This window comes from Sphingopyxis sp. USTB-05, from assembly GCF_023822045.1.
GTDB lineage: Bacteria > Pseudomonadota > Alphaproteobacteria > Sphingomonadales > Sphingomonadaceae > Sphingopyxis.
The window spans coordinates 2,276,490-2,334,160 of record NZ_CP084712.1; the positions used below are offsets into that span (position 1 = coordinate 2,276,490).

The 57,671-nt window shown below is 63.4% G+C and carries 49 protein-coding genes and 1 pseudogene (2 of these 50 cut by a window edge); 16 read left to right on the plus strand and 34 right to left on the minus strand.

What is annotated here, in order from left to right; genetic code table 11:
• Together KEC45_RS10405 and KEC45_RS10410 are read right to left on the minus strand one after the other, a co-directional pair.
• Nucleotides 1–249, minus strand: partial view of a response regulator gene (locus tag KEC45_RS10405; protein ID WP_062179689.1) — the 5' portion only. The gene continues 198 nt to the left of window position 1, outside the view; 249 of the gene's 447 nt are visible here — the first part of the coding sequence; it begins with the start codon at nt 247–249; its stop codon lies off the left edge, out of view.
• On the minus strand, nt 242–1,744 hold the full coding sequence (locus KEC45_RS10410; protein ID WP_062179687.1) for an ATP-binding protein: 1,503 nt from the start codon (nt 1,742–1,744) through the stop codon (nt 242–244). The genes KEC45_RS10405 and KEC45_RS10410 overlap by 8 nt, the downstream gene beginning before the upstream one ends.
• Nucleotides 1,745–1,992: 248 nt before the next feature.
• Here KEC45_RS10410 and KEC45_RS10415 point away from each other — a divergent pair, with 248 nt between their 5' ends.
• Complete coding sequence (locus KEC45_RS10415) at nt 1,993–2,679, plus strand: MgtC/SapB family protein (RefSeq protein WP_062179684.1); 687 nt, start codon at nt 1,993–1,995, stop codon at nt 2,677–2,679.
• A gap of 101 nt (nt 2,680–2,780) precedes the next feature.
• On the opposite strand, the gene KEC45_RS10420 is transcribed toward KEC45_RS10415, so the two are convergent.
• The 5 genes from KEC45_RS10420 to KEC45_RS10440 form a co-directional block, all read right to left on the minus strand.
• Nucleotides 2,781–2,954 carry a DUF1328 family protein gene (locus KEC45_RS10420; RefSeq protein WP_083435905.1) on the minus strand — a complete coding sequence of 58 codons (174 nt, stop codon included), beginning with the start codon at nt 2,952–2,954 and terminating at the stop codon, nt 2,781–2,783.
• A 234-nt stretch (nt 2,955–3,188) separates the two neighbouring features.
• Nucleotides 3,189–4,274 (minus strand): NADH:flavin oxidoreductase, encoded by a 1,086-nt coding sequence (locus tag KEC45_RS10425; RefSeq protein WP_062183775.1) that lies wholly within the window; start codon nt 4,272–4,274, stop codon nt 3,189–3,191.
• 36 nt (nt 4,275–4,310) lie between these two features.
• On the minus strand, nt 4,311–5,933 hold the full coding sequence (locus tag KEC45_RS10430; protein ID WP_062179678.1) for an NAD(P)/FAD-dependent oxidoreductase: 1,623 nt from the start codon (nt 5,931–5,933) through the stop codon (nt 4,311–4,313).
• Nucleotides 5,934–6,024: 91 nt separating this feature from the next.
• A complete protein-coding gene (locus KEC45_RS10435) occupies nt 6,025–7,620 on the minus strand; it encodes an AMP-binding protein (protein WP_062179675.1) in 1,596 nt (531 codons plus the stop codon).
• Nucleotides 7,621–7,631: 11 nt separating this feature from the next.
• Nucleotides 7,632–8,396 (minus strand): enoyl-CoA hydratase/isomerase family protein, encoded by a 765-nt coding sequence (locus KEC45_RS10440; RefSeq protein WP_062179672.1) that lies wholly within the window; start codon nt 8,394–8,396, stop codon nt 7,632–7,634.
• Nucleotides 8,397–8,687: 291 nt separating this feature from the next.
• Here KEC45_RS10440 and KEC45_RS10445 point away from each other — a divergent pair, with 291 nt between their 5' ends.
• A complete protein-coding gene (locus tag KEC45_RS10445; RefSeq protein ID WP_062179669.1) occupies nt 8,688–10,856 on the plus strand; it encodes a TonB-dependent receptor in 2,169 nt (722 codons plus the stop codon).
• A gap of 55 nt (nt 10,857–10,911) precedes the next feature.
• Complete coding sequence (locus tag KEC45_RS10450; protein WP_062179666.1) at nt 10,912–11,673, plus strand: SDR family NAD(P)-dependent oxidoreductase; 762 nt, start codon at nt 10,912–10,914, stop codon at nt 11,671–11,673.
• Nucleotides 11,674–11,677: 4 nt separating this feature from the next.
• Here KEC45_RS10450 and KEC45_RS10455 read toward each other — a convergent pair whose 3' ends face one another.
• The 3 genes from KEC45_RS10455 to KEC45_RS10465 form a co-directional block, all read right to left on the minus strand.
• On the minus strand, nt 11,678–12,547 hold the full coding sequence (locus KEC45_RS10455) for an SMP-30/gluconolactonase/LRE family protein (protein ID WP_062179663.1): 870 nt from the start codon (nt 12,545–12,547) through the stop codon (nt 11,678–11,680).
• 90 nt (nt 12,548–12,637) lie between these two features.
• The gene (locus KEC45_RS10460; RefSeq protein WP_062179660.1) at nt 12,638–13,447 is read right to left on the minus strand and encodes an IclR family transcriptional regulator; all 810 of its coding nucleotides are present in this window, start codon (nt 13,445–13,447) and stop codon (nt 12,638–12,640) included.
• 162 nt (nt 13,448–13,609) lie between these two features.
• Complete coding sequence (locus tag KEC45_RS10465) at nt 13,610–14,494, minus strand: alpha/beta fold hydrolase (RefSeq protein ID WP_062179657.1); 885 nt, start codon at nt 14,492–14,494, stop codon at nt 13,610–13,612.
• Nucleotides 14,495–14,682: 188 nt separating this feature from the next.
• On the opposite strand from KEC45_RS10465, the gene KEC45_RS10470 reads away from it, so the two are divergent.
• A complete protein-coding gene (locus KEC45_RS10470; protein ID WP_252172003.1) occupies nt 14,683–16,011 on the plus strand; it encodes an MFS transporter in 1,329 nt (442 codons plus the stop codon).
• 20 nt (nt 16,012–16,031) lie between these two features.
• Here KEC45_RS10470 and KEC45_RS10475 read toward each other — a convergent pair whose 3' ends face one another.
• Both KEC45_RS10475 and KEC45_RS10480 read right to left on the minus strand, forming a co-directional pair.
• Complete coding sequence (locus KEC45_RS10475; RefSeq protein ID WP_062179651.1) at nt 16,032–17,144, minus strand: acyl-CoA dehydrogenase family protein; 1,113 nt, start codon at nt 17,142–17,144, stop codon at nt 16,032–16,034.
• A 12-nt stretch (nt 17,145–17,156) separates the two neighbouring features.
• Nucleotides 17,157–18,338 (minus strand): acyl-CoA dehydrogenase family protein, encoded by a 1,182-nt coding sequence (locus tag KEC45_RS10480; RefSeq protein ID WP_062183772.1) that lies wholly within the window; start codon nt 18,336–18,338, stop codon nt 17,157–17,159.
• Nucleotides 18,339–18,520: 182 nt separating this feature from the next.
• On the opposite strand from KEC45_RS10480, the gene KEC45_RS10485 reads away from it, so the two are divergent.
• Nucleotides 18,521–20,173 (plus strand): long-chain fatty acid--CoA ligase, encoded by a 1,653-nt coding sequence (locus KEC45_RS10485; protein ID WP_062179648.1) that lies wholly within the window; start codon nt 18,521–18,523, stop codon nt 20,171–20,173.
• On the opposite strand, the gene KEC45_RS10490 is transcribed toward KEC45_RS10485, so the two are convergent.
• The 5 genes from KEC45_RS10490 to KEC45_RS10510 form a co-directional block, all read right to left on the minus strand.
• Nucleotides 20,166–20,633, minus strand: coding sequence for a DUF3237 domain-containing protein (locus tag KEC45_RS10490; RefSeq protein ID WP_062179645.1), 468 nt, complete (start codon nt 20,631–20,633; stop codon nt 20,166–20,168). The two genes, KEC45_RS10485 and KEC45_RS10490, sit on opposite strands and share 8 nt — an antisense overlap.
• Nucleotides 20,633–21,166 (minus strand): nuclear transport factor 2 family protein, encoded by a 534-nt coding sequence (locus KEC45_RS10495; RefSeq protein WP_238586615.1) that lies wholly within the window; start codon nt 21,164–21,166, stop codon nt 20,633–20,635. Before KEC45_RS10495 ends, KEC45_RS10490 begins: the two co-directional genes overlap by 1 nt.
• A 120-nt stretch (nt 21,167–21,286) precedes the next feature.
• On the minus strand, nt 21,287–22,501 hold the full coding sequence (locus tag KEC45_RS10500) for an acetyl-CoA C-acetyltransferase (protein WP_062179639.1): 1,215 nt from the start codon (nt 22,499–22,501) through the stop codon (nt 21,287–21,289).
• Nucleotides 22,502–22,537: 36 nt separating this feature from the next.
• Nucleotides 22,538–23,707, minus strand: a complete 1,170-nt coding sequence (locus tag KEC45_RS10505) for an acyl-CoA dehydrogenase family protein (protein WP_062179637.1) — start codon at nt 23,705–23,707, stop codon at nt 22,538–22,540.
• Between the two features lie 10 nt (nt 23,708–23,717).
• A complete protein-coding gene (locus tag KEC45_RS10510; protein ID WP_062179634.1) occupies nt 23,718–24,635 on the minus strand; it encodes an SDR family NAD(P)-dependent oxidoreductase in 918 nt (305 codons plus the stop codon).
• Between the two features lie 104 nt (nt 24,636–24,739).
• Here KEC45_RS10510 and KEC45_RS10515 point away from each other — a divergent pair.
• The 3 genes and pseudogenes from KEC45_RS10515 to KEC45_RS10525 all read left to right on the plus strand — a co-directional run.
• Nucleotides 24,740–24,850, plus strand: a pseudogene (locus tag KEC45_RS10515) (helix-turn-helix domain-containing protein); the annotation flags it as partial.
• Between the two features lie 78 nt (nt 24,851–24,928).
• Nucleotides 24,929–25,471 (plus strand): hypothetical protein, encoded by a 543-nt coding sequence (locus KEC45_RS10520; protein WP_238586734.1) that lies wholly within the window; start codon nt 24,929–24,931, stop codon nt 25,469–25,471.
• A gap of 398 nt (nt 25,472–25,869) precedes the next feature.
• The gene (locus KEC45_RS10525) at nt 25,870–28,053 is read left to right on the plus strand and encodes a M10 family metallopeptidase C-terminal domain-containing protein (RefSeq protein ID WP_062179626.1); all 2,184 of its coding nucleotides are present in this window, start codon (nt 25,870–25,872) and stop codon (nt 28,051–28,053) included.
• Between the two features lie 8 nt (nt 28,054–28,061).
• Here KEC45_RS10525 and KEC45_RS10530 read toward each other — a convergent pair whose 3' ends face one another.
• The gene (locus KEC45_RS10530; protein WP_062179623.1) at nt 28,062–32,873 is read right to left on the minus strand and encodes a hypothetical protein; all 4,812 of its coding nucleotides are present in this window, start codon (nt 32,871–32,873) and stop codon (nt 28,062–28,064) included.
• 326 nt (nt 32,874–33,199) lie between these two features.
• Here KEC45_RS10530 and KEC45_RS10535 point away from each other — a divergent pair, with 326 nt between their 5' ends.
• Nucleotides 33,200–35,275, plus strand: coding sequence for a type I secretion system permease/ATPase (locus KEC45_RS10535; RefSeq protein WP_202966809.1), 2,076 nt, complete (start codon nt 33,200–33,202; stop codon nt 35,273–35,275).
• Complete coding sequence (locus KEC45_RS10540) at nt 35,272–36,666, plus strand: HlyD family type I secretion periplasmic adaptor subunit (protein WP_062179620.1); 1,395 nt, start codon at nt 35,272–35,274, stop codon at nt 36,664–36,666. The genes KEC45_RS10535 and KEC45_RS10540 overlap by 4 nt, the downstream gene beginning before the upstream one ends.
• A gap of 239 nt (nt 36,667–36,905) precedes the next feature.
• On the opposite strand, the gene KEC45_RS10545 is transcribed toward KEC45_RS10540, so the two are convergent.
• Complete coding sequence (locus tag KEC45_RS10545; RefSeq protein WP_062183766.1) at nt 36,906–38,795, minus strand: CocE/NonD family hydrolase; 1,890 nt, start codon at nt 38,793–38,795, stop codon at nt 36,906–36,908.
• 464 nt (nt 38,796–39,259) lie between these two features.
• Here KEC45_RS10545 and KEC45_RS10550 point away from each other — a divergent pair, with 464 nt between their 5' ends.
• Both KEC45_RS10550 and KEC45_RS10555 read left to right on the plus strand, forming a co-directional pair.
• Entirely contained in the window at nt 39,260–40,420 is a 1,161-nt protein-coding gene (locus KEC45_RS10550; protein ID WP_062179613.1) for an aminotransferase class I/II-fold pyridoxal phosphate-dependent enzyme, read from the plus strand.
• Between the two features lie 334 nt (nt 40,421–40,754).
• Nucleotides 40,755–41,654: an energy transducer TonB gene (locus KEC45_RS10555; RefSeq protein ID WP_083435739.1), complete on the plus strand. Its 900-nt coding sequence runs from the start codon at nt 40,755–40,757 to the stop codon at nt 41,652–41,654.
• A 175-nt stretch (nt 41,655–41,829) separates the two neighbouring features.
• Here the strand turns inward: KEC45_RS10555 and KEC45_RS10560 are convergent, their stop codons facing one another.
• The 13 genes from KEC45_RS10560 to trbB form a co-directional block, all read right to left on the minus strand.
• Entirely contained in the window at nt 41,830–43,341 is a 1,512-nt protein-coding gene (locus KEC45_RS10560; protein WP_193749129.1) for a serine hydrolase, read from the minus strand.
• A gap of 877 nt (nt 43,342–44,218) precedes the next feature.
• Nucleotides 44,219–44,425: an AlpA family transcriptional regulator gene (locus KEC45_RS10565; protein WP_082395575.1), complete on the minus strand. Its 207-nt coding sequence runs from the start codon at nt 44,423–44,425 to the stop codon at nt 44,219–44,221.
• On the minus strand, nt 44,422–44,646 hold the full coding sequence (locus tag KEC45_RS10570) for a DUF2274 domain-containing protein (protein ID WP_054727774.1): 225 nt from the start codon (nt 44,644–44,646) through the stop codon (nt 44,422–44,424). The genes KEC45_RS10565 and KEC45_RS10570 overlap by 4 nt, the downstream gene beginning before the upstream one ends.
• Nucleotides 44,646–45,797 (minus strand): TrbI/VirB10 family protein, encoded by a 1,152-nt coding sequence (locus KEC45_RS10575; RefSeq protein ID WP_054733351.1) that lies wholly within the window; start codon nt 45,795–45,797, stop codon nt 44,646–44,648. Before KEC45_RS10575 ends, KEC45_RS10570 begins: the two co-directional genes overlap by 1 nt.
• Before the next feature lie 80 nt (nt 45,798–45,877).
• Nucleotides 45,878–46,699: a P-type conjugative transfer protein TrbG gene (gene trbG, locus KEC45_RS10580; protein ID WP_234716179.1), complete on the minus strand. Its 822-nt coding sequence runs from the start codon at nt 46,697–46,699 to the stop codon at nt 45,878–45,880.
• Nucleotides 46,700–46,710: 11 nt separating this feature from the next.
• Nucleotides 46,711–47,394 carry a conjugal transfer protein TrbF gene (gene trbF, locus KEC45_RS10585; protein ID WP_054727777.1) on the minus strand — a complete coding sequence of 228 codons (684 nt, stop codon included), beginning with the start codon at nt 47,392–47,394 and terminating at the stop codon, nt 46,711–46,713.
• 4 nt (nt 47,395–47,398) lie between these two features.
• Entirely contained in the window at nt 47,399–48,682 is a 1,284-nt protein-coding gene (trbL, locus tag KEC45_RS10590; protein ID WP_252172004.1) for a P-type conjugative transfer protein TrbL, read from the minus strand.
• Nucleotides 48,679–48,930, minus strand: a complete 252-nt coding sequence (trbK-alt, locus tag KEC45_RS10595) for a putative entry exclusion protein TrbK-alt (RefSeq protein ID WP_054727780.1) — start codon at nt 48,928–48,930, stop codon at nt 48,679–48,681. The genes trbL and trbK-alt overlap by 4 nt, the downstream gene beginning before the upstream one ends.
• 1 nt (nt 48,931) lies before the next feature.
• Nucleotides 48,932–49,648 (minus strand): P-type conjugative transfer protein TrbJ, encoded by a 717-nt coding sequence (gene trbJ / locus KEC45_RS10600; protein ID WP_054727783.1) that lies wholly within the window; start codon nt 49,646–49,648, stop codon nt 48,932–48,934.
• Nucleotides 49,645–52,086 carry a conjugal transfer protein TrbE gene (trbE, locus tag KEC45_RS10605; RefSeq protein WP_252172005.1) on the minus strand — a complete coding sequence of 814 codons (2,442 nt, stop codon included), beginning with the start codon at nt 52,084–52,086 and terminating at the stop codon, nt 49,645–49,647. Before trbE ends, trbJ begins: the two co-directional genes overlap by 4 nt.
• Nucleotides 52,083–52,343 (minus strand): VirB3 family type IV secretion system protein, encoded by a 261-nt coding sequence (locus KEC45_RS10610; protein ID WP_054727787.1) that lies wholly within the window; start codon nt 52,341–52,343, stop codon nt 52,083–52,085. Before KEC45_RS10610 ends, trbE begins: the two co-directional genes overlap by 4 nt.
• Nucleotides 52,343–52,675: a TrbC/VirB2 family protein gene (locus tag KEC45_RS10615; RefSeq protein ID WP_137893844.1), complete on the minus strand. Its 333-nt coding sequence runs from the start codon at nt 52,673–52,675 to the stop codon at nt 52,343–52,345. The genes KEC45_RS10610 and KEC45_RS10615 overlap by 1 nt, the downstream gene beginning before the upstream one ends.
• Nucleotides 52,675–53,604: a P-type conjugative transfer ATPase TrbB gene (gene trbB, locus KEC45_RS10620; protein WP_082396305.1), complete on the minus strand. Its 930-nt coding sequence runs from the start codon at nt 53,602–53,604 to the stop codon at nt 52,675–52,677. The genes KEC45_RS10615 and trbB overlap by 1 nt, the downstream gene beginning before the upstream one ends.
• Before the next feature lie 266 nt (nt 53,605–53,870).
• Between trbB and KEC45_RS10625 the strand changes: the two genes are divergently transcribed.
• The 4 genes from KEC45_RS10625 (at nt 53,871) to KEC45_RS10640 (ending at nt 56,227) form a co-directional block, all read left to right on the plus strand.
• The gene (locus KEC45_RS10625; protein WP_137893773.1) at nt 53,871–54,389 is read left to right on the plus strand and encodes a helix-turn-helix transcriptional regulator; all 519 of its coding nucleotides are present in this window, start codon (nt 53,871–53,873) and stop codon (nt 54,387–54,389) included.
• Between the two features lie 58 nt (nt 54,390–54,447).
• Complete coding sequence (locus KEC45_RS10630; protein ID WP_054727793.1) at nt 54,448–54,777, plus strand: hypothetical protein; 330 nt, start codon at nt 54,448–54,450, stop codon at nt 54,775–54,777.
• Nucleotides 54,778–54,818: 41 nt separating this feature from the next.
• Entirely contained in the window at nt 54,819–55,307 is a 489-nt protein-coding gene (locus KEC45_RS10635) for a hypothetical protein (protein WP_252172006.1), read from the plus strand.
• Nucleotides 55,308–55,384: 77 nt separating this feature from the next.
• Nucleotides 55,385–56,227, plus strand: coding sequence for a JAB domain-containing protein (locus KEC45_RS10640; protein ID WP_252172007.1), 843 nt, complete (start codon nt 55,385–55,387; stop codon nt 56,225–56,227).
• On the opposite strand, the gene KEC45_RS10645 is transcribed toward KEC45_RS10640, so the two are convergent.
• Together KEC45_RS10645 and KEC45_RS10650 are read right to left on the minus strand one after the other, a co-directional pair.
• The gene (locus KEC45_RS10645; RefSeq protein ID WP_252172008.1) at nt 56,203–56,634 is read right to left on the minus strand and encodes a CopG family transcriptional regulator; all 432 of its coding nucleotides are present in this window, start codon (nt 56,632–56,634) and stop codon (nt 56,203–56,205) included. The two genes, KEC45_RS10640 and KEC45_RS10645, sit on opposite strands and share 25 nt — an antisense overlap.
• A protein-coding gene (locus KEC45_RS10650) for a conjugal transfer protein TraG (protein ID WP_252172009.1) crosses the window boundary here: on the minus strand, nt 56,631–57,671 show its 3' portion. Its footprint extends 954 nt past the window's final position; 1,041 of the gene's 1,995 nt are visible here — the last part of the coding sequence; its start codon lies off the right edge, out of view; it ends in the stop codon at nt 56,631–56,633. The genes KEC45_RS10645 and KEC45_RS10650 overlap by 4 nt, the downstream gene beginning before the upstream one ends.

Below are 57,671 nucleotides of genomic sequence, written 5' to 3' on the forward strand. Positions count from 1 at the left end.
CCCCTTGATCTTCGCCAATATGTCCGTGCCGCTCATGTCGGGCAGATTTAGGTCGAGCAGGATCAGTGCCGGGCCGTTGCGCACCGGGCCATGTTCGCTGTCGTAAAGGAACGACAGCGCCGAATTGCCGTCGAGGAAATGATGGATGGTGTTCGAAATACCCGCGCGGCGGATATTCTTCTCGATAAGGCGCGCATGGCCCTCATCGTCCTCGATCATCACGATATTCACCGGTTGCTGGTCAGGCATTTTCGTCTCCGCCAAGCCATTCCGTCGGCAAGCTTAAACGGAAGGTCGATCCCTCATCGAGGGCTGATGAAACTTCGATAGTCGCGCCCAGCCGATATGCAAGAGCTCGTGCGTGGGCAAGCCCGATCCCCTCGCCTGGCTGGTCCTGTGTGCCAGACCGCCGGAACAGATCAAAAATGCGGCCGTGATCGCGCGGGTCGATCCCGCGGCCATTGTCGATCACCTCGACGACCGCGCGGCCATGAGCCGTGCGCCCGCGCACGTCGATCACGCCCGGTCGGCCGGGCTTCAGATATTTGAGGGCATTCTCGACAAGGTTCGACAATATCTGCTCGACGGCGACGCGATCATTGACGATCGTCGGCAACTCGCCAACCGAAACGGCCGTGCCATCTTCCTGGATGCGATGCTGAAGGCTTTCGACGATGCCGTGCACCATCGAAGTGAGATCGAGCGGTTCGGGCGCGAGCGTACGGCGGCCCTGCCGCGACAGGTTGAGGATGGCGTTGATCAGCCGGTCCATCTTCTGCGTCGAGGTTCGGATGAAGCCGATCGCCTCGGGAAGATCCTCCTCGATCGCAAGGCGAGTGTTCGGATCGGGCGCGGCCCAGCCTTCCGCATCACTTTTTTCAAGATAGCCGGCGATGGACCGGCGCGCTGTTTCAAGTTCTGCGGTAAAGCCCATGACATTGACGAGCGGGGACCGAAGATCGTGCGATACGATGTAGGCAAAGCGCTGTATTTCCGCGTTGGCGCGTTTGAGTTCGCCGGTGCGCGCATCGACAAGCTGTTCCAGACCGTCGTTCAGATACCGAAGCTCTTCTCGCGAGGTTCGCAAGTCGGTGAGGTTCCGTCGAACGAGCCATAGCGTCACGGCCGCGATCACTATGATGAGCAGGCCCGTCGAAACAAGTGCTGCGGTAAAAAGGCGCTGCGTCATACGCAGTTCTGCCTCGCGGGCGCGCAGCAGCCCGAGTTCGTCATTGACCATCGTCTGCACAATCGCGCGCATCTCGCGAACGAAGGCTACGCCATCATCGTTCGAGAAGTCGGCCAGCATGCGGGCGCGCGCCGCCCCGCTTAGGGAGATCGTCATCCGATAGTGGCGGAAATAGGAATCCAGCAGCGCGCGCAGCCGCTCCACACGGCGCTGCTGGGCCGGATTATCCGCGATCAACGCCGCCAATTCATTCGCGCGTGCCGATGCGACCTTCTGCGTATCTTCGACAATGCCCGCGAAGGCGAAATTCTGAGTCAGCAGGAGCCCGCGCCGCGCAGTCTCCATTCGTTCGTTTGCGCTCGCGAAACCGCCGAGACTGGCCTCCACTGCCAATGTGTGCGCCACAAGCTGCGCGTTGGCCTCATTCTGCCGCTGAATCCAGAAAGTCGCGATCGCGGCCGCCAGCAGCGCCGCAAATCCGAATGAAAGCATGATGATGATCAATCGGCTTGCGCGGGCATCGCGGCCAAGCGCGCCAATTTTCGTTGAATCCATCTAGTTCGCACTTCCCTACCGGCAGCCTGGCCACCGATTTCGGCAGCATTCATGACTGTCGCAGCGTCGCTAAACAAGCCCGTATGCTCGCCGCTTGCATCTTTTCCGGCACGACGACGTTGGACCTATCCGAACATAGGGGACATTATTTGAAGAACGCCGCCCGCCCGACCGCTCCATTCACGCTTCCTATCGCGGAACACCGTGCCTGCGTGTTGGCCGCTTCCGTTCCGGTTCGATTTTGACCGATGGACCTTTTCAATCCTGACCTGATCTGGCCAATATGCGGAGCGGTTGCCGCAGGCACGCTAATCGGGGGCGAACGCGAGTATCGCGCGAGCCCGGCGGGCCTTCGCACCCATATTCTCGTCAGCCTGTCGTGTTGCCTTCTGATGCTATCGGCAGTCCACCAGATGGCATGGCTCAACGACACCCCGATCGAGGTTATCCGGATCGACCCCGTGCGTATGGCGCACGGCGTCCTGACCGGCATCGGCTTTCTGTGCGGGGGCGTGATCTTTCGCGAGGGCCTCAATGTTCGCGGCCTCACCACGGCCGCATCGCTGTGGATGACCTCTACCCTTGGCATGCTTTTCGGGATCGGCTTCTACGAACTCGCAATTTTCGGAACCGTCGTGACGTTACTGGTCCTGGCAGCGGTGACGATCACCGAGCGCCATGCCCCGCAGCGGCGCGTCGTCCATCTGAGCGCCAGTTTCGACAGAACAAGCAACATGTCATCGGACCAGTTCGTCAACGCGCTCGAAATGCACGGGCTCAAGACGATCACCGTGGACGAGCGCCTCGCGTCGGATATGCTGACCTTCTCGGCGATCGCGGATGGATATACCGAGGAGCGCATTCTCGCGATCGTTTCGGCCTGGAAGGCCGGCATGGATGTGAAGGAATATGAAGTGCGCCCGGCGCAGGCTTGATCGCTTCGTGGCGGCCTGGCCTTCCAATCTTCCAATATGAAAGCGCCGGCAGCCCATCGGCCACCGGCGCTTTAATATTGGAACTCAGGCTCTGCCTATGATCAGGGCAAGGTTCGGCGACCGCCTCGTCCGAACACGAAACCGACGACGACCAGAATTACTGCTAGCACCAGCAGGATTTTCGCGAAATCCGCCGACAGTCCGGCGATGCCGCCGAAGCCGAGAAGCGCCGCGACGAGCGCCACAACCGCAAAGATGATAGCCCATCTGAACATGTTCATTCTCCTTCGTGGACGCGCGCCTTCTTTCGCTCGCGCATGGAAATGCCGAGCGGCGATTGGAGCCGTCAACTTATCCTGAATGGATAATTTGGTAACGATTTCCCGCGTGGAAGGTTCCTGCCCCGCTCGGGGCCAAACAGGAATAGCTGTGCGTGCCGAAAGAGCCGTACACCGGCATGAGTGCGCATTGGCTCCGCCAAATTCCGCCATGCAATCCGGGGGTCATGGTCACCTGTCCGGTTGAACGAACCCTGGCCATCGCCGCATATAGTATATGAAATCATCGCTGAGCCCTTCGTCACGCAAGTGCCGGGCCGTAACCGGAAGCTCCGGCGACCGATACGTCGGATCGCGGCGGACGCGTTCGGGAAAATCGTGGCGCAATATGGCTGCGCGGCCAATCACGACAAAGTCGCAGCCGGCGTCGAGTACCCAGGCTGCGTCTTCTGCATCCATGACCTTGCCAGCCGCGCCGAGCAGGACATTGCCGCGTGGCAGGTCGGTGAAGAAGCTCATCAGCGAACGAGATTTGAACCGTTCTTCCTCCGGTTCCTTGCGGACATCCCACAGCGACATGTCAAGATAGTCGATCTTTTCCTGCCGCAGCACTTCGGCCGCCACATCGCGGATTTCTTGCAGTTCCAGCCCGAAACGCTCGGGCGAAAGCCTCAGGCCGAGCTGGAAGTCGGGGCCCGTGGCGGCGCGAACGCCGTCGATGATCTCGAAGATGATGCGCGCACGGTTTTCGAGACTGCCGCCATACCGGTCGGTTCGCCGGTTGCTTGCCGCCGACAGGAATTCGGCAAGGATGTATCCGTGCGCTCCGTGGATCTCGACGCCGTCGAAGCCCGCCTGCTCGGCCCGACGCGCGCCTGCGATGAAGTCGTCGCGCAGCTCCTCGACCTCGGCTTCGGACAGAGCCCGGACATTGCGTTCGGGCACTTCCGACGGCGCGACGGGCGCGCCGATCAGTTCGGGTTCGGCGCGGCTTCCGGCGTGATGCAGTTGCAGCGAAGAGAGCGAGCCCCGCGCCTTGATTCCGGCGGCGAGCCCCGCGAGGCCTTCGACATGCTGGTCGGCGAAGACGCCGAGCTGCCCCGTAAAACCCTGCCCCACCGGCTGGACGTGCGACGCGGCGGTCATCGTCAACGCAAAGCCCCCTTCCGCGCGCATCTCCAGCCACTTGCGCTCCGCTTCCGAAAGTGTGCCGTCGGCATGGCTCTGCCGATTGGTCAGCGGTGCGAGCATCAGCCGGTTCTTCATCGGCTTGCCCCGTGCGAGGGACAAAGGTTCGAACAGTCTTTCGGACGACATATCGCTCACTTCCATATGGGGACGCGGGTGCCGGACCTATCGGAGGGTGAAGCCACGATAACCTTCCGCCGCAGCGTCGGAACAGATTTCGCGATAGCGGCCAAGCCCGCCGATGTAGACAGGAAAGGTGCGCGGCTTGCCCGGCACGTTCGCGCCGGTGTACCAAGTGTTGGCGGTCGGATAGAGCGACAGCGAGCCCAGTGTCGTCACCTTGCCCATCCACCAATCCTCAGCCTCTGCGTCGGCCTCGATCGAACGCAGGCCGTCGGCGCGCATATGGGTAATGCAATCGCAGACCCAGTCGACATTCTGTTCGTTCAAAAGGATGAAATTGGCGAGCGCCGACGGCCCGTTCGGTCCGGCAATGACAAACAGGTTTGGAAAGCCCTCGATCATCAGGCCAAGATGGGAACGCCCGCCGTCGGCCCATTTATCCTTCAGCTTGCGGCCGTCCCTTCCCTCGATGTCGATCGACAGCATCGCGCCGGTTAGCGCGTCATAGCCCATCGCCGCGATGATGACGTCGACCTCGACTTCGCCCTCGGCGGTGCGGATGCCCTTTTCGGTGATTTCGACGATAGGATGCTCGAGACAGTCCTTCAGCGTCACATTGTCGCGGTTATAGGCTTCGTAATATCCGGTATCGAGGCATGGGCGCCGCGCAAAGATCGGATAGCCGCGCGGGGTCAACCGGCGTGCGGTGTCGGGATCCTTCACCACGTCGGCGATCTTGCCGCGCACGAATTCGGCGACGACCTCGTTCGCCTCGCGATTGGTGAGCAGGTCAGAGAAAAGTCCGAGGAAAGCGAGGCCGCTGTGCGCCCAGGCATCTTCCATCAGCTTCTCGCGCTCGGCGGGCGTGACGCTAAACACCGGGCGGTGCGTGATCGGCCGCACGCCGCCGGTCAGCGAGTGACGCGCCGCCGCACGCAGTCCCGGATAATGCGCCTTGATATGCGCAACATAGTCTTCATCGAGCTTGCGGTTGCGCATTGGCAGCGTGAAGCTGGGCGTGCGCTGATAGACATAGAGATGCCCGGCCTTTTCGGCGACCACCGGCACGATCTGGATGCCCGAAGACCCGGTGCCGATCAACGCGACGCGCTTGCCCGTGAGGTCAACGTCATGATGTGGCCATTTGCCCGACAGATACAGTTCGCCCTTGAACTTGTCGGCGCCCGGAATGTCGACCTGTTTCGGCACCGACAACGGCCCGGTCGCCATCAGGCAATAGCTTGCCTCATAAATGTCGCCGCGATCGGTCTCGATCCGCCAAAGCGCCGCATCCTCGTCATAATGAACCGCCGTTGCGCGCGTTTCGAAGCTGATGTCGCGCTTCAGGTCGAGCTTGTCGGCGACAAAGCGCGCGTAGGACAGGATTTCGGGCTGCGCCGCGAACTGCTGGCTCCAGGTCCATTCCTGCTGAATCTCGTCGGAGAAGGAATAGCTGTAGTCGATGCTCATCACGTCGCAGCGCGCGCCGGGATAGCGGTTCCAGTACCAGGTACCCCCGACGTCGTCACCGGCTTCGATCAGATGAACATCAAGCCCCATGCCGCGCGTGCGGTGCAGCGCATACATGCCGCCGAATCCGGCGCCGATAATCAGCGCGTCGAGGCGGCGGGGAGTCTTGTCGGGGGAGGAATTGGCCTGTTGCATCGAAAATCCTTGGGAAAGTCTTGTGTCGGTCGTCGGGCAGCGAATTCTCCGGCCCGCGCGCCCGCCCCCGGGCGCTGCGGGCCGGAGACGATCAGCCAGTGGACGTCCGGGCTGAAATTTCGGCGCGCGCAAGGTCCATCCCGCTGCGATAGTCGCTCTTCCCGCTCGCATGGCGCGGCAGGACGGCGACGCGGATGATCGTGCGCGGTTGTTTGTAGGCGGCAAGGTCGTGAGACAGAGCGGCGCGCAGCGCCTCATCGTCCGGGCTGTCGCCCGCCTCGATCAGCGCGGTGACCGCGCTGCCCCATTTCGGATCGGGCAAGCCGAACACCATCGCGTCGGCGATGCCGTCGACGCGCTTCAGCGCCTCCTCGACCTCTTCGACGAAGACCTTTTCGCCGCCGGTGTTGATGCACATGCTGCCACGGCCGAGCAGGCGAAAGCGCCCATCGGGCAGCCGTTCGGCCATGTCGCCGGGGACTGCATAAGCCTGTCCGTCGATCGTGCGATAAACGCTGGCGGTCTTTTCGGGATCGCCATGATAGCCGGCGCCGAACGGCGGTCGCCGCGCCAGCCAGCCCGAACCAACCTCATCATCGGCAAGCACGCGGCGGCCGTCCTGATCGACGATGACCGTCTGCGGACCCGGCTCAAACAGGCCCGTCGGCGTGGCGCGTTCGCTGTTGGTGATCGCATAGCCGAAACCCGAGGCTTCCGAAGCACCAAGAATGTCGAGCAGTGTGAGCTGCGGCAATGCCTCAAGCAGCGCCGCCTTCACCTGTTCGGACCACATAAGGCCCGCCGAGGAAATCAGCCGCAACGCCGACAGATTCCAGCGCCCCGGATTGGCGAGCAACGTATCGGCCATCGGGCGTGCAAAGGCGTCGCCGACGATCAGGATACGCGTGACGCGATGCCGTTCGGCCTCGCTCCACAATTCCTCGGCACTGAAGCGATCCGACGGTAGCAACACGGCCGTGCCGCCGACGAGCAATTCGGCGAGCGAGCTATTAAGCCCCGCACCATGCATCAGCGGACATGCTGGCATCACGCGACCCGCCGCGCCCTTCAGCACCTGCGCGACATGATCGTCCATGCTGGCGGGCGTCGACACGGCGACCGGCGATTCCAGTTGCGAGCGCCGCGCATCGGCCGAGCGCCACATCACACCCTTCGGACGCCCGGTGGTGCCGCCCGTGTAGAGAAGATAACCATCGTCGGGCGAACGCTCGATGCCCAGCGGCGACGCCTCACCTTCCGATACGATCGCGTCATAGGTGCCCTCACCGCCGATCTGCACCGCATAGGTCAAATGGTCGATCTCGCCGCCGATCAGCGACGCAACGACCGGAGCGAACTCGTCCTGATAAAAGAGGCCAGCGGCCTGACAGTCACGCAGCACATATTCGATCTCGGACGTCGTATAGCGATAGTTCAGATTGACGTGCGTCAGCCGAGCCTTGAACGCTGCGGCGGCAATCTCGATGAACTCGGGAATGTTGCGGGCGAGGATCGCGATACGCGCGCCTGCGGGCAGCCCAGCCGCCAACATCGCACGCGCCAGCCGGTTCGACCGCGCGTCGAAATCGGCCCAGTTGGTGACATGGTCGCCGCGAATGATCGCCGGCCGATCGCCCGGCACATTCGCCGCGGTCGCGTCCAGCAGGTCGCCGAAATTCCAGTCCATGACGGTAGCCCTCAGCGGCCCTGGAAAACCGGCGCGCGCTTTTCGACGAAGGCCGCGACGGCTTCCTGCGCGTCATAGGAGGTCGAAAGCTTCGCGGTATTGCCCTGTTCATAGATATAGCCGTCGCGCAGCGTCATATTCTCGATCGTGCGCATGCTGTCCTTGGCATAGCGCGTCGCGAGCGGGCTCTTTGACGCGATGACCGCCGCCATCTCCATGCAATAGGGCAGCAGCTCGTCGGCCGGCAGGCATGCCTCGATGATGCCGCGACGGTACATTTCCGCCGCTGGCGCGCGATAGCCGGTCAGCATCATGCGCCGCGTCAGCGAATGCGGAACGATGCGCGACGTGTGCTTGCCACCGCCCATCAGGCCCACGTCGATCTCGGGGAGGCCGAAGACGGCATTTTCGGAGGCCACGATGATGTCGCAGCTCGCCGCGAGGCCGAAGCCGGCGCCGAGCGCAGGGCCGTTGACCGCTGCGATTACCGGCTTCGCGCAATCGGCGATCGAATAGGCAACCTCGCGGACGACGCGATTGCGGTTCCAGCGTTTGCCGGGGATCGACAGGTCGGGCCGATTCTTGAGGTCAGCGCCGGCGCTGAAGCATTTGCCCGCGCCGGTCAGCACCGCAACGCGTACATCATCGCGGTCATTGAAGCTGTCGAAGACGTCGGTGAGTTCCTGAAGCATGTCCAGCGCGGCGGCGTTGACCGGCGCATTGTCGAGCGTGACGAGCGCGACGTAATTTTCGATTTCGGTGCGGATGCTGCTCATGATTATGTCTCCCAGTTGCCGGGTTCATGGCATCGGCACGACGGATCGGGACGAGAAAGCCGCGAACCGGCCCGAAAATCTCATTCTGGATTGAACACGCCCTCGCGGAATCGCGATTGTGATTATCGGGCCCTCTTGCCGCGCCCGCATTGCTCTTCGCGCTCCGACACCGGAACGGGGGGCCGCCGGCTCGTCATCGAACGGCAACAGGACTTAAAACCCGCGCACCCCTTTTACGGCGAATCGCCAGACGAAGGACGAACGGAAAGCGCGATTCACAGGGAGTGGACAATGACAACGCACCTCAGACTTCTTTTGGCGAGCGCCGGTTTCGCGGCGATGGCCATGGCGTCTCCCGTGTTCGCGCAGGAAGCCGATACGGCTCAGGATGAAGCGCAGCAGAACGACGGCGGCGGCCTCGGCGACATCATTGTGACCGCGACGAAGCGCGGTTCGGCGCAGAATGTGCAAGATGTTCCCATCGCGATCACCGCATTCGGGTCGAACGAACTCGACAGCATTCACGCGCGTTCGATTTCCAGCGTCAGCTACGCCGTTCCCAACGCTTCGCTTGAAAGCGTCGGGACGACGCCGGGCTATGCGAATTTCTCGATCCGCGGCCTCGGCATCAATAGCTCGATTCCCTCGATCGACCCGACCGTCGGCGTGTTCGTCGACGGCGTCTATCTGGGCGTCAGCGCTGGCGTGCTCTTCGACACCTTCGATCTTGAAGGGGTCGAGATCCTGCGCGGCCCGCAGGGCCTGCTGTTCGGCCGCAACGTTACCGGCGGCGCGGTCCTCCTGCGCACCACCACCCCGTCGAACCGCTTCCGCCTCGATGCAAAGGCCGCACTCTCGACCGGCCTTGAAAAGCGGGCGAGCATCTCGGTGTCGGGCCCGCTTGCCGGCGATGTGCTCAGCGGCAAGGTTGCTGTCTATTACAACGACGACGACGGCTGGTTCCGCAACGACTTCGACGGCAAGAAGATCGGCGGCAGCGAAACGCTGATCATGCGCTCGGCGCTTCGCCTCCAGCCGAACGACAGCTTTGACCTGGTCCTGCGTTACGAGCACGGCCGCATCCGCGGCGACGGTCCTGCAGTCACGAACCACGGCCTCTATCCGCGCGACAGCTTCCGCGTGAATCAGAACTACGCCGGCTTCGTCAAAACCGACTGGGATCAAGGCATCGCCGAACTCAACATCGACACCGCATTCGGTGACGGCAAGATCACCAATATCGCCGCCGTCCGCGCGCTCAGCAACGATTCGGGTGCCGACGTCGACGGTTCGCCCGCGACCAATCTCCACTCGCGCAACAACATCCACCAGTGGCAGTTCAGCAACGAACTGCGCTACGCGGGCACCTTCGGCGCGTTCGACGTCACAACGGGTCTCTTCTATTTCAATCAGGACATCAATTACGCCGAACAGCGCCTGCTGTCGGGCGGCGCGCTGACCGTATCGGGTGGCGGCCGTCAGAAGCAGCGCACCGGCGGCATCTTTGCGACCGTCGACTGGCGCCTTACCGAACAACTGACCTTCAGCGTCGGCGCGCGCTATTCGGCTGAGGAAAAGGAAGTGCAGGTCCGCTCGATCGGCGTCGGCGGCTGTAATCTCGACACGCTTCGCTGCAGCTACGACTTCAATGACAAGGACAGCTGGGACGGCTTCACGCCGCGCATCGGGGTCCAGTTCAAGCCCAGCGACGATACCCTGCTCTATGCGTCGTTTGCCAAGGGTTTCCGAAGCGGCGGATATAATTTCCGCAACCTCAACCCCAATGTCGATCCGGGCCCGTTCGACCAGGAAAAGCAGGACGCCTATGAAATCGGCCTGAAACAGGAATTCGGCGGCTTCGCGCGCGTCAACATCGCGGGCTTCTACAGCCGCATCAACGGCACACAGCGCGAATTCCAAGCGCCCTTCGCACCCTTCGGCAACTTCCAGATCATCACCAACGCGGCCGATGTGTCGATCAAGGGGATCGAGGGCGAACTGCTGGTAAAGCCGGTTTCCGGCCTGACCATCGCCGGCCAGTTCGGCTACACCAAGGGCAAATATGAGGACATCCTTTTCGACCTCAACGCCGATGGCGTCATCAACGACCGCGACTATTCGCTGAAACTGCCGCGCCTGTCGCCGTGGAGCTATGGCGGATCGATCACCTATGCGACCCGCGTCGGTGGCGATTTCGATGTCGAAGGCCGCGTCGGTGCGAACTATCGCGATGCCGCTTTCTACAACGATCAGAACACCGGCCTGCTCCGTGCGGCAACGATGGTCGACGCCAGCCTTGCCGTTACGCATGGCCGGGTGAAGGTGTCCGTTTACGGAAACAACCTCCTCAACGAGGCGACGTTCGGGACCGAGGCGCCGCTGCCCTTCTTCGCCGGATCGACCTTCTCCCCGCTCAACAAGGGCCGGGTCTACGGCGTCGAAGTCGGATACAAATTCTAACCTCTCTCCCACTGGAGCCCGCCAAAAAGCGGGCTCCATTTTTATGGGGCTCTCCATGACCAAATCACTCGAGGGGCGCGTCGCGCTCGTCACCGGCGCATCGCGCGGCCTCGGCCGCGACATCGCGCTCAAGCTTGCCGGCAACGGCGCATCCGTCGCGCTGCTTGATCGTAAGGCCCATTGGGCTGAAGATCTGGCCCAGCAGATCGCGGCCGACGGCGGCAAGGCCGTCGCGCTCGGCTGCGACGTGTCGGATGGCGCCGCGCTGCACGACGCGTTCGACACCGCCGCGACCGAGCTTGGCGGCATCGACATTGTCGTCAACAACGCGATGTGGACCAAATATTCGCCGATCGAGAGCATAGACGCAGAAAGCCTCGATCGCATGCTCGGCGTCGGCATCGCCGGCATCATCTGGGGCACGCAGGCTGCGGCGAAGCATATGCGCACGCGCGGCGCCGGGTCGATCATCAACATCGCATCGGTATCGGCGCACGTCGGACTGCCCAACGCGATGGTCTATTGCGGCATCAAGGCGGCGGTCGAAGGGATGACGCGGTCGTCGGCGATCGAACTCGCGCCGTCGGCCATCCGAGTCAACGCCGTTGCTCCGTCGACCGTTGCGACCGAAGGTGTCCGCGCGATGTTGGACGATGCGACCTTCGAGGCGCGCGTCGCCAGCACCCCGCTCGGCCGACTGGGCGAAACCTCGGACATTGCCGAGGCGGTGCTCTTCTTCGCCGACAGCGACCGGTCGGGCTTTGTGACGGGTCAGTCTCTGCTTGTCGACGGCGGCATCTCGATCGCCCTTCGCTGACCGCTCAGCGATAAATACCTTCCGCGATCCCGGGGACGTCGAGCCCCCGGATCGCGGTGATCCGCCCCGCATCGGGATGATTGGCGACCAGCCGATGCCCCGAATTGGCGATGCTCGTTAGATAGAGCGTATCCATCTCCTCCCCGCCGAACGCGGGACACGAAGGATAGGGCAGCGGCACGGGGATCGACCGCAGCAGCGTCCCGTCGGGCGAATAGCAACCGACCGCTTGCGCGAGCACCAGCGCAACCCAGATTCGCCCGTTGGCATCGACGGTCGCGCCATCGGCCCCCGATCCGCCGTTCACCTGACAATCGACCAGATCATGGCGCTTGCCGATCGCTCCCGTCTCCTGGTCATAGGCATAGCGGCGAAGCTTGCCGTCGAGGCTGTCCGCAAAATAGAGCGTATCGCCGGTCGGCGAAAAACAGATGGCATTGCCGATCCCGATTCCGCTCTCGATCTGCTCGGTCGCACCGTCGGCGTCGAGCCGGAACAGCCCGCCCGCGCCCAGCGCATCACCCGTTCGCATCGACGCACATAGAAAACGCCCGGCACGGTCGGCCTTGCCGTCGTTCAGCCGCGTCCCCCCCGCCATCGCGGGGCGCGCCACCGGCGACACCTGCCCGCTGCCCGTGTCGAAACGATAAAAGCCATCTGCCATCGCAACGATCAGGCCCTCCGACGCCAATCCGATGCTGCCGATGGGCTGATCGAGCGTCCATTCGGCCTGCTTGCGGCCTTCGGCGTCGCTGGAATGAAGGCGCCCTGCCGAGGAATCGACCCACCAAAGCCGGCCGCTCCGATGATCCCATAGCGGACTTTCGCCTAGGCCGGCGACGCCAGCATCAAGCAGTTCGATTTCGACAGGCATAGAATCTCCCTTTCGCCGTCACGATAGACGTCGGCGCGGTACCCACAGCGCGTCGTACGCGGCGGGCTCCCATTATTCCGGATGAAATGCTTATTCGGCGGCGATCGCGTATTCGTCGATATCGTCGTCGCCGGCCGGCCGCTGATCCTGCGGAAAACGCACATGATACTCGGCGATCGTCTCGCGCATCATTTCCACATATTCGGCGCGGCGCGGCGACAACCGCTCGGTCGTACCGCCGATGCCAAGAACGAGCGGAATTCCGTGAATGCTATTGCCAAGGGGCATCGCTATCGATGCAATCCCCGGCACCGGATGTTCGGGCCAGTAACAATAGCCGGTGTGGCGGATCCAGCGAATCCGGCTCATCACGTCATCCAGCGTGATCGCTTTGTCGGGATTGAGCTCATAATAGTTCGAATATCGATAGATTTTATCGATCTCGCGGTCGCGCATCCGGCTCATCAGCGCCATCCCCGCCGTCGCATCCAGCATCAGCCGCATCTCGCCCGGATTGGGGGGACGCTTGTGCGGATGATCGGGCAGGCGCATTGCCACATATTGGATGAACAGGTCGTTCTGCGTCGCCAGTACGATCGTTTCCTCGGTTTTGCGAAACAACTCGTCGATCAGCCAGTTATAACCGCTACCGAAAGCGACATGGCCATAGAGCCAGCTGCCGAGCGAGGCGACCTGCAAGGTCGGCAGATAGGTGCGCGTCTTGCGATTGTAGTTGAGATACCCTTCGATCACCATGCTCTTAAGCAGGTTCGTCGTGCTGGACTGCGGATATCCGAGCGCCGAATATATCTCGTTAAGCCGCAATGGCTCCCGCCGATCACGGAACAGCTCCAGGACCTCGAACGTACGCGAGGCCGATTTGACGGGTTTTCTCTTCATCTCTCCATCCCAACAACGAGAAGGCGTCATCGCCTTGAACGGTCGGTCCAATCGCCGTCCTGCGACGGTCTCTGATGAAGACATGATAACTTCAAAGACCGCCAAGCGGCCAAAACCGCGGGTTTGGCGGCCCATATCACATATGTGATTTCTGTGCGACCCTCAGGCGTGCGCCATTGCTGCCGTCAAATGCGCCGATATCCGCTCGCCCCAAGCATGCCGAAGTCGCGGCGGACCGTCATGGCCCATCGTCTCGTCGACCTCGATCACAGCGCCTGGGATCGCTTCAGCGGTCTCGAAGGCGCGTTCCAACGGGATCACCTTGTCATGGCGGCCGTGCAGGATCAGCGCGGGAACGCGAATGGCGCGGATCGCCGCGCGCAGGTCCGGAGCGGCAAGGCTTGCTGCGAAATGGCGCGCGGTGCCGCCGGGATGGATACCGTGCCGCCAGGCCGTTCGCGCCTCCTCAGCGATGCGTTCCGCGTCGAAATCCTCCGCCATGCCGTTCACCTGTGCAACGGCGAGCTGGCGCGCGACATAAGCGTCTTCATCGGGAACATTCTCGGCCATCAGCCGGTCGAGCGCTGCATCGGGGACCGCATCGGCCATCGACCGGCTCATCGCCATAACGAGCGCCAGGCTCAGCACGCGTTCGGGGTGCCGAACCGCAAGCTGCTGCGCGACGAGACCGCCGATCGACCGCCCGACAAAATGCGCCGCCATGACGCCCTCGGCGTCCATCACCGCCAGCACATCCGCGGCCATGTCGCCGATACTATAGGGCGGTCTCGCGTCGCCGGTGTCCAGCGCGGCGGCCTTGATCGCTTGAAGGTCCGGAATCGTGCCGGTCATCGCGGTCGAATGGCCGGTATCGCGACTGTCGATGCGGATCGGCACGAGGCCCGCCGTCACGATCGGTGCGCAAAAGCCATAGTCGAAATCGGTCGATGGACGCCCTGCTCCGGCGAGCAGGATCACGACCGGCCCGTTCCCCGCCGCCATGCGCTGATAATGGACGCGAACAGGGCCGTTATTCGCATAGGCCATGTGGGTATCTCCTCGCCGGCCTGTCTGCTCGGTGCGCGCGTCCGGTGCGAGCGCGATACGCTGGGCGTGCAACATATCAGCATAGGGATAATCGCCCTGCCCGGCTGCCTCGCACCTAACGTCCGCAAAACTCCCGCCTAAGGTGGCTGCCGTAAAAGACGGGCGACGTGCCCGGCATGGAGAGGCAAATGACCGGCGACACCATCCCCCACCCCAGCGACGGCCAGCAAAAACGGATGCCCTATGGCGCGCTGTCGTTGCTGATGATCGTCTACGCCTTCAACATGCTCGACCGGCAAATCGTGACGATCCTCGTCGGGCCGATGAAGGCCGACCTCAACCTTGCCGACTGGCAGATCGGGATGATCAGCGGCCTTGCCTTCGCGCTCTTCTATACTCTGCTCGGCATCCCGCTTGCGCGCATCGCCGACCGTGGCAACCGCGTCGGTATGATCGCCGTCGCGCTGTTCGTTTGGAGCGGCTTCACCGCGCTATGCGGTCTTGCACGCAACTTCACCGAATTGCTGTTTGCGCGCATCGGCGTCGGCGTCGGCGAAGCCGGCTGTACTCCCGCTGCACACAGTCTGATCACCGACTATGTCCCGCGCGAACAGCGGGGCCGCGCGCTTGCCCTCTATTCGCTGGGCGTTCCGGTCGGCTCGCTCGCGGGCCTCGTCCTCGGCGGCATATTGCTCGCTAGCCTTGGCTGGCGCGCCGCCTTCCTGATCGCCGGCGTTCCCGGCATCCTGCTCGCGGTGATCGTATGGTTCACTCTCGACGAGCCCCGCAAGCGCGCCGTCGCAACGCAGACCGCTGTCCCGCATATGCCGCTGGGTCAGGTGCTCGCGACGCTGCGCCGCCTGCCCAGCTTCTGGCTGATTTCATTCGGCACCGCGATGGGCGCGTTCGGCTATTATGGTCAGGCGTCCTTCTTCGGCTCGCTCTACATGCGCACGCATCTTGCCGGAATCGACGCGATGGCCGCCGATTGGGGCGTGCCGCCGACCGTCTTCCTCGGCCTCAGCCTAGGCCTGATCGTCGGCCTAATTGGCATGGTGGGAACTTTCGTCGGCGGCCAGCTCGCCGACCGTGCGGCGCGGCGCGGGATCAAGGGTTACACGCTGGTTCCATCGACCTCGCTCGTGATCGCTGCGCCCCTGTTCGCGGGCGCCGCGCTCGCCCCGACCGTCACGCTGTCCTTCACGTTCCTGAGCTGCGCGATCTTCGTTCACGCGCTCAACTATGGCTCGGTCTTCGCCTCGGTGCAGACCCTCGTCCCCGCACGGGTACGCGCGATGGCAGCGGCGGTGCAATTGTTCGTGACCAACGCGATCGGCCTTGCATTGGGGCCGTTGTTCGTCGGTATCGCCAGCGACCTGCTCGCGCCTTCGCTCGGCAGCGAGCAGGGGCTGCGCGCTGCAATGGCGCTCGTCGCGCTGCCGCTTGCGATCGGCTCGCTGCTGTTCTGGCTGGCGGGCCGCCGGATCGAAGCCGACGAGGCAAAGCAGAGCGCCTGAGGCGCCCTGCAAAACCCATCTTATCGGGTAAGTTCGGCGAACCGCGCTTTATGATGGTCACGGTCGCCATGCGCGATGTCCAGCATCATCTGGCGGCGGAGATGGTGACTGACGATCAGTTCCTCGCTCGTGCCGACCCCGCCGTGCAGTTGCACCGCCTGTTGCGCGACCGCGATGCCGCATTGCGCGACGCGCACCTTCGCTGCGGCGATCAGCGCCGAAGCGTCGCCACCGCTCGCAAGCTGCGATATCGCTACCATCGTCAGCGCGCGTGCTTCCTCGCAAGCGACGCTCATGTCGACGATTTTGTGCTGAACGACCTGAAAGCTGCCGATCGGCACACCGAACTGCTGGCGGGTGCGGACATAATCGAGCGTCGCGGCGACCGCCGCCTCCATCGACCCCACCGCTTCGGCCAGATGCGCCGCGATCGCGCGGTCGATCGCGGCGTCGATGCGGTCCGCCGCCTCGCCGATCGCGCCGACCGGAATGCCCGCAACGTCTTTAAGGTCCATGCTGCAATGGCGATGGCTGTCGACCGAGCGGAAACGCTGCACGATCAATCCGTCGGCGCCGCGCGGAACAAGGAAAAGACTGACGCCGTCGCGCTCGCCCGAAGCTCCCGTTGTGCGCGCCGAAACCAGATACCAATCGGCGTCGGCACCATCTTCGACATGCGCCTTGGCGCCAGTCAGCCTGAACGTGTCGCCATCGGGCACCGCTCGGGTAGAAATAGACGCGATATCAAAATCTTGATCCTCGACGAGCGCAGCGGCGATCCGCACCTGACCCGCTCCGATCTGCTCCAGCAGCGCCGCACAATGCTCGTCCCCACCTGCAATCAGTGCCGCCGGAAGCACGCAATGGCTGACATAGGCATCGGTCATCAGGTGCCGCCCGACACCTTCCATGATCGCCATGACCTCAACCGGCCCTCCGCCGAGTCCGCCGTCCTCCTCGGCGATCGGCAGCATCAGCCACCCAAGCTCAGCCATCTTCGCCCAACGCTGCGCGGCACCTTCGCCAACTTCCGCCAACCGCTTCAACCGGTCGGCCGCGTTCCATTCGTCAGAGCCGAAGCGCAAGGCGCTATCGTGCAGCATCTGCTGCTCGTCATTATAGGCGAACTGCATGGGTCTTCTCCCTCAAAGGCCGAGTGCGCGGCGCGCGATGATGTTGCGTTGGATCTCGCTCGACCCGCCATAGATGGTGGTCACGCGCGCATAGAGCGCGCCCTTAAGCGCGAAGGGCATGTCGTCGGGCAACATGCTCTCGTCATCGAGCGCGGCGAAATGCTGCGCTTTCGGCCCCAGCGCCTCAACCCATAGCGCGGTCGCCTGCTGCGTCAGTTCGGACCAGCGCAGTTTGACCATCGACCCGCGCGGGCCCGAGTCGGCACCCGATGCGGCGTCGGCCATCAGCCGCAGCACCATCGCCTGTACCGCCATTGCCTCGATCTCGACCTGTGCCAGCTTGGCCTTGAACTCCGGCTTGTCGATCAGCAGCCCTTGCGCGGTCCGGCGGCGCGTCGCCGCCTCGCGCACAGCGCGCAGCGTCTGCGGCAGGAACATCGCGGTCGCCGCCGCCACCATGCGCTCGCGGTCGAGCAAAACCTTGCCGTAATTCCAGCCCATGCCCTCCTCGCCGACGACATTGGCCGCGGGAACGCGGACATCGTCGAGGAACACCTCATTTGTGTGATGCTTTTCGTCGAGAGTATGGATCGGGCTGATCCGGATGCCTGGCGTGTCCATATCGACGAGCATCAATGAAATGCCCTGCTGTCGCTGCCCCTCCGTCGAGGTACGTGCAAGAATGAACATCCGATCGGCGACATGGGCATAGCTGGTCCACATCTTGTGCCCATTGACGATATAGTCATCGCCGTCCCGGTCGGCACGCGTACGAAGCGCCGCAAGGTCGGAACCGGCACCCGGCTCGGAATAGCCCTGACACCACCAATCCTCGCCGCTGATGATGCGCGGCAGGTAGAAATCCTTCTGCGCCTGGCTGCCATAGGTGAAGATGATCGGGCCGATCAGTTCGAGCCCCTGATGGAATTGCGCGGGTGCATCGGCCGCGGACGCTTCCGACCAGAAGATATGCAGTTGCTGCGGAGTCCAGCCTGTGCCGCCATATTCCTTTGGCCAGGTCGGCGCACCCCAACCGCGATCGGCAAGCCGGCGCTGATAGGCGACCAGGTTTTCGGGCGACAGGCGCAGCCCGGCGCGAACGGTCTTTTTCCATTCCTCGGGAATCGAGCCCGCGAAAAAATCACGCACTTCCTGCTGAAATTCCCGGTCTTCGGGCGCTAGGTCCAGATTCATCGTCGCTTCTCCCATCGATTGCGGAGGGCTTAGCGTCAGCGAGACCCCGCTGGCTCGCGAGCGGAAGGAGATCGCGCCAATTTCGCAAATGTGATTGTCGGCGTGTGCGACCCGCGATGCTTCGCACCCGCCGCCGGCTGGGCAATCGTCGGCGGCAATCAAGTCACTAAGGGAGAGATTTCATGCACGGCCTGATGCAGGCGCAACCATTGACGACCGCGATGCTGATCCGGCACGCGGCGACCAACCACTCGCGCCGTGAAATCGTGTCGCGCCGCGCCGACGGATCGCTCGAGCGGTCGGATTGGAAGACGGTCGAACGTCACGCGCGCCACATCGCCGCCGGGCTTGCCGACCTCGGCCTTACGCCCGGCGATCGCGTCGCGACGCTGGCCTGGAACCGCCTGCCCCACCTCGAACTCTATTATGGCGTCAGCGGTGCCGGCATGGTGCTGCACACCGTCAACCCCCGCCTCTTCCCCGATCAGATCCGTTACATCATCGATCATGGTGGCGCGCGCGTGCTGTGTGTCGACCCCGACCTGCTACCGATGATCGAGCCGCTACTCGGCGACCTGCCCAAGATCGAGCGCATCATCATCCTGGCCGATCAGGCTGATATGCCCGAAACCGCTATCGCCGATCCAATTTCGTACCAGAGCCTGATCGGCGGCCCGCGCGCGATCGCGGACTGGCCCGAACTCGACGAGAACAGCGCGAGCGCGCTCTGCTACACCAGCGGGACGACCGGCAATCCGAAAGGCGTCCTTTACAGCCATCGCTCGACCGTCCTGCACGCGATGAGTGCGCTCGCGAATGATTCAATGTCGTTAGGCGCTGCGGACACGATCCTGGTCGTCACTCCGCTGTTCCACGTCAACGCCTGGGGCATCCCCTATTCGGCCGCGATGGCGGGATCGAAGCTCATCCTGCCTGGATCGGCGCTCGATCCCGTGTCGCTCTATGAACTGATGCGCGACGAGGGCGTGACCTTCTCCCTTGGCGTGCCGACGATCTGGTTCGCCTTCCTCGATCATCTGGAGCGCGAGCGCGCGGCCGAAGATCGCGAGGCGCTCAAACTCGACCGCATCTTCACCGGCGGCGCCGCGACGCCTCGCTCGCTGATCGAACGCTTCCGCAACCTGCTGGGCGTCGAGACGATGCAAGCGTGGGGGATGACCGAAACCAGCCCGGTTGCGACCGTCTGCCGTCCGCTCGCGCATCATGCCGAACTCGGCGAGGAAGAGCAGGTGGACCTGCGCGCCATGCAAGGCCGTTCCGTGTTCGGCATTGAACTGCGCATCGAGGGTGAAGACGGCAAGGAACTTCCACGCGACGGCGAATCCTCGGGCCTGCTCAAAGTGCGCGGTCCGTGGGTCCTGAGCGCCTATCACGGCCAAGCGGCAGGCAGCGCGCTTGATGCGGGCGGCTGGTTCGACACGGGCGACGTCGCGAAAATCGATCCGGACGGCTTCCTTCAGATCACCGACCGCGCCAAAGACGTCATCAAGTCGGGCGGCGAATGGATTTCGTCGATCGATCTCGAAAATGCCGCCGTTGCGCACCCAAAGGTCGCCGAAGCCGCAGTGATCGGCGTCGCGCATCCCAAATGGCAGGAACGTCCGCTGCTGCTCGTCCGGTTACACGCCGCTGAAGCCTGCACGAAGGACGAGATCATGGATCATCTTGCCGACAAGGTCGCGCGCTGGTGGCTGCCCGATGACGTGATCTTCGTCGAGGAATTGCCGCACACCGCGACGGGCAAGCTGCTCAAGACCGAACTTCGCAAGCGCCACGGCGATCATTTCGCTGCGGCGGTGGATGCCGTCACCTGATCGCGAAGACGTGATACATCGGGCCGTCGTCGGTGCGCATGCCATTGGCGACGGCGATGATGCGGTTCATCCAGTCATAATCGGGATGCGACGTGACGAAGCGCGGCGTCGTGCGCAGATAGAGATCTTCATACGGCCCCGGTTCCCGTCGCCTGAAACGCTCGGCCGCCTCGGGCGAGGTCGGTACGGTGAGGCCGGTGTAATGCATCGCGATCCGCGCGCCATCTTCGGTTTCGAGCGAGGTGCGAACGTCGATGATCATCGTCCCGTCCCCGCGCCAGGTCACCCAGTCGGCCCCATCGGGCATCACACGCCCTTTGAGGCGCGGCCCCTCGAACGTCCCGCCATGCACGGGAAAAATCCCGAGCCGACTTTCACCGCCGATCGGCTGCGCCTGGTCATAGGCGACATTCAGCCGCATTACGAACAGCGGCTCCCATGCCAGCGTCTCGATGCCCATTACCCCTCTCCCTTCTCCGCCGTACCGAACAGCGCATAGACCGGATCGTCGGGCCAGGGACGCCCGACCGATTTGCGGTGCGCGAACCGCTCGGCCTCGCTCTTGTCCGGCGCCGGGCGTTCGTCAATCCAGTCGAAGACGACGACCCGGTCGGCCACTCGCCATTCGCCTGCCCGCTTTTCGAACCGGTCAACATAGCGTCCCGCCATCATGAGTTCGACCTGCCCGCCTTCACTGCCGGGCTGGCGTTGCAAGGCGGTGAAATAGCTTTCTACTGCCGCCTCATCGCCTCGCAGCTCGATCAGAATATTGTGGATCTGGTGAATGCCGCGTTCGATCAGGGGCAGCGCCTGCATCGCCCAGTCGATAAAACCGTCGGTCGTCCCGTTATAGGCACCGTGATCGTCGGTGCCGCCAGGCCAGCAGGCGGATCGCAATAGCGCCTCGTCCGCGCGGTCGATTCCGCGACAATAGCGAAAGAGGCAATCGCGGATCATCTCGCGATCCCAGAGTTTACCGATGTCCGCTTCCATGGCCTGCATATCTCCCGGGCTATTTCGGCCGAATGTGCCCCATCGGCGCGCGCGGCCAAAATTGCGCCGCGCCGGGAGCCGCATTATCCTGTGGGAGATGAACGGCCGGCGCGAAAGGCGTCAGGCGGCGCGCTCAAAGATCGCAGCGATGCCCTGTCCGCCGCCGATGCACATCGTCTCCAGCCCATACCGCCCGTCGCGGCGCACCAGCTCACGGGTCAGGTTCGCAAGAATGCGCCCGCCGGTCGCCCCGATCGGGTGCCCGAGCGAGATGCCCGACCCGTTGACGTTGAGGATTTCATTCCGGCTATCGCCGTCGGACCAGCCCCAGCCCTTGAGCACCGCAAGCACCTGCGGTGCAAAGGCTTCGTTGAGTTCGACGAGGTCGATGTCGCCCCAGCCAAGACCATTGCGCGCGAACAACCGCTCGACCGCGGGCACCGGTCCGATGCCCATCCGGCTCGGGTCGCAGCCCGCCGCCGCCGAGCTGTGATACCAGGCGATGGGCGTGAGCCCGAGTTCGTCGAGCTTGTCCTCGGCAACAACAAGACAAGCGGCGGCAGCGTCATTCTGCTGGCTCGCATTGCCCGCAGTGACGACCCCGCCTTCGAGCGGCCGCAGCTTGCCCAGCGTCTCCAGCGTCGCGTCGGCACGGTAACCCTCATCATGCGCGAAGACGACCGGATCGCCCTTTTTCTGCGGCACACTTACGGGCACCAGTTCATCGTCGAATAGCCCGTTCGTCCACGCCGCGGCGGCGCGCTGATGGCTACGCACGGCATAGGCGTCACATGCCTCACGGCTGATATCATAATCCTTCGCCAGATTTTCGGCGGTCTCGATCATGCCGGTGATGACGCCGAAGCGTTCGACCGGCTGCGACATCAGTCGCCCGCGCGTCAGCCGGTCATGGAGCGTCAGATTGCCCGCGCGCACCCCCTTGCGGATATCGGTGCTGTAATGTTCGACGTTCGACATCGATTCGACGCCGCCCGCAACGACGACATCGGACATTCCCGTCTGAACCATCATCGCGGCGTTGATCACCGCCTGCAGCCCCGACCCGCAACGGCGGTCGAGCTGATATCCCGGCACTTCGAGCGGTAGCCCCGCGGCGAGCCACGACCAATGGCCGATACTCGGGGCCTCGCCATTGCCATAGCCTTGCGAAAACACGACATCGTCGACGCGCGTCGGATCGATCTTCGTCCGCTCGACCAACGCCTTCAGAATCACGGCACCCAGCTCGCCTGCGGTCATCGACGACAATGCTCCCCCGAACTTGCCGACGGCGGTGCGGATGGGGGCGACAATGGCGGCGCGGCGCAGGGTCATGACTTCGGTCTCCGGTCAGGTAAAAGGTGAAGATGATCAGTTCGTAGCGGCGAATTCGCGTAGCATATGCTTCGCAATCTGGAGCTGAAGGATCTGCGTTGTGCCTTCGTAGATGCGGTAGATGCGCGCATCGCGGAAGAAACGCTCGGCGTCATATTCGGCCAGATAACCGGCGCCGCCATAGACCTGTACGCAGGCATCGACGACACGGCCGCACATTTCGCTGGCAAAGACTTTGAACGCCGCAGCCTTGCGGAGGACATTCTCGCCCGCGTCGGCACGCCGCGTAACATCGTCCATCATGCACTCAGCGGCGTAGATATCGATCTCGCTCTGTGCGAGCATCTGCTGGATCAGTTGGAAGTTTGCGATTGGTTCTCCGAACGCCTTGCGCTCGGTCGCGTAGCGGATCGCGCTGTCGAGCGCGCGGCGGGCGTAGGCGGTCGCCGCCGCGCCGACCGACATACGGCCATTGTCGAGGCTCATCATCGCAAAAGCGAAACCCTTGCCAAGTTCGCCGCCAAGCAATGTCTCGCCGCCGACACGGACGTCCTCCATGATCACGTCGGCGATGTGGCTGCCCGACTGACCCATCTTCTTGTCCGACTTGCCGATCGAGATGCCGGGCGCGTCGAGGGGGACGACGAAAGCCGAGACATGCGCGTTTTTGGGCAAATTCTCCTTGCTCGTCCGCGCCATGATCAGGCCAACCTTCGCAAAGGGCGAGTTGGTGATGTAGCGTTTGGTGCCGTTGAGTACCCAGCCATTGTCGGTTTGCGTCGCGGTCGTCTGAAGTCCTGCCGAGTCCGATCCCGATCCCGGCTCCGTCAGGCCGAAACAGGCGATCTCGCCCGATGCGACCCGCGGCAGCCATTCGGCTTTCTGCGCCTCGGTCCCGCCGTTCTTCAGGGCCGACGCAAACATGCCGATGTTGATCGAGATGATCGAGCGGAACGCCGGCATCGCGTAGCTGATGGTGTGGATCGTCTTAATATACTGGCTGACGTTCATCCCCGCGCCGCCGAATTCTTCGGGGATCGTCAGGCCGAACAGGCCCATATCGCGCATTTCGGCGAGAATATCGTCCGGGATCGCGTCGCTTTCGATGATCTCCTTTTCGGCGGGTAGAAGGCGATCGCGCACATAACGTTCGAGCTGCTCGATAAACTGCTCAAAGACGTCCGCATCCATTCCGGGATTGCTCATGGCCTGTTCCTCAAATCGGGTCGTAGGGAAAGACGTGCGCCGAGACCTCATCAGCGCGCGCAAAGTCGGGACGGAACGCCGGGATCAGCTCGTCGGCGATCGCCTCGGCGGTCCAGCCTTCGAGCTTCGCCATCGAACGCACGGGACGCGGTTTCGAGAAGAGCAATATCTCATTCTTGCGTACGCTGAAAATCTGGTTCGTGACATCCTTCGACAGGTCTGACGCCAGATAGGCGACGAGCGGCGCGATCTTGTCGGCCGACATGGACTGGAGGCGCTTGACGCGCTCCTGCTCGGCTGGCGTGGTCGCGGGGATCGAAGATGTCATGCGACTCCATGCAAAGGGCGCAATGCAATTCGAACGCACCCCCACACGCGCCATATCGAGAGCGATCGACTGGGACAGCGCGACGACGCCCAATTTTGCCGCCGAATAATTAGCCTGACCTATGTTGCCGATCAGCCCGCTGGTCGAGGTGAAGTGGATGAAGCTGCCCGACTGCTGTTCCCGAAAATACGGTGTTGCAGCCTTGGATACGTTGAAGACGCCGGTCAGGTTGACCTCGATGACACTCTTCCAGTCCTCGTAGCTCATCTTGTGCCAGATGGTATCGCGAAGGATGCCGGCGTTGTTCACAACGGCGTCGATGCGGCCGAACTTTGCGACCGCATCCTCGACGATACCGGCAGCTTCCTTGGGGTCGGCAACGTTGCCGAAATTTGCGGCCGCCTTGCCGCCCGCGGCGATGATGTCGTTTGCGGTGGCCTCGGCCGGAGCGGCGTCGCCACCGTCGCCCGCTTGCGCGACGCCTGGGTCGTTGACGATGACCGCCGCGCCCTGCGCTGCACAATGCAGCGCGAGTTCGCGGCCGATGCCGCGCCCCGCGCCCGTAATCGCAACGACCTTTCCGTCCAGACATCCGTTCATGGCTGTTCTCCCGACCGATTCCCGTCCGAATTGCGTTACGCGTTATATTTCGAATTTCAACATCAGGAATTGTTTTTTCATATATATGAAATTATTGACTGTGAATGACCGGTCCGGTGCGTTCTGTTGCGCAAGCCTTTGCGATCCTTCGCCTGCTCGCTGATTCAAAGGCGCTCCCGTTGTCCGAGATTGCTCGAACCGTCGGGCTCAGCCCATCGAGCTGTCTGAACTTGCTGAAAACCCTTTCCGCGGAAGGTGCGATTGAGCGCGAAGAGCTTAAGAAGCGCTATCGCTTGACCTCCGCCTGGCTCGCCACTGGGATTTTTTCGGACAGCCGCGCGATGCGGTTGATCGATCGCGCACGACCCGGCATGGCGCATTTCGCGCAGTCTTTCGAAATGGCCGTCGGGCTGTGGCGCATTGTCTCGCGTGACCGAATGCAACTCGTCGCCCACGCGCAAAGCGATGCGGGAATGCGGCTCGCACTTGCCGATAACCAACGCCAACCGCTGGGTGCAGGTGCTGCCGGGCGCGCGATCGCAGCAGCTCAGGCGGTCGACAAAGCCGAATTGGAGCGACGCTTTGCATCGGTTCGCTGGCAGTCCGCGCTATCGTTGGACACCTACACCCGCCAAGTCGAAGAGGCTGCAGCGAAGGGATTTGGGCTCGATCGCGGCTATGCGCATCGAGGGGTTTATACGGCTGCCGCCGCGATTACCGAGGTCCCACCGGGTTTCTGCCTTACCGCGTCATGCGTCGCCGGATCGCGGACCGACGAAGAACTCGCAATCTTCTGCTCGGCGCTCACCGGACTGCGTAATGAGCTGGTTTCATAATCAAATTGGCTAGCCGAAAGTTGACGCCTAAACTTGAAGCGCGTCAGCGCGAGACAGATAATCGCAGCTAAGTGGCCGCTGAACAATTTTCATTGCACTGGCGGACGCCGGCCTAATCGAGGTCGAACATGTCATATTCGCGGATGAGGACCATGGCAGCGTCGTTCCCGCGGCGATGATGCGCGGGCTGCGCTTCGCGGTCCCCGAGCCCGCGTGAGTCGTCCGCTCAAGGAATCTCGCGAACAGAGCAAGCCCCGCAATCTATTGAGAAATACGCTACGATCCATCGCGATAACGTCACCGATGATCAGGATAACGCTGGCTTAACCATGCTGCGGAGCAGCATGGCGAGTTGGTCGGGGTTAACCTCGGCAAAAAACAGCAAGGGGTCGTTCGTCATGCCAAGCCTGTACATCTCGCCTGCCGGATCCGGGGACAAAAGTGGCAGCGATATCAACAACGCCGCGTCAATAGGCTCGCTCAACACACTGATCGGAAAGGCAGGCCCAGGGGGCGAGGTACTGCTTCTCGCCGATCAGGGCGACTACAAGGTCACGGGCATCATTGGTGTCACCCGTGGGGGTGCCGAGGGACAGCCGGTTGTAGTGCGCGGCATCGATTCTGCCGGCAATTCGATGGCCGCATATTTCACTGGCTCGCGACCAGCCGACTGGCAAGCGGGCGACGCCTCCGGCAACGAGCTGTTCAAACTCGGCACGGGCGCGGACAATCTGGAATTCCGCGACCTCAGGATCGACAATGTCGGAACCGCCTTCCGCGTTACCGCCGACATCAGCAGTCTCCATATTGAAAATATCGACGCGAACAATGTCCGCCGCTTCTTTGAGGATTACGCCAGCGCACCCTCCGGCACCGCGACGATCAGCGGGCTGACGATCCGCGATGTCGACGTGCAGGGTTTCTCAAGGACGGCGTTCCGCCTGCAATACGATACCAACAATGTGGTGATCGACAATGTCACGGCGAACATGGCCGGGCAAACGGGCGACGACCTGCCCGCCGGCGTCCATCTCGACGGCACCGTCCACAATGTCACGCTCAACCGGGTGGTGATGGAAAATATCCAGAGCACCGCCGGCGCCTATTTCAACGGCGACGGCTTCTCGAGCGAGCGCGGCGTATATGACATACGCTTCATCGACACGGTCGCGCGCGGTAACAGCGACGGCGGCTACGACCTCAAGTCGAGCGGCACCTTGGTCGTCCGCGCGCTCAGCGAGGAGAATGGCCGCAACTACCGACTGTGGGGCGAGGCGACGCTGATCGACTCCGTGGGTCTGAACCCGCTGCTCCGCGGCGGCATCTCCGAACAGAACCAGCTCTGGCTCGACGATGAGGCGGATGTCACCGTAATCGGCGGGCGCTTCGACGATGCCGGGTCGGGCACCAAGGTCATTTCCTCGCAGGGTCATCTTAACTTGCAAGGCGTGGCTATCATCCGGTCCGAACTCTCGACGCTCGTCACTCGCGACTCGCTCCCTGGCCTGGTTGGAATCGAGACGATCCGCGAAACGCTGACCGTCAATCAGGGCGAAGCCTCGCCCGGCGCAACCGGCTATATCTCGCTGCTTCCCCTCCCCACCACTGTCACAACGGACGCGCTGAGTGGCACGTCAGGCAATGATATATTCCTCATCGACGATATCGGGGACCGGATCACCGAGGCGGCCGACGCCGGGTTCGACCGGGTCGAGACGACGCTGGGCAGCTATACGCTCGCAGGCAACATCGAGCAGTTGATCCGCCGCGGCGCTGCCGATTTTACCGGCAATGGCAATGCGCTTGCCAACGTGGTGATCGGCGGCGCAGGCAGCGACACGTTGGGCGGGCTCGGCGGCAATGACGATATTGCCGGCAATTCGGGCGACGACATTCTCGTGGGCGGCAATGGCGAGGATATTCTCGCCGGCCAGTCGGGTGCCGACGTGCTTCTCGGCGGCTGGCAGTCGGATACGCTCTTGGGCGGCGCAGGCGCGGACCGGCTCGTCGGTGACCAGGAATGGTTGAGCAGCCAGGGCGCCAACGACCGGCTCGACGGCGGCGACGATGCCGACCTGCTGATCGGGGATGCGACCAATATCTATGGCGCCGGCAGGGGAGGCAATGACCGGCTGACCGGCGGCGCGGGCAACGACATATTGATCGGCGACGGCGACATAATGATCGGCAGCGCCAGAGGTGGGGCGGACACGCTGGAGGGCGGCGAAGGCAATGACTGGCTCTACGGCGACGGCCGAGATTCCGCCGCGACCGTCATCGGCGGCGCAGACAAGCTCTATGGCGGCGACGGCCCCGATCATCTGATCGGCGGCGGCGGCAACGACCTGCTCGCGGGCGGCGCAGGCGCCGACTGGTTTGTCTTTGCGCCCGGCTCGGGTGCCGACGAGATCAGCGATTTCGCCTCGGGTATGGACCATATCGATCTCAGCGCTTTCGACATCGCGTTTGAGCAACTCGGCTTCATGACGAGCACCGACGGAGTCCGTATCACTATGGGTGCGGACAGCATCTTCGTCCGCGGCGCGCAGAACTTTTCGTCCAACGATTTTGTTTTCGGCTGACCGGAGGCTCAACCGAAAATGAAATCCGCCTGATCGAGCGCGGTCACCCCGCGCACGAAGATCGTATCGGTGCCGCCGAGTTGGATCGTCACCCCCGCGCTGCTCGTTGCAAAGCGCAGCGCCTCATATGCGATATCGAAGGCGCTGAGGTCGATCCGGTCGGCCTCGGCGCCGCCCCGGGTGAAGTCGGTGATCTCGTCGGCGCCCGAACCACGCGCGAAGACGAAGCGATCGTTCCCGCCACCACCGGTCAGCTTGTCCGCACCACCGCGTGCCCCGGCCGCCATGTTCATCGCATCGCCGACGAGCACATCATTGCCGAGCCCGCCGACCAGAGTGTCGGCACCGCCGACCCCACTCGCCGTCATGCTCATTGCGTCACCGATCAGAATGTCGTCGCCATCGCCGCCGTCGAGCGTGTCCCTGGCGGCGAGCGCCGATACCCATTCGCTATCGCCAACAAGAAGATCGTTGCCTACGCCGCCGTAGAGCCGGTCGGTCTGCTGACCGCCGTAAAGCGTATCGTCGTCGTCCTCGCCGGCAAGCATGTCCTCATTCTTGCCGCCATCCAGCCGGTCGGCGCCGGTGCCACCCCGCAACGTGTCGTTGCCGTCGTCTCCGGAGAGCGCATCGTCGCCTTCACCGCCTGTGAGTATATTTGCCACCGCGCTGCCGAGCAGCACATCGGCGAAGGCCGAGCCCTGTGCATTCTCGATGCTGATCAGCCGGTCGCCCATGGCATCCCCGCCGGTCGCGGTCTGGGCGCGAAGGTTGACCAGCACGCCGCCAAGCGAGCCAGCATATTCGGCCGTGTCCGATCCCGTACCACCGTCCAGGACATCGCCGCCCGCGCCGCCGCGCAGCACGTCCGCGCCGTCGCCGCCGGTTAACCTGTCCTCACCCCCGCTTCCGACGACGAAATTGTCGAGTGCATTGCCCGTCATCGTTGCGCCGATCGTCCCGGTATAAACAAGTTCCTCGATATTCGCTCCGAGCGTGTAGCTGGTCGCGGCAGTGCGGATGCGGTCGCGCCCCTCCCCCGCCCCTTCAATCACCTGATCCCCGGCCTCATAGACCACATACAGGTCGTTGCCCGTGCCGCCGCGCATCACGTCGTTGCCACTACCCCCGTCGAGTTGGTCGTCACCGACGCCGCCGAACAGGAGATCGTCGCCGCCCCGTCCATAAAGGATGTCGCCAACCAGCAGATCGTCGCTGCCTGTGATGCTGTCGGCATAGTTGGAGCCGATCACCGTTTCAATGTCGACCAGCCGGTCGCCCTCGGCCTCGCCGCCGCGATTCACGTTGGTGACAAGGTTCACGATAATGGCGGCCGACTTGGTGTAGTCGACCTGGTCGCGCCCCGCGCCGCCGTCGAGCAGGTCGGCGCCCGCGCCGCCCACCAGCTTGTCGTCGCCTTCGAGCCCGTAAAGCGCGTCGTTCAGCGCCTTGCCGTAAAGGCTGTTGTCGAGCGCATTGCCGGTGCCGATAAAACCACCGCTGCCGGTATAACTCAAATCTTCGACGCCATCGGCGAGCGTCAGCGAGGACAGGCTGGTCCGCACGATATCGACCCCGCCGCCGACCAACTCCGTGACCTGATCGCCTTCATTGTCGATCACATAAGAATCGTCGCCCTCGCCGCCGATCATCGCATCCGCCCCCGCGCCGCCATCGAGTATATCGTTGCCCGCACCGCCTTCGAGCCGATTGGCGTTCACGTCGCCGGTCAGAGCGTCGGCGAAAGCGCTGCCCACTACGCCTTCGATCCCCGACAGGCTGTCGCCCTGCGCGTCGCCGCCGGACATGGCGCCGGTGGCGAGGTTGACCTTCACCCCGAGGGCGCTGTTGGAATAGACTGCGATGTCGAACCCACCCGCCCCGTCGATCCGGTCGCTGCCGGCCCCGCCCACGAGGATCTGATCGCCGCCATCGCCGACCAGCGTGTCCGCAAAGTTGGTGCCAATGAAACGCTCAACGCCATCGAACCGGTCGCCCTCGGCATCGGCGCCGCTACTGGCGCCGGTCTGGAGGTCGATCGAGACGGCACCCGCATTGGCGCTGTAGTCGACCGTATCGATGCCGTCCCCGCCGATCAGGATATCGGCGCCCGCGCCGCCCTGAAGCAGATCGTCGCCGCCGCGTCCTTCGAGCCGGTCGGCGCCCGTGCCGCCGTACAGCGCCTCGTCGGCGCTTACACCGGCCAACACATCGTCGAAGGCCGAGCCTACCAGCGCCTCGATGCTCAACAGCCGGTCACCCACGGCGTCGCCGGTGCCGCCCTGCACCGACAGGGCCAAGTCGACCTCTACTGCCGCTGTCGATCCCGAATAGTCCGCCGTATCGAGGCCATCGCGCCCGTCAATCACGTCCGCGCCCGCGCCGCCGACCAGCAAATTGCGACCGGCGTCGCCGTTCAGCACGTCGTCGAACGCAGAGCCGATCAGTCCCTCGATCGCAACCAGGCTCACCCCGCCAGAGGCCGTGCCTTTCGCGAGATCCGCGGCCACCGCGCTCACGCTTGTTGAAAAGTCGGCGACATCGACACCCACGCCGCCGTCGAGCCGGTCCGCCCCGCCGTTGAGGACCAGTCGGTCGTCGCCGGCGGCGCCTGATAGGACATTGACGGCCCCATCGCCAACCAGCACATCGCCAAATCGGCTACCGATCAGATTCTCGATATCCGCCAGCACGTCGCCCTCGGCATCTCCGCTGCTGCCAGTCCCGCCCAGCACCGCGTTTACCGCGGCGCCGCTCGCCGAATAGTCTGCGGTATCGATCCCGGCCCCGCCGGTCAGCCGGTCCGCGCCCGCGCCGCCGGCCAGCATGTTGTCGAACGCGTCGCCGGTCAGTCCATCGCCGAACGCAGAGCCGATCAGCCGCTCGATCCCCTCAAGCCGGTCGCCCTGTGCGTCTCCACCACTGCCAGTGCCGGTCGCAAGATCGATCGTCACGGCGCTACCGCTAGCCGAATAGTCCGCGCAGTCGAACCCCGTACCGCCGATCAGCGTGTCGGCACCCGTACCGCCAACCAGCAAATCATCCCCGCCCCGTCCGTCGATCCGGTCATCGCCCGCCCCGCCGCCGAACCAGTCCGCTCCTTCGGTGCCCGAAAGCGTGTCGGCAAAGGTCGAGCCTTCGACCCCTTCGATATCGATCAGCCGGTCGCCCGCCGCGTCGCCGCCGCTCGCCGCGCCATCTGCCAAATCGACCACGACGCCCGCACCGCTGCTGCCATAATCGACCCGATCGACCCCGGCCCCGCCGTCAAGCAGGTCTGCGCCCACTCCCCCATCGAGCATATCATCGCCTGCACCGCCCGAAAGCGCGTCATCGCCCGCACCGCCGAACAACCGGTTCGCGCCGGCGTCGCCTGCCAGCACATCGGCAAAGGCCGAGCCCTCGACATCCTCGAACCCATCGAACAGGTCGCCCGCGGCATCGCCGCCGCTGGCGGTGAGCCGCATCAAGTCGACCTGCACCGCAGCATCGCTGCCCGCATAGCTTAGCAGATCGCGTCCGCCGCCTCCGACCAATATGTCCGCGCCCGCACCGCCGCTCAGAACATCGTCGCCAGCATTGCCGACCAGCATATCCTCGCCCGCGCCGCCGACCAGCAAATCGATGCCCGCGGTACCGCCGATCAGATCGTCCCCCGCGGTGCCCGCCGCGGCCAAAGCGCGTTGCCCCTCGAGCGTCAGCACCGACCCCGTGCCCTTTTTCCAAGTCATCGTGCCCGCGCCGGTAGCAAGGCCAAAATCGCGCACGGTCAACGCGCCATTCCTTTCGGCGAGGTTGAACAAGGTCGGCGAGCCTGGATCGGAGAAGAAGGCCCCGTCGATCGTCGCGCTTGCGCCTTGGGCCAGCCAGATATGCTCGCGATTGCCGCCCGCCATCGGCGCACCGGCGTCAAGGCTGACGACATTGCTGAGCTGCCCGCCCGTGCCCCACAGCCGGATGTTGCGGCCATTGCCCGAGACGATCGCGCCGTCGACCACGATGTTGTCGCTCTTGAGGTCGAGCCCGCCATCGCTGTTGCCCGTGGCAATCACGTTGCGAAGCGTGATATCATAGGTGCCGCGTTCGGTCGCAAATCCGTCGCCGTTGCGATAATCATTCACCGTGTCGAGCGTGTTGCGCATGGCGACGCGATCGATCGTCACATCGTGCGCGGTGCCGGTAATGTGAACGCCGATGGCGAAATTGTCGCCGTCCTGAAACTGACTGTCGCCGCGAACATCCTCTATCAGCACGTTATTGGTGTCGTACTGGATACGGATCGCGCCTTTAGAATATCCGTCCACGGCGACGTCGCGGATCGTCAATCCAGAGATTGTCGCGCTGGCATTCGCCCCCGAGACCATATTGTCGAAGAAGCGCGAGACGTTCGCCGCGTCGACATGCTCGATCGTCAGGTTGCGCACGTCTGCCCCGACGCGAAAGGCCGTGCCGACATTCTCGAAGGCAATGTCGCTGAAGCGGAGATTGTCGGCGCCGCTCAACAGCCGGAAGACTTCCTCTCCCGAGGGATTGGCCGGATCGAATGGTTCAATCCGCGTGCCGGCGATCGTTGCCGCCATCGCATTGCCCGCGCCGTCCACGCCGCGGATCGTTACCGGCGCGCTCGCCGTCCCTCCCCCGACGATCGCGAGCGCCCCGGTCGGCGCGACATAGTCACCCTGATCGGCGAGCAGAAGCACCTGCCCGCCCGGCCCCGCCGCAGCGATGAGCTGCGGCAAATCTTTCAGCGTCGCAGCGTTCGCAGCGCTCGAGCCATCGCCCGAACCGCTGCCGGTCGGCGAGATGTAGAGGGTGGGCATGGCAGGGCTCCCGTCATAAGCCTGAAAACATACCCCCCACTTGATGGCGCCCAGACAGCCCGCGCCGGCACCCGGGTCAACCATATGCTGCACTTGCGAAAGCCGAGCTGCCCCTTTGCTCCGACGACCGGAGCCGCAGTGCCTTCGCTCTCCAGACTTTGGCCGCTACCTAGGTTCGTGCCGGACGAGTCACGGTGCCGCACCCCGCAGATTGTCAACGCTTCAATAATCCGATCGGAGACCCACCCGTGCAGCAGGACCTGTCCCCCGGGACATCGGAGCCGCCCGTGGACACCGGGCTCGCGGCCTTCGCCCAGATCCTCGCCATGCACCGCATCGTCGCGGACCCGGCCGAGTTGCGTCACAGCCTTGGCCATTCCGCACCGGTCGCCGCATCCGATCTGGTGCGTCTCGCAAAGCGCATCGAGGGCGTTCGCGCGCGCGTCACGAGCGGCGATTTCGATCGGTTGAGACGCCTTCCCATGCCCGTACTGGCCAACGGCGCCGGGGGCTGGTTCGTGATCGGCCGCGTGGGCGAGGATGCCGTCGCGATTCAGCGCCCCGGCGCCGAAATCGAGCGCTGGCACCGCGCAGACCTCGAGGCCCGCTGGTCGGGCGAGTTGCTCCTCGTCGCCACCCGCGACGCCGCGCAGGTCGCAGCACCCGCCTTCGACATGACCTGGTTTGTCCCCCAGATCGTCAAATACCGAAAGTTGATCGGCGAGGTGCTGCTGATCACGCTCGCGCTCAATCTGCTCGGCCTCGCCGCGCCGCTCTTTTTCCAGAATGTCGTCGACAAGGTGCTGGCACACAACAGCCTCGCAACCCTGCAGGTGCTTGCCATAGGGCTGGTGGTCGTCTCACTCTGGGAAGTCGCCTTCGGCTGGCTGCGTACCCGGCTCTATTCGGAAACGAGCCAGAAACTGGATGTCGAGCTTGGCAGCCGCCTCTTCCGCCACCTGCTCCGCCTGCCGCTTGGCTGGTTCGAAAATCGCCGCGTCGGCGATACCGTCACGCGCGTCCGCGAGTTGGAGACGGTGCGTGAATTCATGACGAATGCCTCGCTCTCCGTCCTGATCGACCCGCTGTTCACGATCGTCTTCATGGTCGCGATGTGGCTCTACTCGCCGCTCCTCTTCGTCATCGTCGCGCTTACCCTCCCCGCCTATGTGATCGTCTCGCTCGTCGTCACGGGCCCCTTGCGGCGCCGGCTCGACGAAAAGTTCGCACGCGGCGCCGCAAACAACGCGCTGCTCGTCGAGAGCGTCTCGGGCATACAGACGCTAAAGGCCGCCGCGGTCGAGCCGCAATGGCAGGACCGCTGGGAGCGCCAGCTTGCCGCTTACAGCGCCGCCAACCAGCGCGTGATCAACCTTGGCAACTCGGGCAGCCAGACGGTCCAGCTCATCTCGAAGCTCAGCCTCGCCGCTATCCTGTTCTTTGGCGCGCAACAGGTCATCGCCGGCGCGCTGACCATCGGCGGACTGGTCGCGTTCAACATGTTCGCCCAGCGCGTGTCGGGGCCCGTAATCCGCATGGCGCAGCTCTGGCAGGACTTTCAGCAGGTGCGCCTCTCGGTCCAGCGGATGGGCGACATCCTGAACGCCGGGACGGAGCCCGGCGCCGGATCGCGTACCACCTTGCCCACGCTCGCCGGTCATGTCCGGTTCGAGAATGTCCGCTTCCGTTATGCCGCCGAGGGTCCCTGGACACTCGACGGCATCGATCTCGACCTGCCCTCCGGCGCCACACTCGGTATCGCCGGGGCTTCGGGCTCGGGCAAATCGACGCTCACCAAATTGCTCCAGCGCCTCTATCTGCCCGCAAGCGGCCGCGTGCTGATCGATGGCGTCGACATTGCCCAGATCGACCCCGCCTGGCTACGCCGCCAGATCGGGGTGGTGTTGCAAGAGAATATCCTTTTCAATCGTTCGATCCGCGAGAATATCGCGCTCGCCGACCCCGTTACGCCGATCGAGCGCGTTATGACCGCAGCCCGCCTCGCCGGCGCACACGATTTCATTCTCGAGTTGCCTCGCGGTTACGACACGATCGTGGAGGAGCGCGGTGTCAACTTCTCGGGCGGTCAGCGTCAGCGCCTCGCCATTGCCCGTGCGCTGATCACTAATCCTCGCATCCTTATTCTCGACGAAGCGACCTCGGCGCTCGATGCCGAGAGCGAGGAGGTCGTGCAGCGCAACCTCAAGGCGATCGCCGCCGGCCGCACAGTGCTGATCATCGCACACCGCCTCTCTGCGATCCGCCAGTGCGACAGCATCCTTACGCTCGACAAGGGGCGCATCGTCGAAAGCGGCACCCACGACGAGTTGCTCCGCCTCGGCGGCCGCTATTCCGCGCTCCATCACCGCCAGATCGGCGTGCAAGCCGGAGCTGCGGCATGAACGCACTAACGCGTCACTGGACCTCCGTGCGCGACGCGCTCGACAATGAACGTGCGCGATCGCGCGGGGTACTGCGCACCGAGGAGGCCGACTTCCTTCCCGCCGCGCTCGAAGTGATCGAGCGCCCCGTGTCGCCGACCGCGCGGGTCACAGCCTGGCTATTGCTCGGCCTGCTCACCGTTACCGTGCTGTGGCTGGTTCTTGGCCGGGTCGATGTCGTCGCGTCGGCGCCGGGCAAGCTCGTCCCCGCCGACGACGTCAAGTTGATCCAGCCCGGCGCGGCGGGGATCGTGCACGCCATCCTGGTCCGTGACGGCCAGCGCGTCCGCGCCGGCCAGCCGCTCGTCGAGCTGGATCCCACCGTCTCGGACGCCGATACGGCACAGGCGAGCAAGGCGTTGGAGGCCGCGATGCTCGACGCCGCGCGGCTGCGCGCCATATTGTCCTCGCTGGACGGTCAGGGGCTCCGCTTCACGCCGCCCGCCGGAACCACCGCCAACGTGGCCGACACCCAAATCGCGCTCGCCCGCGCCCAACTCGCGGAGATCCGGGCGGGTAGCCAGACGCGCGCCGCCGACACCGAATCCGCGCGCGCGTCGCGGGCCGAGGCACAGATCCAAGCAGCCAAGCTCGCCGAGACCCTCCCGCTGCTCGACGAGCAGATCGCTGCCAACGAGAAATTGCTTGAAAAAGGCTATGTGTCGAAGCTGCGTGTGATCGAAATGCGCCGCCAACGGCTCGTCGCCGCGCGCGACCGCGATGCCGCCCTTGCCACCGCGCGTAAGGCGGAGGCGCAGATCGCAGTCGCCGGCGGCAATTCGCGCCAGTCCACCGCCGAGGCCCGCGCCCGCATCCTCGCCGACCTCGCCAAAGCCGAGAGCGACGCTCGGCTGCGCAAGGAAGAACTGACCAAGGCCGCGAAACGCAGCAGCCTTCAGCGCCTCGTCAGTCCGGTCGACGGCACGGTCACCCAACTGGCCGTCCACACCGTCGGCGGTGTGGTCGAGGCAGCCAAGCCGATCATGGTCATCGTGCCGACACGTGGGAAGCTGGTCGCAGAAGTGACCATCGCCAACAAGGATGTCGGCTTCGTCCGCGCTGGCCAACCCGTCGCGCTCAAGGTCGAAGCCTTTCCCTTCACGCGTTACGGCGCTGTGCCGGGCCGGCTCGAACATATCAGCTCGGACGCGGTACAGGATGAAAAGCGCGGTCTTATCTATACCGCGCGGATCACGCTGGACCATGCGACGATCCGGCGTGACGGCGCGACGATCCCCTTTACCCCCGGCATGGCCGTCACCGCCGACATACGCACCGGCCGCCGTTCGCTCGCCTCCTATCTGGTGAGCCCGATCGACGAGATTCGCGCAACGGCGGGGCGCGAGCGCTAGCAACCGGCACCGCTTTCAGGATTTGGAGCCGCAAGCCTGACAGATAAATCAACGCTCGCCCGTGGGCATATGTACGTTGCCGAGGGAATACTCGCGACGTCGGTCGGCCAACGCTTCGGAACTTGCCATTTCGCCGACCCAGAGGACACGCTTAAGCATCGGGGCCGGTTGTTCTTTTAAGCTTCGTCGGATGCAAAGAGAAAGGAATTCCCAGCCCACGGGGTTCATTCGCGGGCTGATCATTTACCGTTTGGTGCCACGGACATCGAGATCGAGGAAGGAAAGTCACGCGAATAGAAGACCGAATGGGTTTGCGCCTGATAATCCCCTGACTTCGCCCTCAGAATATTGGGTATGAAAGTTTGCGGATTGCGGTTGATCAGCGGGAACCAGCTGCTCTGGACCTGCACGCCGATACGGTGGCCTTTTTGAAAAACATGCGACGCCGAATGGAGGTCGATCCTATATTCCAGAACCTTACCCGGTTTGAGCGCCGCCGGCTTTTCATAACTGACGCGAAAGCGGCCGCGGAACACATCGTTCGCAATCATGCGCTGACGGCCGCGCAAGCCCTCGGGTATCGCCGCATCGGACGGATAGATGTCGACAAGCTTGACCACCCAGTCAGCATCGGTGCCAGTCGTACTGGCAAACAAGCGCGCCGCAATGTCGCCAGCGACGGTAACATCCTCTACCAGCGGCTCGGTCTGCCAGAACAACACATCCTTTCTTTGCGTAAAGGGCGCCTGGTCGTCCGATATCCACGTTGACCAGTCAGACCCCGGCCGCATGAACGGCTTCAATATGGTCCGATCGCGATAAGGAACCGGGTTCGCCGGGTCCGAAACGAAGCTACTGGAGCCCTTGCGCGACTGCGGCGCGTCGAAGGAGAGCTTGCCTTCGGGATGGAGATACAGGTTGCGTCGCCTGCCTTCGGCGGCGGGCCAGCGCGAAAGGCGCTGCCACCGATTGCTACCCGACTGAAAAACGAGCGCCTCGGGCTGATCGAGTTTGCCGATGCCCTTGAGCCAATGGCGAAACCAGGGAAGCTCCACCGAAGTGCGAAACCATTCCCCCGTCGGCCCGCCCAGTTCGTACGGACCGTATTTGCTTCCATCGCCGCGCCAACCGCCATGGTTCCATGGCCCGACCACCAGATAATTCAGACCCCGGTCGTCACCCTTCTCCTGATTGGCATAGATTGTCATGGGACCATAAAAATCTTCCTGGTCCCACCAGCCGGCAACGATCAGATTGGGGACAGCGACCTTTTTGGGCATCATGTGCGAGGTTCGGCTCGCGCGCCAAAAGCCGTCATAGTTTGGATGTGAAACGAAGTTTTGCCAGCTTGGCATGGAACGGCCGAGCAATTGCTGATCCATATTGGCGAGGTCCGACTGTTTCAGATACCAGCCATAGGCATCGTCGGTGCCGAAATCGAACGCGTTCATCGTCCGCCCGTCGGTCTCCAGCGCCGACACCCACGACCAGGCATAATCGAGCCGGAAGGCACCATTGTGCAGGAAGTCGTCACCGATGAACATATCTTCGGGCGACGCCTGCGATGTGACCGCCTTGAGCGCGGGATGCGGATTCACTGTCGCAATAGCTGCGGTCCAGCCGCCATAGGAGACGCCGAACACGCCGACTTTGCCGTTATTTTCAGGCAGGTTCCTGATCAACCACTCGATGGTGTCGTAGGTGTCGGTCGCCTCGTCGATTCCGTCGGCCGTCTTCTTCAGCGGGCGTAGGTTCACAAACTCACCTTCGGAGCCAAAGCGGCCGCGAATGTCCTGAAAGACAAAGATGAACTTGTCCTCAGCCAACTCGCCATAGGCCCCCGCCTTGCTGAGGTTTCGGTCGATCCGATCACGCGTAAAGCCATAGGGCGACCGTGTCATGAGAATGGGAAGTTCGCCGACATGGCCCTTCGGACGCCAGACTTGCGCGTGCAGCCGGATGCCGTCGCGCGTCGGGATCATCACATCCTGCGCTTCATATCCGGAGAGGCTTGGAGCGGCGGCAATCGGCGGACTCGCCGCCGGTTGAACCATCGCAGGCGCGCCAACGAGAAGACCAAGTAACAACGCGGACAATGCAAAACTGTGACGGATCGAACCTATGCGCATGATCGCGAATCCTGTTGCCGTGTCTGGGAGCTCGACCATGGCGGATTCGCCGATCAACTCCAAATAATTTTCCAATCAGGATTGCATTTCTCCAAACTGCATGGTTTTCTCCGATGGACGTCGAACTGTTCGTGTCGTGTCAACTGACTGGGGCTGACCGTTGGCAGACGCATGTTTGCGGTGCATCGCGTGCACATGTGGACGTTCGGGAGTCAGTGCCGGAGAGAATTGAAAATTATCAGTGTTTCGTGACGATAGCCAACGTCCGCGCGATGCGTTCCCAGGTGCAGGAGGTCGTGGCGCAGCATGTCGTGAAGACTGCCGCGTGAACTGTTGGTGTGCTCCTAGGCACTGTCGCTCAGGCATGTACAAGAATGCCGGCAAAAGAAGCTGCGTTGGACAATCGCACGGGTGTCCCTATCAGTCCGGCGCGACGTGTTGGTCGATATTATGTGGAGTTTACCATGCCGGTCGAAATCGATCCCTTTCATGCCATCACGATCAGCCGTCTTGCGCATCGGATGCGCGCCGAGGGACGGTCGGTGATCCATATGGAGTTCGGTCAACCCTCGACCGGCGCTCCCGCGGCGGCGATCGAGGCGGCACACCATATTCTCGATACCGACGGCATGGGCTATTGGGAAAGTCCGGAACTGAAGGCACGTATCGCGGCGCACTATGAAGAAACCTATGGGGTCGGCGTCGAACCCGAACAGGTCATCCTCACCTGCGGCGCGTCACCGGCGCTGGTCCTTGCGCTCTCCTGCCTGTTTTCCCCCGGCGCCCGGGTTGCGCTGGCGCGCCCCGGCTATGTTGCCTATCGCAATACGCTGAAAGCCCTTCATCTGGAGCCGGTCGAGCTCGCCTGCGGCGAAGCCGAACGGTTCCAGATCACGGCCGAAGCGGTCGAACGGCTTGAGCCCGCGCCCGATGGGCTGATCGTCGCGAGCCCGGCCAACCCCACCGGCACGATCATTCCGCCGGAGGAATTGCGGGCTTTGGCGGAGGTCTGCGAACGCCGCGGCATTGCCCTTGTCTCGGACGAAATCTATCACGGGCTAAGCTATACCCGTCCCGCTGAAACTATGCTGAAGCACTCGCCCGATGCGCTGATCGTCAACAGCTTTTCGAAATATTTCAGCATGGCGGGCTGGCGCCTCGGTTGGCTCGTCGTTCCCGAGAAGCTGATCGACGCGGCGCGTGCCCGCATGGGCAATTTGTTCCTGACGCCGCCCTCTCTCGCTCAGCATGCCGGCCTGATCGCGTTCGACTGCCGCGAGGAGCTCGAAGGTCATATCCAAACCTATGCGCGCAATCGCGAACTCTTACTCAAAGCGCTTCCCAAAATGGGGCTTCGGCGGATCGCTCCGCCCGATGGCGCTTTCTATATCTACGCCGATGTCGGCCATTTGACGGATGACAGCCTCGCCTTCTGCGAAGCCTTACTGCGCGACACGGGCGTGGCGGTGGCGCCCGGGCTGGATTTCGATCCGGTCGATGGCAAGGCTTTCATCCGCCTCAGCTTCGCGGTCTCCACCGACCTGGTCGAGGAGGCGATACGGCGCATTGAACCATGGCTGACTGCCCAAAAGGCGGCCGGAGCGGCTATCCCGCTCGCTGGATGAGACTTTTAAGCAATCGTGTAGCAGCAACCGAATGACATTGGCCATTCGCGGTCTGGCAGCTTTTGGCGCGACAATAGCGAAAGCCGACGTAGGTCGATCTCCTGATGAGCGGCGGCTTAAATCGGCTGGTCGCGGCAGCTTCCAAGACAGGTGGGTCTGAAAACGGCAGCCTTACCAAGGGCCACGTAACTATTGAATGATGACAAAATCACGATTCCGAAAAAATGGCGCGGCCGCATTAGTTAAGCGAAAGTATTTTATAGAATAATACCGAAAATGGGCTATCCAAGTCGCAATCCTCCTCAGCTCGGCGGATGCTTGATGAGGTTAGTTCATGTGGCACTTTTCAACTTTAACCGGTTTCCTAGCTTTGGCCTTCATGCCGCAAGCTTACGCAGCAGAGCCGATGCGCCTCCAGCCGTCGTCAAACTGGCACGTCAACTATGCCGACGACAGTTGCCGGCTGGCGCGTTCATTCGGTAGTGGCGAAGAAGAGGTGACGCTTGTCCTCGACCGATTTCGGCCGGGCCCGAGAGTCCATATGACACTTGTCGGTAGTCCGGTCGACGTGCGTAGCGATGTACGCAGAATCGTTCTTCGCTTCGGTCCGAACGATGCCGAATTCGAGAAAAGGTTTGCACCCGGCACCCTCGACAACGGAAAGGCCGCGATCGTCGTCGGCGGGAACGTGTGGATCACGGGCTATGATGCCAAAGAGGCGGCTCTGGAAGATGAGGGAGAGCCAAATAGGCGACGGCCCATCGATCCCGCGCTCTACTCCGCGATCCAATTTCTCGAACTGCGCATTGCTGGCAAGCGGTCGGTTGTACTCGAAACCGGATCAATGTTGGCCGCCGAACAGGCGCTGACAGCCTGCAACGACGATTTGCTTCGCGGTTGGGGCATCGATGCCGAGGTAGACAAGAGGCTGTCGCGCCGCGTCACGCCTAACGGCGACCCCCGCAAATGGTTGAGGAGCAGCGATTATCCGTCTCGGATGAGGTTCCTTGGCTACCAAGGGCTGGTACATTTCCGATTGATTGTCGATGAACGGGGAATCCCTCAGAGCTGCCATATCCAGCTCTCGACTCGGCCGAAGGACTTCGACGACGCGGTGTGCAACAAGATCATGGCACGCGCCCGGTTCCAGCCGGCGCTCGACGCGGACGGAAAGCCGGTCGCCTCCTATTATACCAACAGCGCTCACTTCGCCATTCCCACACGCTCGTGGTAACAGTGGGTGACGGGACTCACGAAAATTGGAAACGTTCCGCTTCTTAGGCTCCAACGAATTGAATGAACGCAGGAAGCTCAGGTCGCAGCTTCCCGGCCAATAGCGACCAGCTTATTGGCTTCGGACTTCATAAGCTGTCCATCGACGGTGGAAGATGCGCACCCTTCAAGAACACCTATTCGCGCGCAAATTTGTCGCCACCGAGTTCCAGAGTGGCGATCTCTCCATCCGGGGCAAAGGTGAACCCGACGGGGGTTTGGCCGATTATGCTCATCTGGCCAGGACTATCCCACTGTGCCTTGAACATATCGTTGCGATCATGGTTGAGCATCGCCGTTGCCTGCGGACGTGCTAGCTTGAGCTTGCCGTCGGCCAGCGTGATCGAGATCTTACCGAGCAAGTCGCTCGAATAGGTGCCGACATAGCGACCGAGCGGCAGTCGCGCGGGCGCAATCGCCTCTGGACCCGACATCGCCGCTGCCTTTTCTCGCGCAATTCGGACCGCGTCATCATTCTCCTGCTTCATGGCGGCGCTGTGATCGGTCGCAGGCCCGCCAAGGAACGCATCAAGCACTCGCAATTCGACGGCCGCAGCCAGCTTTGTGCGCAGGCCGTTGGTCAGCACGACTATGCCGAGCTTCCTTTCAGGTATCATTGCAACCATGCTCTGCATCCCGTCGATCGCCCCGGAATGCTGGACAATCTTTTGACCGCGATATTCCTGCACGCCCCAGCCAAGGCCGTATTCACTGAACTTGAAAAGCGGGTCGGCTCGTCCGCGCGGGACGATCTGACCGCTATGCATTTCCGCCAGCGTCGTGGGGGCGATCAGCCGCTTGCCCTCGAAAGTGCCGCCACCTAATTGCAGGCGCAGCCACTGCGCCATGTCGCGAGCGCTGGAGTTGATCACCCCGGCGCCGCCGACATTGTCGATCATGCGATATTCGACCGGTATCATCCTGCCTTCGAGCAGCACATGCGGCGTTGCGACATTGTTCATCGCTTTGAGAGCGGTAATACTGGTGCTGGTCCGGCGCATTCCCAGCGGCTCGAATATGCGGCGGGTAATGAATTGGTCAAAGCTGGCGCCGCTCACTGCGGTGACGATCTCGCCCGCAACGATGAACATCTCATTCTGATACTGAAACTGGTTGCGAAAACCGAGCGTCTCGGCCTGAAAGCGTAGCCGCCGGATGATTTCCTGACGGTCGAACCCCGATCCATACCAGAGGCTGCCGTTGGTAACGACGCCGGTGCGATGCGACAGCAGATCGCGTACGGTCACGTGGCGGGTGACATAGGGGTCCTGAAGTTCGAACGACGGCATATAATCGTGCACCGCGCCGTCCCACTCGATCTTCTTCTCATCGACGAGCATGCCGAGCGCCGCGGCAGTGAAAGCCTTGGTCGCGGATCCGATCGCAAAGACGGTATCGGCATCGACCTTGCCCGGCTTGCCATCCTCGCGGACACCGAAACCTCTGGAATATATAATTTGGTCATCCTTGACGATCGCGATGGACAGGCCCGGCACTTGCCAAGTCTGCCGGGCGCCCTCGATATATGCGTCGAGCCCTATGAGCGCTTCCGGCGTCGCCGGCGATATCACCGGCGCTGGAGTGGGCGTCTCGGCCAAAGCCGGAGCGAAGACCTGACCGGCGAACAGGGCCAGGCTCGCGCTAGACACGACAAAATGCCTCAATCGTTTATTCGAGACCACGCTGTATGCCCCTCCGCAAGAAATTTCTATTTTGAAAATATTTTCTGATATGAGCATAATTGCCCCGAACAGAAATTGTCAACGGCCTGTCGTTCTGACCGTAGAGCGATGCGCGCCCCAGATCGAAGGCGTGTCGGCGACCGAATTTCTGGACACGGCCCACCCCGAACTTCGCTCCGCTCGGTGACACGACGAAAAAAGGCCCTCGCCATTGCCACGGCGACCCGGCCGATCTTCCAATTTTGCCGTCGCTGCAGTTAGGTTTGGAATGATCAGTTTTTTCCCACATTTCCTCCCTCAGGAGGAATTTGACACGTCCGGATCGGCATGGACTGGCGGACACGGATCACCTGAAAGCAGCGCAAGCGCTTGGCCTTCTGTCGATGCTCTCGGTTGTGTGGGGAAAACCCCTGGTGGCAGGGCTTGTATCGAACCTTAGATTTACTACCTGATTTATCAGTATTTTAGGTCGTCAAGAGGGCTTGATTCCCCCACATTTTCCCCCACACATTTCTTCAGCTGGCGAAAAAAATTCGAACGAACGTTTTTCATATAGCCGATCGTGTCGAAGATTTTGGTCGCGATGGATCGCCCTTTGAGAGGAGAATAAGGGTCCCCATGCCGTGGTGAGAGGAAGCGGATCAAAGCCACAGCAACATGATGTACCGCACGAAGCTGAACATCGGCTTAGGCCATCGCCGGACGCGGGATTTCTGAGGTCGAAATCTGCAGGAGTGTGGCTTGACCTGTGGTGGCGAAGCGAGTGCGGTCGTGCAAACAATGGTATCACGGGTGGCCGGGCGAAATGTCGCTCGCAGTCAGATCGGCGGAAAAGGACGATCCCTTACCCCGTAATGTCGGTTCGATAAGAGGGTGGGTCTGCAATCCATCGATCAAGTTGCGACTCTCGCCAGCCGACGGCAGTTTTGCTCAAGCGGATCTGGCTCGGAAAAGTGCCGTCGGCGATCTTCTCGTAGATCGTTGATCGCGAGAGCCCGGTGCGCGAAATTACAGTTGCGAGGCGAACAAGTCGGTCGGGGCGGTCGCTCATGGCTTCCTCCGGCGCTGCTTGCTAAACTCCCGATCGCTCCCAATAAAGCGTTCGATCATAGGAGGAATGAGCCGCTCGGGCGGGATCGCCTCGGGCAATCCGTTCAACTTGGCATGGACAGCACCATAATCTTGAAGGTCGCGCACGAGAGCGCCCGGGAGCTCAATCGTAAGTTTGACGGGCTTCTCTTCAATGATCGGGCCAAGGCGAAGCTTGCTCATCACCTACGCTCGCTGTTCTCAAAAACGAGATCCCGCGTCACGATGACGCGAAAGACGAAGCCGGGGCGCACCGTGAGCGTCGGCGCCATGGAAATCTCTCGCTCGACAACTCGCCGTCCCGCTTCATTCGTGCCGTCCTGCAGGCCGGACCGAAGCGCTCGGACAAGATCGCCCTCGCCGCTCGCCGCCAATTCTGTACCGACTCCGAGTAGCGACGAAACCAAGGCGGCGCGCAGCATGCGTCCCCAGTGACTGTTCACGCGATCCTCGAGTCCTGCATAGCCGGCCGCATCGGCACCCGGCTGGCGATCGAGGCGAATAGATCGTCCTCCGGGTAAAATGAGCCGATCCCAAGCCAGAAGTACCCGGCGCTGACCTGCCGCGACCTCGCTGTCATATTCGCCGATCAATCGGGCGCCCTGCGGAACCAGCAACAAGCGTCCCGTAGGGCTATCGTAGATATTCTGCGTGACCTGCGCAGTGATCTGGCCGGGCAGGTCCGAGCGGATACCAGTGATCAACGCTGCCGGGATAACGGTTCCTGCCTGAATGACTGCGGCCGAGCTCGGCGCAACAATGCGCTCACCGCTTTCGGCCCCACCACGCGGGCCTCCGGCGAGAAAAGCCTGCCGGCCCGTTTTTGCACCTTCTGGTACGTTTGCGGCCTGAGCTTGCGAAGACAGCGCCTCGGCTGCAGTCGTTCCGGACATCGCACCGCCGGTTCCCCCCAAGAAGAGCCGACTGCCTTGGGCGGCTTCACGCTCCTGCATAGCGCGCAGTCTTGCCTGTTTACGTGCCGATTGCGCGGGGTCGGCTGGCGGCGGCCCCATTGCGGGCACGGGCATCGGCTCGCCCGCCTTCTGCGCCGATACGATCGGTCGGCCTAAATCGCCCGGCAGGGGCGGACCGAGTTTCGGGACGGCGCCATAATCGGCCGGGGCGCCGGTCACAGTCTCGGAACGGTTCGGCACCGCGACCTCGTAAAGTTCCTGCGCGGCTTTGGGATCGACTGGCCGCAGCGCCCAGAGCAAGGCGCCCCCGATTGCGATTCCTGCGGCCCCGCCCAGCACGGCGAGCGTCTTTCGCGACAAGCGCATCACGTTCGGCAGCTCGCCCTCGAGACGAAAGCCGTCGGGACTGGGCGGCGCCATCGCCGCCGCCTCCGCTTCGGGAGCCGCGGGGCTCGCTTCCGTCGTATCGAGCGGATCCCCCGGCACGTCTTCGCGCCGGCTCACGGGCGGCCTCGCTCGACCGGCGTGTCGCGCGAGATGCGAACCTTCTTCGCCGCCTTACCTGCCCCGAGCCGTAGCTCGCCGCGTTCGAACAGCCGGTCGACGATCATGAAGCGGCCATCGACCCGGTAATTCAGGAGTTCGGCCGCCCCTTTCTCGCCGACCGCAAACAGCGGCGGCATTTCGCCGGTCGCAACCGAAGGGCCGAACTCGACGAAGAGCTGCCGGCCGTCGTCGAACGCGCGCAACGGTCGCCATGCGACCTTGTCGCCGCTGATCCGATACGCGAAGTTGAGCGACGGCAGGTCGATCCCGCCGGCGACCGGCGCGGCCCGCACACGCTCGGCTTCGGCGGCGCGAAGCGCGATCAGCTCGTCCCGCGGATAGCGCCACGAAACAGCGGCCATATAGGTCGATGGCGTCGCGCGAAGCTCGACGTGATAAGTCCTGCGGCTCGTGTTGATGATCAAATTCGTGACAATGTCGGGCCGCGTTGGTTTCACAAGGATATGAACGCGCCGCGTCGCGCCTTCGCCGCTCAGCGTGTCGCCGATAATCCACCGAACCGTATCGCCGGCGGCGACCGGACCGGGCCCGACCAGCTCCTCGCCTTCCTGTAGCGCGATATCGGTCACCTGGCCCGGCGCGGTATAGACCTGGAACAACGCGCCCTCTGCCCAAGCATATTGCTGGATAGCATTGAGGAAGGTCGTGCGCTCGGGCTGCACGCGCGCTGCATCGTTGGCGCGACCGACCTGCGTGCGCGGATCGCCAGGTGCTGCGTGGAGGGGCAAAGCCAACAGTGCGGCGCCTACGAGCATTGAAATTTTGATCATTGGCTGAGCTCCTTGGAAAGATTGATGGCGGTCACTCGGAGACCGAGGGGATTTTTTTGCAGTGCCTCGGGGGTGCGCGGCGGCTGGATCGTGACGGTCACGATCGCCGACCAGCGCGAGGTCTCGATGAGGCCGCCGTCCTGATAACGGCGCTCGGTCCAGGCGATGCGGAAGCTGTCCTTCGACGCGCGGATCACGCTCGACACATCGACAGCGACCTGCTGCTTGCCGACCTCGGCGAACGGGTCGTTGTTGCGCGCATAATCGTTGAGTGCCTGCGCGCCCGACGTCGCCGCAAAATCATAGGCGCTGAGCCAGTTCGCGCGCAGCACTACGGGATCGGCGGGGATCGAGCGGATATGCTCGATGAAGCGCGCAAGGTGAAAGGCAACCTGCGGATCGGTGGGCGCATAGTCGGCGTCCGCCGGCGCGACCGCCCTCGCCTCGCCGAGCTTGTCGACCTCAACCACCCAAGGGGTGATCGTGCCGCGCAGCGACTGCCAGACAAGCGCCGAGGCGAGCCCGCCCGAAAGCGCGAGGCAGCCGAAGAAGGCGAGCCGCCAATTCTTCGCCTGGATCCGCGCCGAGCCGATCCGATCGTCCCAAATCTGCGCGGCGCGCTGATAGGGGGTCACCGGCTCGGGCGATTTTCCGTAATGTTGGTGTGGTCGTCGGAACATGGTCTCAATCCTTCTGGCTGATATCGGGGGCTGAACCGGCGCCATGGCTGTCGCCTTGCTTGAGTGTCTGCGCGCCGATCGTGGCGCCCGAGGTGATCGCCTGCCGTCGCTTCATGGCGGCGGCCCAAGCCGGCTGGCCGGAGGCTTCCGCACCGGTTGCAGCGGCGGGCGCCGCCTTGCTCGCCTGTCCGTCGGCAAAGTTCTGGCGAAGCTTGGCCGCGGCCTTACGCAAGGGCGAACCCGCGCCGCTCGCTGCGTCGCGCGCGACATTGGCCATGCCCGAACCAAAGGCCCGCATCCCGGAATTGCCCGCAGCACCGCGCGCGTAAGAGGCGGAGGCCGATCCGGCAGCCCGCGAGGCACCTGCCGCGCCCTTCCCGGCCATCGATGCGGCGGCACCCGTTGCGAGGGTGGCGCCGGCGGCTCCGGCGGCAATCGTCGCGCCAGCGGCCAAGGTCGTTCCCGCCGCGGCACCAGCGCCGAGCTGCGGACCACCGGCGACGATGCCGTTGGCGACGCTCGGACCAAAAATGCCGAGGCCCAAGAGCGTGAGCGCGCCGAGCGCGATCGCCATCACTTCGCGGATGTCGGGCTCGGTGCCGAGGCCCGCCTCCATGAAGCGCTCGAACAGCGTGACGCCAATCCCGGTGATCACCGCGAGGACAAGCAGCTTGATGCCTGAGGAAATGACATGCCCGAGGACGCGCTCGGCCATGAAGGCGGTGCGATTGAAGAAGGCGAAGGGCAGCAGGACGAAGCCCGCGAGCGTCACGAGCTTGAATTCGAGGATCGTGACGAAGACCTGCACTGCGAGTATGAAGAAGGCGAGCACGACGATCACCCAGGCGATCAGCAGGATCAGGATCTGGACGAAGTTGGTGAAGAGCCCGACGGGGCCTACGAGATCGGCGGTCGCATCGAGCAGCGGCTCGGCGGCATCGAGACCGGTCGCGGCAATCATGCCGGGGCCCATGAAGTCGCCGACCGCCATCGCCCCACCGCTCGCCTTGAGACCCAAGCCTGCGAAGCTCTCGAGCAGGATGACCGACAACGCCTGAAAGTTGCCGATGATGAAGGCGAAGACGCCAATATAGAGCGTCTTCTTGATGAGCCGCTGCAGCACGTCCTCATCGGTGCCCCACGCCCAGAAGAGCGCCGCAATCGTCACGTCGATCACGATGAGTGTCGAGGACAGGAAGCCGACCTCGCCGCCGAGCAGGCCGAAGCCGCTGTCTATATAGGTCGAGAAGACCGACAGGAAATTGTCGATGACGCCGGTGTCGTTCATTGCTCGGGCTTTCCAGAACGGAAGAAGTGGCGCCGCTTGGCTTCCCAGGCCGCCTTGCACTCGGGATCGGCCTCGGTGGCTGTTCGGCAGCGGCGCAACGTGTCGCCATAGTCGGGGGGTGCGTCCGCTCCGGAGATTTGGGGAGCGGACGCACGGGGCGCGGGCGGATCGAGCGCGGCGATGAGGGCAAGGGTCAGCGCAAGACCCACGACAATTGCCGCCATCACCAGCCCGCCCGCCCGGCCCATCTCAATCGCCCTTGCGGAAGCGGCGGAAGCGTTCGCGGCCTTCGGCCTCGGCTGCGGCGGCGCGCGCGGCGCCCAGCATCTCGGCGCGGCCCTGCGCCGTCATGACGGCGGCAAGGTCGGCGATCTGCTGCGACTGGATCGCGAGCAACTGGTTGCCCGCCTGCGCCGCCTGCAGCGCGCCGGTCGCCGACTGGCTGGCGCCGACGATCGTCGAGATCGACGTCCGCGTCCCGCCCATGTTCGAGACGATACCGGCCTGCACCTTCATCGCATCCTCGAACGCTCCGACGCTGTCTTTCCAGCGCGCCTCGGCATTGGCGACCAATGCCGACGTCGGGCCCGAGAAGGCGGTTCCCTTGTAGCGCTGCTCGAAGCCCTTGCGGATATCGGCGACGTCATAGGCAATGCCTTCGGCCTCGGTGAGCAGCTGCTTGGTCTGGTCGATCTGCGCCTGCAGTTCGCCGAGCGTCGAGGTCGGCAGGCTCTGGAGGTTGCGTGCCTCGTTGAGCAGCGACGTCGCCTGGTTCTGGAGCTGCTTGATCTGGTTGTTGATCTGCTCGAGCGTGCGCGCGGCGGTCAGGATATTCTGCGAATAGTTGCGCGGATCGTGGACGATGCCGCCGACCTGTGCGCTCGCCGGCGCTGAAAGCATCGGACCCGACACACTCGCGGCGACGAGCGCCGCTGCGGTGATCGAGCGGAGGATATTCTTCTTCATTGGGGGGACTCCTCATTGGGGGCGACTGCGGGGGGCAGCAGCTCGGTCGCCCATTCGAGCTTGCGGTGGGAGAGCCACGCAGCCGCGAAGCCCTCGCGGCCGTGCGCGGCGAAAAGCTCGCCGATGCGGGTCTGGTCGGTTTTCGAGGAGGCGGCCGTGAAGGCGAGCGCGATGTCGCCGAGCCCGAGGTCAAAGAGGCGGTTGCCGCGGCGCGACTGGCAATAATAGTCGCGCTTGGGCGTCGCTCGGCTCAATATCTCGGCCTGCCGGTCGTTGAGCCCGAATCGCTCGTAGATACGCGCTATCTGCGGTTCGAGCGCGCGCTCGTTCGGCAGGAAGATACGCGTGGGACAGCTTTCGATGATCGCCGGCGCGATGCTCGAAGTCTCGATATCGGCAAGGCTCTGCGTCGCGAAGATGACGCTGGCGTTCTTCTTGCGCAGCGTCTTGAGCCATTCGCGCAGCTGCGCGGCAAAGGCTCGGCTGTCGAGAACGAGCCAGCCTTCGTCGATGATGATCAGCGTCGGCGATCCGTCGAGCCGGCCGGCGATGCGGTGGAAGAGATAGGACAGTACCGCGCCAGCCGAGGCTGCGCCGACGAGACCCTCGGTCTCGAACACCTGCACCATCGCCTCGCCGAGCTTCTCCTCGTCGGCGTCGAGCAGCCGGCCCCAGGGACCGCCGACCAGATAGGGCGCGAGTGCCTGCTTGAGTTCGATCGACTGAAGCAGCACCGCAAGACCCGTCAGCGTGCGCTCGGCCACCGGCGCAGTCGCGAGCGAGGTGAGCGCCGACCAGAGATGCTCCTTTGCCGCCGGATCGATCTCGACGCCTTCACCCGCGAGCATCGCGGCGAGCCATTCGGCCGCCCAGCTGCGTTCAGCCGCCTCGTCGATCCGCGCAAGTGGTTGCAACGAAACGCCGCCCTCGCCATCGTGCAAGGCGCCGCCGAGATCCTGCCAGTCGCCGCCCATGGCGAGCGCAGCAGCGCGGATCGAGCCGCCAAAGTCGAAGGCGAATATTTGCGCCCGCGGATAGCGACGGAACTGCATCGCCATGGTTGCGAGCAGCACCGATTTGCCGGCGCCGGTCGGTCCGACGACGAGGCAGTGCCCAACATCGCCGACATGAAGGGAAAGACGGAACGGGGTCGAACCTTCGGTCTTGCCGTACAGCAAGGGGGCATCACCGAAATGTTCGTCCCGTTCCGCTCCCGCCCACACGGCAGAGAGGGGGACTATGTGGGCGAGATTGAGCGTCGAAATGGGAGGCTGGCGGACATTGGCATAGACGTGCCCCGGAAGCCCCCCAAGCCAGGCCTCGATCGCGTTCATGCCCTCGATCGTGCAGGTGAAGTCGCGGCCCTGGATGACCTTCTCGACGAGCCGTAGCTTCTCGGCCGCGAGCGCCGGATCGGCGTCCCACACGGTGACCGTGGCGGTCACATAGGCGATGCCCGCGTGATCGGCACCCAGCTCCTGCAGCGCGATGTCGGCATCGGCCGCCTTGTTCGAGGCGTCGCTGTCCATGAGCACCGACTGCTCATTGGTCATGACCTCTTTCAGGATCGCCGCGATCGACTTACGCTTGGCGAACCATTGCCGCCGGATCTTGGTCAGCAGCTTGGTGGCATCGGTCTTGTCGAGCATGATCGCGCGGGTCGACCAGCGGTAGGCGAAGGCGAGCCGGTTGAGTTCGTCGAGCAGCCCCGGCCAGGTCGACGACGGAAATCCCGTGATCGTCAGCGTCCGCAGATGCTGGTCGCCAAGCCGCGGCTCAAGCCCGCCGACGAGCGGCTGATCGGTGAGCAGCGCATCGAGATAGACCGGCGTTTCAGGCACGCGGACGCGCTGCCGCTTGGTCGAGACGGTCGAATGGAGGTAGGTCAGCGTCTCGCCGTCATCGAGCCATTCGGCCTCGGGCATGAAGCCTTCGACGAGATGGAGGACGCGGTTCGTCCGGTCGGTGAAGCTCGCGACGTGTTCGCGCGGGTCCACGCCCGAGCGCGCCATCCCTTCATAGAGCCACCCTTCCGCGCGCGAGGCATCCTCCGCCGGCGGCATCCACAAAAGAGTCAGGAAATAGCGGCTCTCGAAATGCGCCCCTTCCTCCCGGAACTGCTCCTGCCGCTCCATGTCGACAAGCGCGGACGCCGGATCGGGAAACTCCGACTGCGGATAGCCGCTCGCCGGCAACCGCTGGGCCTCGACGAACACCGCCCAGCCCGAGCCGAGGCGCCGCAGCGTATTGTTGAGGCGTGAGGTCACCGCGACCAGTTCGGCTCGCGTGGCGCTGTCGAGATCGGGGCCGCGGAAGCGCGCCGTGCGCTGCAGCGATCCGTCCTTGTTCAGCACCACGCCCTCGCCCACCAGCGCGACCCACGGGAGAAAATCGGCAAGGCAGGCGGATTTCGAGCGATATTCGGCAAGGTTCATCATGGCCGCATCCAGACAGGATATTTGAGGTGACGCCTTGCGACGTCGACGAAGAGGGGATCGCGGCGCGCCGCCCAGACCGAGAGCGCATGGCCGATCGCCCAGATCGCGATGCCGGCGATCCAAAGGCGAAGTCCGAGTCCGATCGCCCCGGCAAGCGTGCCGTTGACGATCGCGAGCGACCGCGGCGCGCCGCCGAGCAAGATCGGCTCGGCGAGCGCCCGGTGAACCGGGGCGAAGAAGCCCGGAACCTCCTCCATCAGATCAGCGCTCCGCCGCCGAAGGAAAAGAAGGACAGGAAGAAACTCGACGCCGCGAATGCGATCGACAGACCGAACACGATCTGGACGAGGCGGCGGAACCCGCCCGACGTGTCGCCGAATGCGAGGCTGAGGCCCGTCACGATGATGATGATCACCGCAACGATCTTGGCGACCGGCCCCTCGATGCTCTCGAGGATCGATTGCAGCGGCGCTTCCCACGGCATCGACGAACCGCCGGCATGCGCCGGGGCGGAAACGACCAGCGCGACGAACAGCGCGGTAGAGCAGAGCATGGCGCGACGGGCGCCATGCCGGAAGGCATGGGTCATCATATTTCTCCTTCGGGGATGAGCGGGGTGATGCAGAACTGGCCGGTCACAGGGTCGAGGCCATCGACACGGGCAAGTTCGGAAAGGCGGCGCCCGGTGCCGTCGCGTACCAGCACGGCGACAAGGTCGATCGTCTCGGCGAGCAGCGCGCGCGGGACCGTCACCACGGCCTCCTGAATGAGTTGCTCCATCCGGCGCAGCGAGCCGAGTGCGGTCCCCGCATGGATCGTGCCGATACCGCCGGGGTGACCGGTGCCCCACGCCTTCAGAAGCTCAAGCGCCTCCGCTCCCCGGACTTCGCCGATCGGGATGCGATCAGGCCGTAGACGGAGCGAAGAGCGCACGAGGTCCGCGAGCGTCGCCACGCCGTCCTTCGTTCGCATGGCGACGAGATTGGGCGCGGCGCATTGAAGCTCGCGCGTATCTTCGATCAGAACGATACGATCCGACGTCTTCGCAACTTCCGCGAGCAATGCGTTGGTAAGCGTAGTTTTTCCGGTACCGGTACCGCCGGCCACCAGAATATTTTTCCGCTCGGACACTGCGCAGCGGAGGATCTCGGCCGAGAGGTCCGACATGATACCGGCGGTGGCATAATCGTGAAGGGTGAACACCGCGACGGCGGGCTTCCGGATGGCGAAGGTCGGCGCTGCCACCACCGGCGGCAACAGCCCTTCGAAGCGCTCGCCGGTCTCCGGGAGTTCGGCAGAGACGCGCGGCGAGCCAGCGTGGACCGCGGCGCCAACATGGTGCGCGACGAGGCGAATGATGCGTTCGCCATCGGCGGCGGCAAGAAGGATTCCGCTGTCGGCGATGCCGATGCCCAACCGGTCGACCCAAAGACGGCCATCGGGGTTGAGCATGATCTCGATGACCGAGGGGTCGGCAAGCCATTCGGCGATGGCGCCGCCAAGCGCGGTCCGGAGCATGCGCGCGCCGCGTGCCTGCGGCTCATTGCCAGTCGATGCTGCGCCCATCGGAGTCCCCGTTCATTGGTCCGGGCAACGGCGCCCGGCTCGACGGGGACGAGTAAGAGACGCAGAAAAGTCCCGGCTTCAACAGGGATTTACGCGCGTCAAACCATCGGAAAGAATGACTAGCCATTGCCTATGCGGCCGGCTCGGTCTGCAGCCATCTTACCGCGACTCACTCCGATGATGCTTGCGCGCGGCGCTATTTCGACAATCATGTAAACATGAATGATTCGGGGTCGCACCCAATTGACGACGAAGCTCGATGGAACCGCCTGACAGAGAAGCAGCGCGCGTGCCTTGACCTGCTCATCGAGCACAAGACCTCGAAAGAGATCGCGCGGCTTCTCGATATTTCGAAGCACACCGTCGATCAGCGGTTGAATCTGGCGCGCGACACACTTGGCGCGCAGGACCGGAACGAGTCCGCCTTCATCTACCGTCAGATGAAGGAGAAATACGACCGAGTGACATACGACGCGGTGGAGGTTCCGGCGACGCCGGCATTGGTGCGATCCGAGTTTCCGGACGGCGGCTCGCCCAACCTCATGGAACTGCACGACAGTTCGGCGTTGCAGGGCGGGTCATCGGGAATTCGCCCGCCGTTCAGAGGTCTTTTCAAGCGCGATCATAATTCGGCAAACCGGCTTTGGATCTATCTCGCCGGACTTGCCGCTGCGGTCTGGATTGTCCTGGGTGGTCTCGGCGTTGCCCAAGCGCTGAACCAGCTGATCCAGAACTGACCTCTCTTCAAATCGGTCCAATTGGCTGAGGCTCTGCGGCTTCGGCGAAGGAGAACCTATGTCTGAGAATATTGCCGCAATGGCGGCCCGGCTGCATCGCGACGTCCCAAATGCCGAGGGAAGTATCGACGACGCGCTGATTGCCGTGGCTTCGCTCACCACCAGCGTCGTTATGGCCCGGCGCGCGATCGGCGCACCGGCGAAAACGGGCCAAGGAACGATCATACGCTTGGTCGAGGCGCAGATGTCGCTCGTCAAGGTCAGCGGCAGCATTCTTCGCGCGCACAATGAGCTGGCCGAGATCGGCAAGGAAACGGCCGGGTACGATCTGCGCGAATGCCCGTCTGTTGCCGGCACGAAGGTCGTTCCGCTTTCTTCGGCTTCGTGAAGCGAATTGACCGAGAGCGATCAGCATGAAAAGTCACGAGAATGCGCATAGCCATTTTCGCCACGATATTGCTGATCGCTCTCCTCTATGCGGCGTGGAAGGGTGGCGGACCCGAGCGGGCGATGGTCGGAATAGCCGTTACCATCGTGGTCTGGGATCGCTTGTTGGTCGCTTCTGGGATGGTCTCCTATCATGTGCTCGATATTGGTTATCTCGCGCACGACGCATTTGGAGCCCTAGCGACGCTTGCCCTGGCGATGGTCGCGTACCGCTTCTGGACCATTCCCGCGGCGATCCTTCATGCTTTGCCCCTGCTCGCCCACCTGAGCCGAGCCGTGGACCTCTCCATCAGTCCTGTCGTGTATCTGACGATGCAGGTGGCATCGTCCTGGCTGGTCCCACCCCTGCTAATCCTTGCAACCTGGCATCACCAGCGTCGCCTGAAGCAGTGCGGCAGCGATCCGTCCTGGCACATCTCGTGGAAATCGCGGTCCCCGGACGCGGCGCAGCGCTCGCCAACGCTCTCCTAGACGAATTCCAGTCGCTAGGCCGCCTGTGGGCGCAAGAGCCCGAGGCCATAGCAAGGATCGTCGGCAGCAATTCTGCCGTGGCATCCCTTATCCTTCAAGCCCGCGACACCGCAATCGCGGCGGCGAGTTCCGACATCCGCGGGATTCGCATCGATCCGTTCGCGGCCGAGGTCAGGCAATATCTGATCTTGTCGATGGGCAGCCTTGCCGACGAGCGCTTCCGCATCCTGTTCCTGGATTCTTCGCACCGCCTGATCACCGACGAAGAGATGCAGCGCGGGACGATTTCCCAGATCAGCCTCTACCCGAGAACCATCTTTCGGCGTGCCCTCGAGGTGAACTCTGCCGCCATCATTCTCGTCCACAATCACCCGAGCGGCGATCCCAGCCCAAGCGCGGAAGATATCGAGGTGACGAGGCGCCTCGACCAGATAGGCCGCTCGCTCGGGGTCGAGGTGCTCGACCATATCATCGTGACCGCTGCTTACGCACATCACCTCATCAATCGCGGTCCGACCGCCAATCGGGAGGCGGCGGCGCCATATACGCTTCGAAGCCCTGACAGCCAGCAGACCTCGGACGGCGAGGACCTGGCGCTCGCCAATGCGCGCGCAATGATGCGGAGACGGCTGCTCCGCCAACAACTGCTCGGTGCGCCCGAACTCTTCGGCGATCCCGCGTGGGAGATGTTGGTCGACCTCTTCATCCACGAATGCGAACGCAAGCCCATCTCGGTGACATCGCTATGCGTTTCCCCGAGCATCCCGATGAGCAGCGCCATTCGGCTCTGCCAGAAGCTCTGCGACGCCAACCTCATCCGGCGCAAACCAGATCTCTACGATGGTCGCCGCGTCTTCATCGAACTCACGCCTGAGGTGTCCCACCGCCTTCGCGCCTATTTCCTCGCCGGATCAGATTGATCTTCGTTGCGGCTCAGTTCGGCCGCGAACTTCGCGCCGCCATCCATCCGCTTTGCGAGTGCATCGACAAATCCCTCCCACCGCCGCTTGCCGGTCGCCTGCGCCGCAGCGAGAGCGTTGGCAGGAAGCGGTGTCGTGCTGGTCAGCCAGTGCCGCACGAAGACCGCCAGCGTCTCGTTGGTAAGGTCGGTATGCCATGCGAGCCGTTCGAGGAGGCGAACCAAGCGGTCGAGGCGCCGGATCAGGAGAGCTTCGGCCCGATCCTGATCTTGGGGCAGCAACAAGGCGCTGAGCGCCGCCTCGACGACCTCAGTCTTGGTAGTGCCGCGTTGCCGGGCCCGATCTTCCAAACGTCGCACGAGGCCAGCGTCGAGGCGAAACGTCTGTTTGATATGGGCGCGACTCACAGGTCGATCCCGTCGCCGGGATCGAGCGAGGCATTTCGCGCTGCGCGCGACAGGCGGCGATCGGCAGCGGCGCGGGCGCGGGCTGCGTCGCCTTGTGCGTCGTCGTCGGCGTAGTCGAACTCGCCCTGCACCGGACGGCTTGGCGGCGCGACATCTTCATGTGCCGGAAGCTCGGGTTCCTGCCGGATCCCGCTATTCGCAGTGTCGCTCTCGCTTTCGTTTTGCTCCTTTGCATCAGGCGCGGGCAATGCGAGGCGAACGGGAGCAGGTGCAGCTTCCTCCCTCCGCGCCCAATCATTGGGCTTCATCGGTCCGGCCTTCCGATGTGGCGGCGCAACAATCCGCGCACGGAACCGGGCGTCGAGGAAATAGCGCGCCTTCCTCGCCCGGATCGGCGGAAGACCCGCGACCATCACGATCTCGTCGTCGGGCTGGAGCTGCATCACCTCGCCAGGCGTGAGCAAGGCACGGGCCGTCTCGGTACGCGATATCATCAGGTGACCGAGCCAAGGCGAGAGCCGGTGGCCCGCATAATTCTTCATCGCCCGCTGTTCGGTCGCGGTTCCGAGTGCGTCCGATATGCGCTTGGCGGTTCGCTCGTCGTTCGTCGCGAAACTGACGCGGACATGGCAATTGTCGAGGATCGCGTTGTTCTGGCCATAGGCCTTCTCGATCTGGTTGAGCGACTGGGCGATCAGAAAGGCCTTGATCCCGTACCCCGCCATGAAGGCCAGCGCGCTTTCGAAGAAGTCGAGCCGTCCAAGCGCCGGGAATTCGTCGAGCATCAGCAACAGCCGGCGCGGCCGCGCCGCCGGATTGAGCTCCTCGGTGAGGCGCCGCCCGATCTGGTTGAGGATCAGGCGGATCAGCGGCTTGGTCCGGCTGATGTCTCCCGGCGGTACGACGAGATAGAGCGACACCGGGACATCGTCTTCCATAAGGTCGGCGATCCGCCATTCGGACGATCCGGTGACGGCGGCGATGACCGGATCGCGGTAGAGGCCGAGAAAGGACATGGCGGTCGAGAGCACGCCTGA

Bases quoted from the DNA above. Each gene is read 5' to 3' on its own strand.
- KEC45_RS10410 (WP_062179687.1), bottom strand. From the start codon at position 1,744: ATGGATTCAACGAAAATTGGCGCGCTTGGCCGCGATGCCCGCGCAAGC.
- KEC45_RS10415 (WP_062179684.1), top strand. From the start codon at position 1,993: ATGGACCTTTTCAATCCTGACCTGATCTGGCCAATATGCGGAGCGGTT.
- KEC45_RS10420 (WP_083435905.1), bottom strand. From the start codon at position 2,954: ATGTTCAGATGGGCTATCATCTTTGCGGTTGTGGCGCTCGTCGCGGCG.
- KEC45_RS10425 (WP_062183775.1), bottom strand. From the start codon at position 4,274: ATGTCGTCCGAAAGACTGTTCGAACCTTTGTCCCTCGCACGGGGCAAG.
- KEC45_RS10430 (WP_062179678.1), bottom strand. From the start codon at position 5,933: ATGCAACAGGCCAATTCCTCCCCCGACAAGACTCCCCGCCGCCTCGAC.
- KEC45_RS10435 (WP_062179675.1), bottom strand. From the start codon at position 7,620: ATGGACTGGAATTTCGGCGACCTGCTGGACGCGACCGCGGCGAATGTG.
- KEC45_RS10440 (WP_062179672.1), bottom strand. From the start codon at position 8,396: ATGAGCAGCATCCGCACCGAAATCGAAAATTACGTCGCGCTCGTCACG.
- KEC45_RS10445 (WP_062179669.1), top strand. From the start codon at position 8,688: ATGACAACGCACCTCAGACTTCTTTTGGCGAGCGCCGGTTTCGCGGCG.
- KEC45_RS10450 (WP_062179666.1), top strand. From the start codon at position 10,912: ATGACCAAATCACTCGAGGGGCGCGTCGCGCTCGTCACCGGCGCATCG.
- KEC45_RS10455 (WP_062179663.1), bottom strand. From the start codon at position 12,547: ATGCCTGTCGAAATCGAACTGCTTGATGCTGGCGTCGCCGGCCTAGGC.
- KEC45_RS10460 (WP_062179660.1), bottom strand. From the start codon at position 13,447: ATGAAGAGAAAACCCGTCAAATCGGCCTCGCGTACGTTCGAGGTCCTG.
- KEC45_RS10465 (WP_062179657.1), bottom strand. From the start codon at position 14,494: ATGGCCTATGCGAATAACGGCCCTGTTCGCGTCCATTATCAGCGCATG.
- KEC45_RS10470 (WP_252172003.1), top strand. From the start codon at position 14,683: ATGACCGGCGACACCATCCCCCACCCCAGCGACGGCCAGCAAAAACGG.
- KEC45_RS10475 (WP_062179651.1), bottom strand. From the start codon at position 17,144: ATGCAGTTCGCCTATAATGACGAGCAGCAGATGCTGCACGATAGCGCC.
- KEC45_RS10480 (WP_062183772.1), bottom strand. From the start codon at position 18,338: ATGAATCTGGACCTAGCGCCCGAAGACCGGGAATTTCAGCAGGAAGTG.
- KEC45_RS10485 (WP_062179648.1), top strand. From the start codon at position 18,521: ATGCACGGCCTGATGCAGGCGCAACCATTGACGACCGCGATGCTGATC.
- KEC45_RS10490 (WP_062179645.1), bottom strand. From the start codon at position 20,633: ATGGGCATCGAGACGCTGGCATGGGAGCCGCTGTTCGTAATGCGGCTG.
- KEC45_RS10495 (WP_238586615.1), bottom strand. From the start codon at position 21,166: ATGGAAGCGGACATCGGTAAACTCTGGGATCGCGAGATGATCCGCGAT.
- KEC45_RS10500 (WP_062179639.1), bottom strand. From the start codon at position 22,501: ATGACCCTGCGCCGCGCCGCCATTGTCGCCCCCATCCGCACCGCCGTC.
- KEC45_RS10505 (WP_062179637.1), bottom strand. From the start codon at position 23,707: ATGAGCAATCCCGGAATGGATGCGGACGTCTTTGAGCAGTTTATCGAG.
- KEC45_RS10510 (WP_062179634.1), bottom strand. From the start codon at position 24,635: ATGAACGGATGTCTGGACGGAAAGGTCGTTGCGATTACGGGCGCGGGG.
- KEC45_RS10525 (WP_062179626.1), top strand. From the start codon at position 25,870: ATGCCAAGCCTGTACATCTCGCCTGCCGGATCCGGGGACAAAAGTGGC.
- KEC45_RS10530 (WP_062179623.1), bottom strand. From the start codon at position 32,873: ATGCCCACCCTCTACATCTCGCCGACCGGCAGCGGTTCGGGCGATGGC.
- KEC45_RS10535 (WP_202966809.1), top strand. From the start codon at position 33,200: ATGCACCGCATCGTCGCGGACCCGGCCGAGTTGCGTCACAGCCTTGGC.
- KEC45_RS10540 (WP_062179620.1), top strand. From the start codon at position 35,272: ATGAACGCACTAACGCGTCACTGGACCTCCGTGCGCGACGCGCTCGAC.
- KEC45_RS10545 (WP_062183766.1), bottom strand. From the start codon at position 38,795: ATGCGCATAGGTTCGATCCGTCACAGTTTTGCATTGTCCGCGTTGTTA.
- KEC45_RS10550 (WP_062179613.1), top strand. From the start codon at position 39,260: ATGCCGGTCGAAATCGATCCCTTTCATGCCATCACGATCAGCCGTCTT.
- KEC45_RS10555 (WP_083435739.1), top strand. From the start codon at position 40,755: ATGTGGCACTTTTCAACTTTAACCGGTTTCCTAGCTTTGGCCTTCATG.
- KEC45_RS10565 (WP_082395575.1), bottom strand. From the start codon at position 44,425: ATGAGCGACCGCCCCGACCGACTTGTTCGCCTCGCAACTGTAATTTCG.
- KEC45_RS10570 (WP_054727774.1), bottom strand. From the start codon at position 44,646: ATGAGCAAGCTTCGCCTTGGCCCGATCATTGAAGAGAAGCCCGTCAAA.
- KEC45_RS10575 (WP_054733351.1), bottom strand. From the start codon at position 45,797: ATGGCGCCGCCCAGTCCCGACGGCTTTCGTCTCGAGGGCGAGCTGCCG.
- trbG (WP_234716179.1), bottom strand. From the start codon at position 46,699: ATGCTCGTAGGCGCCGCACTGTTGGCTTTGCCCCTCCACGCAGCACCT.
- trbF (WP_054727777.1), bottom strand. From the start codon at position 47,394: ATGTTCCGACGACCACACCAACATTACGGAAAATCGCCCGAGCCGGTG.
- trbL (WP_252172004.1), bottom strand. From the start codon at position 48,682: ATGAACGACACCGGCGTCATCGACAATTTCCTGTCGGTCTTCTCGACC.
- trbK-alt (WP_054727780.1), bottom strand. From the start codon at position 48,930: ATGGGCCGGGCGGGCGGGCTGGTGATGGCGGCAATTGTCGTGGGTCTT.
- trbJ (WP_054727783.1), bottom strand. From the start codon at position 49,648: ATGAAGAAGAATATCCTCCGCTCGATCACCGCAGCGGCGCTCGTCGCC.
- trbE (WP_252172005.1), bottom strand. From the start codon at position 52,086: ATGATGAACCTTGCCGAATATCGCTCGAAATCCGCCTGCCTTGCCGAT.
- KEC45_RS10610 (WP_054727787.1), bottom strand. From the start codon at position 52,343: ATGGAGGAGGTTCCGGGCTTCTTCGCCCCGGTTCACCGGGCGCTCGCC.
- KEC45_RS10615 (WP_137893844.1), bottom strand. From the start codon at position 52,675: ATGACCCATGCCTTCCGGCATGGCGCCCGTCGCGCCATGCTCTGCTCT.
- trbB (WP_082396305.1), bottom strand. From the start codon at position 53,604: ATGCTCCGGACCGCGCTTGGCGGCGCCATCGCCGAATGGCTTGCCGAC.
- KEC45_RS10625 (WP_137893773.1), top strand. From the start codon at position 53,871: ATGAATGATTCGGGGTCGCACCCAATTGACGACGAAGCTCGATGGAAC.
- KEC45_RS10630 (WP_054727793.1), top strand. From the start codon at position 54,448: ATGTCTGAGAATATTGCCGCAATGGCGGCCCGGCTGCATCGCGACGTC.
- KEC45_RS10635 (WP_252172006.1), top strand. From the start codon at position 54,819: ATGCGCATAGCCATTTTCGCCACGATATTGCTGATCGCTCTCCTCTAT.